This window comes from Paenibacillus faecis (assembly GCF_008084145.1).
GTDB lineage: Bacteria > Bacillota > Bacilli > Paenibacillales > Paenibacillaceae > Fontibacillus > Fontibacillus faecis.
In genome coordinates this window covers 799197-856867 of record NZ_VSDO01000001.1, presented here as the reverse complement: position 1 = coordinate 856867, position 57671 = coordinate 799197, and the positions used below count along the sequence as shown (strand labels likewise).

52 protein-coding genes, 1 tRNA gene and 4 pseudogenes (1 of these 57 only partly in view) are annotated in these 57671 nt (G+C 50.4%); 40 read left to right on the top strand and 17 right to left on the bottom strand.

The features are described from left to right. Positions 1-512 precede the first annotated feature (512 nt). Positions 513-650 (bottom strand): hypothetical protein, encoded by a 138-nt coding sequence (locus tag FRY98_RS28375; protein ID WP_170287020.1) that lies wholly within the window; start codon positions 648-650, stop codon positions 513-515. 184 nt (positions 651-834) lie between these two features. Between FRY98_RS28375 and FRY98_RS03895 the strand changes: the two genes are divergently transcribed. The 6 genes from FRY98_RS03895 (at position 835) to FRY98_RS03870 (ending at position 6525) form a co-directional block, all read left to right on the top strand. Beyond that, a complete protein-coding gene (locus FRY98_RS03895; RefSeq protein ID WP_148450415.1) occupies positions 835-1929 on the top strand; it encodes a quinone-dependent dihydroorotate dehydrogenase in 1095 nt (364 codons plus the stop codon). 28 nt (positions 1930-1957) lie between these two features. Further along, positions 1958-2773 (top strand): GTP diphosphokinase, encoded by an 816-nt coding sequence (gene yjbM / locus FRY98_RS03890; RefSeq protein WP_148450414.1) that lies wholly within the window; start codon positions 1958-1960, stop codon positions 2771-2773. Beyond that, on the top strand, positions 2763-3257 hold the full coding sequence (locus tag FRY98_RS03885; RefSeq protein ID WP_148450413.1) for a DUF309 domain-containing protein: 495 nt from the start codon (positions 2763-2765) through the stop codon (positions 3255-3257). The genes yjbM and FRY98_RS03885 overlap by 11 nt, the downstream gene beginning before the upstream one ends. Positions 3258-3350: 93 nt before the next feature. After that, positions 3351-4907, top strand: coding sequence for an RsmF rRNA methyltransferase first C-terminal domain-containing protein (locus FRY98_RS03880; RefSeq protein WP_148450412.1), 1557 nt, complete (start codon positions 3351-3353; stop codon positions 4905-4907). Positions 4908-4910: 3 nt separating this feature from the next. Then, positions 4911-5678 carry a pseudouridine synthase gene (locus tag FRY98_RS03875; RefSeq protein ID WP_148450411.1) on the top strand — a complete coding sequence of 256 codons (768 nt, stop codon included), beginning with the start codon at positions 4911-4913 and terminating at the stop codon, positions 5676-5678. Positions 5679-5700: 22 nt separating this feature from the next. Then, positions 5701-6525 carry a Cof-type HAD-IIB family hydrolase gene (locus FRY98_RS03870; protein ID WP_148450410.1) on the top strand — a complete coding sequence of 275 codons (825 nt, stop codon included), beginning with the start codon at positions 5701-5703 and terminating at the stop codon, positions 6523-6525. Between the two features lie 139 nt (positions 6526-6664). On the opposite strand, the gene FRY98_RS28635 is transcribed toward FRY98_RS03870, so the two are convergent. Beyond that, a complete protein-coding gene (locus FRY98_RS28635; protein ID WP_211373254.1) occupies positions 6665-6760 on the bottom strand; it encodes a YjcZ family sporulation protein in 96 nt (31 codons plus the stop codon). Between the two features lie 198 nt (positions 6761-6958). Here FRY98_RS28635 and FRY98_RS03865 point away from each other — a divergent pair, with 198 nt between their 5' ends. Further along, positions 6959-8179 (top strand): copper amine oxidase N-terminal domain-containing protein, encoded by a 1221-nt coding sequence (locus tag FRY98_RS03865; protein ID WP_148450409.1) that lies wholly within the window; start codon positions 6959-6961, stop codon positions 8177-8179. A gap of 83 nt (positions 8180-8262) precedes the next feature. On the opposite strand, the gene FRY98_RS03860 is transcribed toward FRY98_RS03865, so the two are convergent. Then, positions 8263-9678, bottom strand: coding sequence for an RsmB/NOP family class I SAM-dependent RNA methyltransferase (locus tag FRY98_RS03860; protein WP_148450408.1), 1416 nt, complete (start codon positions 9676-9678; stop codon positions 8263-8265). A gap of 505 nt (positions 9679-10183) precedes the next feature. Here FRY98_RS03860 and FRY98_RS03855 point away from each other — a divergent pair. The 3 genes from FRY98_RS03855 to FRY98_RS03845 are packed head-to-tail and all read left to right on the top strand — an operon-like array spanning position 10184 to position 15845. Next, positions 10184-11317 (top strand): glycosyltransferase family 4 protein, encoded by a 1134-nt coding sequence (locus FRY98_RS03855; protein WP_148450407.1) that lies wholly within the window; start codon positions 10184-10186, stop codon positions 11315-11317. Between the two features lie 5 nt (positions 11318-11322). After that, positions 11323-12639 (top strand): metallophosphoesterase family protein, encoded by a 1317-nt coding sequence (locus FRY98_RS03850; RefSeq protein WP_148450406.1) that lies wholly within the window; start codon positions 11323-11325, stop codon positions 12637-12639. Further along, positions 12639-15845: an AAA family ATPase gene (locus tag FRY98_RS03845; protein ID WP_148450405.1), complete on the top strand. Its 3207-nt coding sequence runs from the start codon at positions 12639-12641 to the stop codon at positions 15843-15845. Before FRY98_RS03850 ends, FRY98_RS03845 begins: the two co-directional genes overlap by 1 nt. A gap of 1 nt (position 15846) precedes the next feature. Here FRY98_RS03845 and FRY98_RS03840 read toward each other — a convergent pair whose 3' ends face one another. Further along, positions 15847-16878: a YkvI family membrane protein gene (locus FRY98_RS03840; protein ID WP_148450404.1), complete on the bottom strand. Its 1032-nt coding sequence runs from the start codon at positions 16876-16878 to the stop codon at positions 15847-15849. Between the two features lie 102 nt (positions 16879-16980). On the opposite strand from FRY98_RS03840, the gene FRY98_RS03835 reads away from it, so the two are divergent. The 5 genes from FRY98_RS03835 to FRY98_RS03815 all read left to right on the top strand — a co-directional run bounded on the left by FRY98_RS03835 (position 16981) and on the right by FRY98_RS03815 (position 19571). Then, positions 16981-17556, top strand: coding sequence for a xanthine phosphoribosyltransferase (locus FRY98_RS03835; RefSeq protein ID WP_148450403.1), 576 nt, complete (start codon positions 16981-16983; stop codon positions 17554-17556). A 101-nt stretch (positions 17557-17657) separates the two neighbouring features. Further along, positions 17658-17990, top strand: a complete 333-nt coding sequence (locus FRY98_RS03830) for a hypothetical protein (RefSeq protein ID WP_148450402.1) — start codon at positions 17658-17660, stop codon at positions 17988-17990. A gap of 274 nt (positions 17991-18264) precedes the next feature. Beyond that, positions 18265-18738, top strand: a complete 474-nt coding sequence (gene tnpA, locus FRY98_RS03825) for an IS200/IS605 family transposase (protein WP_148450401.1) — start codon at positions 18265-18267, stop codon at positions 18736-18738. Between the two features lie 185 nt (positions 18739-18923). Then, a complete protein-coding gene (locus tag FRY98_RS03820; protein WP_148450400.1) occupies positions 18924-19139 on the top strand; it encodes a hypothetical protein in 216 nt (71 codons plus the stop codon). 87 nt (positions 19140-19226) lie between these two features. After that, positions 19227-19571: a carboxymuconolactone decarboxylase family protein gene (locus FRY98_RS03815; protein WP_148450399.1), complete on the top strand. Its 345-nt coding sequence runs from the start codon at positions 19227-19229 to the stop codon at positions 19569-19571. 59 nt (positions 19572-19630) lie between these two features. Here FRY98_RS03815 and FRY98_RS03810 read toward each other — a convergent pair whose 3' ends face one another. Next, the gene (locus FRY98_RS03810) at positions 19631-20053 is read right to left on the bottom strand and encodes a YhjD family protein (protein WP_148450398.1); all 423 of its coding nucleotides are present in this window, start codon (positions 20051-20053) and stop codon (positions 19631-19633) included. Between the two features lie 325 nt (positions 20054-20378). Between FRY98_RS03810 and FRY98_RS03805 the strand changes: the two genes are divergently transcribed. Beyond that, positions 20379-20462: transfer RNA gene (locus tag FRY98_RS03805), tRNA-Leu, on the top strand. 4 nt (positions 20463-20466) lie between these two features. Here FRY98_RS03805 and FRY98_RS03800 read toward each other — a convergent pair. Together FRY98_RS03800 and FRY98_RS03795 are read right to left on the bottom strand one after the other, a co-directional pair. After that, the gene (locus FRY98_RS03800) at positions 20467-21735 is read right to left on the bottom strand and encodes a tyrosine-type recombinase/integrase (RefSeq protein WP_148450397.1); all 1269 of its coding nucleotides are present in this window, start codon (positions 21733-21735) and stop codon (positions 20467-20469) included. Between the two features lie 78 nt (positions 21736-21813). Then, positions 21814-22083: a helix-turn-helix domain-containing protein gene (locus tag FRY98_RS03795; protein WP_148450396.1), complete on the bottom strand. Its 270-nt coding sequence runs from the start codon at positions 22081-22083 to the stop codon at positions 21814-21816. 556 nt (positions 22084-22639) lie between these two features. Between FRY98_RS03795 and FRY98_RS03790 the strand changes: the two are divergent. Beyond that, a pseudogene (locus tag FRY98_RS03790) lies at positions 22640-22957 on the top strand (transposase); the annotation flags it as partial. A gap of 888 nt (positions 22958-23845) precedes the next feature. Here the strand turns inward: FRY98_RS03790 and FRY98_RS03785 are convergent. Together FRY98_RS03785 and FRY98_RS03780 are read right to left on the bottom strand one after the other, a co-directional pair. After that, positions 23846-25177: a sensor histidine kinase gene (locus FRY98_RS03785; protein WP_148450395.1), complete on the bottom strand. Its 1332-nt coding sequence runs from the start codon at positions 25175-25177 to the stop codon at positions 23846-23848. Between the two features lies 1 nt (position 25178). Next, positions 25179-25865: a response regulator transcription factor gene (locus tag FRY98_RS03780; protein WP_148450394.1), complete on the bottom strand. Its 687-nt coding sequence runs from the start codon at positions 25863-25865 to the stop codon at positions 25179-25181. Between the two features lie 213 nt (positions 25866-26078). On the opposite strand from FRY98_RS03780, the gene FRY98_RS03775 reads away from it, so the two are divergent. The 8 genes from FRY98_RS03775 to cydC all read left to right on the top strand — a co-directional run bounded on the left by FRY98_RS03775 (position 26079) and on the right by cydC (position 35371). After that, positions 26079-26294 (top strand): SHOCT domain-containing protein, encoded by a 216-nt coding sequence (locus FRY98_RS03775; RefSeq protein ID WP_338114589.1) that lies wholly within the window; start codon positions 26079-26081, stop codon positions 26292-26294. Positions 26295-26361: 67 nt separating this feature from the next. Beyond that, complete coding sequence (locus tag FRY98_RS03770) at positions 26362-27396, top strand: DJ-1/PfpI family protein (RefSeq protein ID WP_148450393.1); 1035 nt, start codon at positions 26362-26364, stop codon at positions 27394-27396. Between the two features lie 52 nt (positions 27397-27448). Further along, positions 27449-28096: a DUF2306 domain-containing protein gene (locus FRY98_RS03765; protein ID WP_148450392.1), complete on the top strand. Its 648-nt coding sequence runs from the start codon at positions 27449-27451 to the stop codon at positions 28094-28096. Positions 28097-28230: 134 nt separating this feature from the next. After that, complete coding sequence (locus FRY98_RS03760) at positions 28231-29040, top strand: DJ-1/PfpI family protein (protein ID WP_148450391.1); 810 nt, start codon at positions 28231-28233, stop codon at positions 29038-29040. A gap of 345 nt (positions 29041-29385) precedes the next feature. Further along, positions 29386-30750, top strand: coding sequence for a cytochrome ubiquinol oxidase subunit I (locus tag FRY98_RS03755; protein ID WP_148450390.1), 1365 nt, complete (start codon positions 29386-29388; stop codon positions 30748-30750). Continuing rightward, a complete protein-coding gene (locus tag FRY98_RS03750) occupies positions 30747-31763 on the top strand; it encodes a cytochrome d ubiquinol oxidase subunit II (protein WP_148450389.1) in 1017 nt (338 codons plus the stop codon). Before FRY98_RS03755 ends, FRY98_RS03750 begins: the two co-directional genes overlap by 4 nt. Before the next feature lie 99 nt (positions 31764-31862). Further along, positions 31863-33632: a thiol reductant ABC exporter subunit CydD gene (gene cydD, locus FRY98_RS03745; protein ID WP_148451173.1), complete on the top strand. Its 1770-nt coding sequence runs from the start codon at positions 31863-31865 to the stop codon at positions 33630-33632. Further along, a complete protein-coding gene (gene cydC, locus FRY98_RS03740; protein WP_148450388.1) occupies positions 33629-35371 on the top strand; it encodes a thiol reductant ABC exporter subunit CydC in 1743 nt (580 codons plus the stop codon). Before cydD ends, cydC begins: the two co-directional genes overlap by 4 nt. Positions 35372-35853: 482 nt before the next feature. On the opposite strand, the pseudogene FRY98_RS03730 reads toward cydC, so the two are convergent. Next, a pseudogene (locus FRY98_RS03730) lies at positions 35854-36601 on the bottom strand (transposase); the annotation flags it as partial. 276 nt (positions 36602-36877) lie between these two features. Between FRY98_RS03730 and FRY98_RS03725 the strand changes: the two are divergent. Then, a complete protein-coding gene (locus FRY98_RS03725; RefSeq protein ID WP_148450387.1) occupies positions 36878-38302 on the top strand; it encodes a hypothetical protein in 1425 nt (474 codons plus the stop codon). Positions 38303-38358: 56 nt separating this feature from the next. Then, positions 38359-39579, top strand: a complete 1221-nt coding sequence (locus FRY98_RS03720; RefSeq protein WP_148450386.1) for an MFS transporter — start codon at positions 38359-38361, stop codon at positions 39577-39579. A 70-nt stretch (positions 39580-39649) separates the two neighbouring features. Here the strand turns inward: FRY98_RS03720 and FRY98_RS03715 are convergent, their stop codons facing one another. Beyond that, positions 39650-40012 (bottom strand): winged helix-turn-helix transcriptional regulator, encoded by a 363-nt coding sequence (locus tag FRY98_RS03715; protein ID WP_148450385.1) that lies wholly within the window; start codon positions 40010-40012, stop codon positions 39650-39652. Between the two features lie 164 nt (positions 40013-40176). On the opposite strand from FRY98_RS03715, the gene FRY98_RS03710 reads away from it, so the two are divergent. The 13 genes and pseudogenes from FRY98_RS03710 (at position 40177) to FRY98_RS03645 (ending at position 51816) form a co-directional block, all read left to right on the top strand. Then, the gene (locus tag FRY98_RS03710) at positions 40177-40806 is read left to right on the top strand and encodes a TetR/AcrR family transcriptional regulator (RefSeq protein ID WP_148450384.1); all 630 of its coding nucleotides are present in this window, start codon (positions 40177-40179) and stop codon (positions 40804-40806) included. Between the two features lie 159 nt (positions 40807-40965). After that, positions 40966-41214 (top strand): annotated as a pseudogene (locus FRY98_RS29415) (transposase family protein); the annotation flags it as partial. Between the two features lie 529 nt (positions 41215-41743). Beyond that, entirely contained in the window at positions 41744-42145 is a 402-nt protein-coding gene (locus tag FRY98_RS03700; protein WP_148450383.1) for an RrF2 family transcriptional regulator, read from the top strand. 339 nt (positions 42146-42484) lie between these two features. Further along, on the top strand, positions 42485-42799 hold the full coding sequence (gene trxA / locus FRY98_RS03695; RefSeq protein ID WP_148450382.1) for a thioredoxin: 315 nt from the start codon (positions 42485-42487) through the stop codon (positions 42797-42799). Positions 42800-42907: 108 nt separating this feature from the next. After that, a pseudogene (gene trxB, locus FRY98_RS03690) lies at positions 42908-43844 on the top strand (thioredoxin-disulfide reductase). A 21-nt stretch (positions 43845-43865) separates the two neighbouring features. Next, complete coding sequence (locus FRY98_RS03685; RefSeq protein WP_148450381.1) at positions 43866-44768, top strand: NAD(P)/FAD-dependent oxidoreductase; 903 nt, start codon at positions 43866-43868, stop codon at positions 44766-44768. A gap of 109 nt (positions 44769-44877) precedes the next feature. Then, positions 44878-45810 (top strand): class I SAM-dependent methyltransferase, encoded by a 933-nt coding sequence (locus FRY98_RS03680; RefSeq protein WP_148450380.1) that lies wholly within the window; start codon positions 44878-44880, stop codon positions 45808-45810. A 1373-nt stretch (positions 45811-47183) separates the two neighbouring features. Further along, a complete protein-coding gene (locus tag FRY98_RS03670) occupies positions 47184-47591 on the top strand; it encodes an Rrf2 family transcriptional regulator (protein ID WP_148450379.1) in 408 nt (135 codons plus the stop codon). 400 nt (positions 47592-47991) lie between these two features. Beyond that, positions 47992-48333, top strand: coding sequence for a thioredoxin (gene trxA, locus FRY98_RS03665; protein ID WP_148450378.1), 342 nt, complete (start codon positions 47992-47994; stop codon positions 48331-48333). Beyond that, entirely contained in the window at positions 48330-49742 is a 1413-nt protein-coding gene (locus FRY98_RS03660) for a DHA2 family efflux MFS transporter permease subunit (RefSeq protein ID WP_148450377.1), read from the top strand. The genes trxA (FRY98_RS03665) and FRY98_RS03660 overlap by 4 nt, the downstream gene beginning before the upstream one ends. Before the next feature lie 95 nt (positions 49743-49837). Continuing rightward, a complete protein-coding gene (locus tag FRY98_RS03655; RefSeq protein WP_148450376.1) occupies positions 49838-50239 on the top strand; it encodes an Rrf2 family transcriptional regulator in 402 nt (133 codons plus the stop codon). Positions 50240-51156: 917 nt separating this feature from the next. Further along, the gene (locus FRY98_RS03650) at positions 51157-51549 is read left to right on the top strand and encodes a sigma-70 family RNA polymerase sigma factor (RefSeq protein WP_148450375.1); all 393 of its coding nucleotides are present in this window, start codon (positions 51157-51159) and stop codon (positions 51547-51549) included. 72 nt (positions 51550-51621) lie between these two features. Continuing rightward, complete coding sequence (locus FRY98_RS03645) at positions 51622-51816, top strand: helix-turn-helix domain-containing protein (RefSeq protein ID WP_148450374.1); 195 nt, start codon at positions 51622-51624, stop codon at positions 51814-51816. Between the two features lie 114 nt (positions 51817-51930). Here FRY98_RS03645 and FRY98_RS28845 read toward each other — a convergent pair whose 3' ends face one another. The 6 genes from FRY98_RS28845 to FRY98_RS03615 form a co-directional block, all read right to left on the bottom strand. Next, positions 51931-52956, bottom strand: a complete 1026-nt coding sequence (locus FRY98_RS28845; protein ID WP_249043324.1) for a hypothetical protein — start codon at positions 52954-52956, stop codon at positions 51931-51933. Between the two features lie 105 nt (positions 52957-53061). Next, positions 53062-53472 carry a hypothetical protein gene (locus FRY98_RS03635; RefSeq protein WP_148450373.1) on the bottom strand — a complete coding sequence of 137 codons (411 nt, stop codon included), beginning with the start codon at positions 53470-53472 and terminating at the stop codon, positions 53062-53064. Between the two features lie 161 nt (positions 53473-53633). Beyond that, complete coding sequence (locus FRY98_RS03630; protein WP_249043323.1) at positions 53634-55505, bottom strand: VirB4 family type IV secretion system protein; 1872 nt, start codon at positions 55503-55505, stop codon at positions 53634-53636. Continuing rightward, positions 55465-56289 carry a C39 family peptidase gene (locus tag FRY98_RS03625; protein WP_148450372.1) on the bottom strand — a complete coding sequence of 275 codons (825 nt, stop codon included), beginning with the start codon at positions 56287-56289 and terminating at the stop codon, positions 55465-55467. Before FRY98_RS03625 ends, FRY98_RS03630 begins: the two co-directional genes overlap by 41 nt. 3 nt (positions 56290-56292) lie before the next feature. Further along, positions 56293-56976 carry a hypothetical protein gene (locus tag FRY98_RS03620; RefSeq protein ID WP_148450371.1) on the bottom strand — a complete coding sequence of 228 codons (684 nt, stop codon included), beginning with the start codon at positions 56974-56976 and terminating at the stop codon, positions 56293-56295. A 21-nt stretch (positions 56977-56997) separates the two neighbouring features. Further along, positions 56998-57671, bottom strand: partial view of a DUF8193 domain-containing protein gene (locus FRY98_RS03615; protein WP_148450370.1) — the 3' end only. It continues 1057 nt past the right edge of the window; only the last 674 of its 1731 coding nucleotides appear in the window; its start codon lies beyond the right edge, outside the window; the stop codon is at positions 56998-57000.

The following is a 57671-nucleotide window of genomic DNA, read 5'->3' as shown; positions in this document are numbered from 1 at the left end:
AGCATGCCCCCGCCGCAAATTCCCTAGGCCCCCGCTGTCGCTGCCATAGCGGCGTCCGGGCCGTTATTCGGCCCGATTCGCTTTCGCGGGGAAAATAGCGGCCTAAAAGGCACTAGCGTTGCCATAAACTCGAGCAAATTTGTCAACGCCAACTCCGTTTTGAGGTAGGGCAGCACTAGCGTTGCATTAACCCGAAGGGTCTAATGGCCGTAACCGCCTCCCTTTGAAGCCGGGCGAGAGGATAACGGTCATTTGCGGCGTTATTTTGTCGAATTTGTCCCTTCGGTGAGAAATAGCGGTCATTTGGGGCCTTATTTTAAGGAAAAGCGGGCCGAAAACCGATTTTTGGACTCGCTCCAGAGAAATAAGGCCTTTTTTAGCCGCTATTCTTCCCGAAAAAGCGAATCTGGGCGAAATAGCGGCCCAAAAGGCCGTTATTCGGCGGTCGGCAAGAGAACCTGCGGGTACCTAACTCGGTTGCCTTAATGGACACTAGCCGGGGGAACTAGGGACTAAATTTGGGTCAGAATGATCACGGCCGTGACGACGATAATCAGAGCGGCGATCACCGAGCTGGCCCAGATCAGCGCTTTTTTATTGACCTCGTCCTTCTTTTGCTGGAGAGTCGGCGGTCTGCGTTTGGTCGACATCGTTATGATTCTCCTTCCGTGGTATGGATTTATTTATTTATATTGTAAGTGTTTTCACAAGAAATTTCCATATTCCGCTCAGCGATTTCCGCGGCCGATAAACTTTCCTTTTGCGCCGGAAACCGCTAAACTGGATATGGAGTTTTTTCTTTGTCAGCCTAAGTGATCGGAGTGAGGATTACCTGTGTTATATCGGCGTTTGGGGAAACCCGTATTTTTTAAATTGGATCCGGAAAGAGCCCATCATCTGGTGATAGACGGTTTACATACAGCGGCAAAAATTCCGGGAATGATTCCGGCGATGCGGGGATTGTACGGGATTTCCGAGGCGCGCGAGTTGTCCTCGAATTTGTTCGGCGTTCATTTTCCTTCGCCCGTCGGGCTTGCCGCCGGGTTGGACAAAAATGCCGACGCGGTGGACGGTTTCTCCGCGATCGGCTTCGGTTTTATGGAAGTGGGCACGGTGACGCCGAAACCTCAACCGGGGAACGAGCAGCCCCGATTGTTCCGGCTGCCTCCGGAGGAAGCGCTGATCAACCGGATGGGCTTCAATAACCGGGGAGCGGAACAGATGGCCGAGCGGCTGGCGGCGCTGAAGCGAAGGCCGATTCCGATCGCGGTCAACATCGGGAAGAACAAGGCGACCCCGAATGAAGAGGCGCATCTCGATTACAAGAAATGCATTTCGGTGTTATACCGGTATGCCGACTTTTTCGTGGTGAATATCAGTTCGCCGAACACGCCGGACCTGCGCAACCTGCAGCATGGGAACGAGCTGGCGCAGCTGCTCGGGGCCGTCCGGGAAGAGATGGCCGCCCAAGCGAACATTCATGGGACCGAAAAAGCGGTGCTGGTTAAGATCGCTCCGGATGTCAGTTCCGACGAATTGGATTATATGATTGAAACGATTCTAAAAAGCGGGGTATCCGGCGTGATCGCCACGAATACCACGGTGTCCCGGGAAGGCCTGACCCATACTCACGCCAAGGAAACCGGTGGCCTAAGCGGCAAACCGCTGCGTCAACGTTCGACCGAAATCGTTTCGCACATTTATCGTCAAACCGGAGGACGCCTGCCGATTATCGGATCCGGCGGCATATTCAGCGCGGCCGACGCTTACGAGAAAATCAGGGCCGGCGCGAGTCTGGTTGAAATATATACCGCGTTAATTTACGAAGGGCCCGAAATTAACCGCAAGCTGCACCGCGGTTTGAGGGAACTGCTGAAACGGGACGGATTTGCCCATATTACCGAAGCGATCGGGGCGGATCACCGGTAAAAGCGGTAAGAAGACAGGAGGCACACGCATGGACAGTAGGGATTGGGGAACTTTTTTGCTTCCTTACGAACAAACGGTTGAGGAATTAAAGGTCAAATTCAAGACGATGCGGTCCGAGCTGAAGAAACGTGAAGAATACGCCCCGATTGAATTCGTGACCGGACGGGTGAAGAAAATTTCCAGCATCCTCGACAAAGCCAAGAGGCTGAACGTTTCGATGGATGATCTGGAGACCGGCATCGAGGACATCGCGGGCATCCGCATCATGTGCCAATTCGTCGAGGATATCCGCCGGGTGGCGGAATATATCCGGATGCGTAAAGATCTTAAAGTGCTGTACGAAAAGGATTATATTACGAATTACAAGGAGAGCGGGTACCGTAGCTTCCATATGATCGTCGAATACCCGGTTCAAACGGCGCTCGGCCAAAAAATCGTGCTCGCCGAGATTCAGATTCGCACGCTGGCCATGAATTTCTGGGCTACGATCGAGCACTCCCTGAACTATAAATACAAAGAGAGCCTGCCCGATGAAATGAGAAAACGATTGAAGAAGGCAGCCGAGGCCGCGAATGTGCTGGATAACGAGATGTCCAGCATCCGTCAGGAAATTCTGATCGCGCAGAAGAGCTTTGAAGACGAATCGAACATCGTCTCTCTCCTGCTATCGGCGATCCATCAACTGTATTTTTACCACCTGGTGTCCGAAGCGATCGAAGCCCAGGAACGGTTTAACCGGCTGTGGGAAGCGCGGGATATGGAAGGGATTAAAGATTTGCTGGCCGAGGTCAAAGCGCTGATCAAAGCCTCCAAGAAGGTGGAGGAGCCCGGAGATGAGTTATGATCCGCTCTACCTCGCGTATCTGGTGTACTTCAACCGGGATCGCGATTACTTCGAATGCCATGAAGTATTGGAGGAGCTATGGCTGAAGATGGACCGGGAGCCGTTATACAAGGGCTTGCTCCAGGTGGCGGTCGGCCTGTACCATTTTCGCAACGGCAACGTGACGGGCGGACGGAAAATGCTCCGCTCCGCCGCGGAACGGCTGAAGGATTACCCCGAGAACAGCCTCGGCATCGACTTGGGGCGACTGCGCAGCGAAGCGGCCGAGTACGCGAAACGTTTGGAGGCGTACGAGACGGAGCCTTTCTCATACTACGACCTTGATATCGACATTCAAGATCCGCATCTCTCTATGGAAGTGAACCGGACGGCTTCCGAGCTTCGGCCCAATGTGCCTCAACGCCGCGGACCCCAGAGAGGAGCCAAACACGAGGCAAGGGAGCATAACAAGAATCGGGATTCCCGTCACGGTTCGGACAGTTAAAGCGAAATGCAGCCTTTCAGGCTGCATTTTGTCTATGTTGTGTTACAATAAGCTTGCCGAAACGGACACAGCTAAAGAAACGGAAGGTAAAATATGGCGGTACAGTTACCCGTTGCTTTTTTACAACGAATGGAAGCCTTTTTGGGCGATCAATACGATGATTTCCTCGTATCTTACGATAACCCGCGCTACGCGGGGATACGGGTCAATACCTTGAAGATCGGCGTTCGGGAGTTCCGCGAGATTTCTCCCTTCGAGCTTCGCCCGATCCCCTGGTGCGACAGCGGCTTTTATGTGGACGAGAGTCTGCGGCCCGGCAAACACCCGTATTATCATGCGGGTCTTTATTACATCCAGGAGCCGAGCGCGATGGCGCCGGCGGAAGTGTTGGACATCCGGCCGGGAGACCGGGTCCTCGATCTGTGCGCCGCACCGGGCGGGAAATCGACGCAAATCGCGGCCAAGCTGAACGGGCAGGGGATCTTGGTGACGAATGATATCAGTGCGGAACGGACGAAGGCGCTGGCCAAAAATATGGAGCTCTACGGCGTCCGGAACGCCATTGTGCTGAACGAGACGCCGGAGCGGATCGCCCGGGCGTTTCCCGGCTATTTCAATAAAATTCTGATCGATGCTCCATGCTCGGGAGAAGGCATGTTCCGCAAGGACGAGGATATGGCCAGGCAGTGGGAACGGCATTCCATCGCCAAGTGCACGGTCATGCAGCGGGATATTTTGCGCACGGCCGCCTCGCTGCTGGCTCCCGGAGGCAGGATCGTCTATTCGACCTGCACGTTTGCGCCCGAAGAGAACGAAGCGCAGATCGCCGCGTTTTTGGAACAAAACCCGGCGTTCGAACTGATTTCCCTTCCCGAGGGCAGGGGGTTCTCACCGGGGCGCCCCGACTGGCTGGCCATGCTGGCGGAGAAAGCACAGGCTTTGCCGGAGGAGGCCTCCGTATCCCCATCGGCCCTGGAGGGGCCTGAGGCGGACGCTACCTCCCGCTGCGGAAGACTGTGGCCTCACCTCATCGAAGGCGAGGGGCATTTTCTCGCCGTCTTGCAGCACAAAGGCGAAACGAGGCCGGTGAGTGAGGAGCCGGCGGGCTTGTCCGCGGAAGGGCGGAGCTTAGGGAATAGCCCCGTGTCCCGACAGCGGCGGGGACGGAACGAGCCGGTGCGGCATCCGGGTAAAAAGGCCCCGAACGAGCGGGAACTGGCGGATAGCTGGCGCGCCTTTGCGTCGGAACATCTGGCCGCAATTCCGGATGGTGAGGCGCTGTGGTTCGGAGGCCATGTGTATATTTCCCCGGTAGCGAAGGAGCGGTTGGACGGGTTGAAAACCGTGCGTCCGGGCTGGTATGTCGGTACGGTGAAGAACGGCAGATTTCAACCGGGCCATCCGCTGGCCGCCGCGCTGAAAGCCGACGAAGCCCTGCGGGTCCTGGATTTATCGCTTGCGGATGGGGAAGCGATCCGTTATTTGAAGGGGGAAACCCTGGAAATCGCGGAATCACGGATACGCCGGCCCGCGAAGATCGGCGCGAAAGGCTTCGTGCTGGTAACGGTAGACGGGTTTTCCCTAGGCTTTGGAAAGTGGCTGGACGGCCTGTTGAAAAACGAATACCCTGCAGGCTGGAGGTGGACTTAAACGGTGGGCGAAGGAAAAAAAACGCAGCGAATCGATAGAATATTGGGCAATCTGGGCTACGGGTCCCGTTCGGACCTGAAAAAAATGGCGAAGCAGGGCCGCATTACTTTAAACGGCTCGGTGGTCAAGGATAGCGGGACGCAGTGCCATCCCGACCTCGACGTCCTGGAAGTGGACGGAGAACGCGTCGTTTATCGGGAGTTTGTGTATATCATGCTTCATAAACCGCCCGGGGTTATTTCGGCGACGGAAGACGTTCGGGAAAAAACGGTGCTGGATCTCCTGCCGGGGGAATTCCGCGTCTTCTCGCCGTTTCCGGTAGGCAGGCTCGACAAGGACACGGAGGGCCTGCTCCTGTTGACCAACGACGGGCAGTTGGCCCATGATCTGTTATCGCCCCGGAAGCATGTGCCGAAAACTTACCACGCCGATTGCGTTGGTCTGATCGGCGACCGGGAAGCCGCACGCTTTGCCGCGGGCGTGGAGCTGGACGACGGCTATGTAACGCTGCCGGCCCAAATGGAGGTATTGGAGCGGGGCAGCTATGGAGACGGAAGTCCCCGTACAACAATCGCTCTTACGATTTCGGAGGGAAAGTTCCATCAGGTGAAACGAATGCTGGAGGCGGTGGGCTCCAAAGTCACGTATTTAAAAAGGGTCTCCATGGGCCCGCTTGCGCTAGACGAAGCGCTGCCCAAAGGGGCTTTCCGCGAGCTTTCGGCCGAAGAACTGGAAGCGCTGCGGTCCTATAAAAATAAACCGGTGGAGTAACCGCCGTCTGAAAAGGAGAGTCATGGAGATGGAGAAGAAATACAAACTGATCGCTCTGGATGTGGACGGAACGCTGTTGAACGATGATCATGAGCTTACGGCCGGTACGGCGGAAACGATCCGCCGGATTGCCGCGCAGGGAACGGAGTTCGTGCTGTGCACCGGACGCGCGCCGGTCAATTCGATTCCTTTTATGCGGGAAATGGGACTGGGCGGCTATGTAATTACGCATAACGGAGCGGCCACCGTTGATGTGCAGACGGAAGAAATCGTACACGAATTCGCGCTTGATGCGAAGGGGCTGGACAGATACATGGACTACTGCCGGGAGCATAACGTTCATTATGACATCAATACCACCTTCGTCCTGTATGTGCCGGGAGCGTCTCAGCTCAGCAAGGAAGCGCTCGATATGTACCATCTGTTTATGATGGAGCCGCAGGACTTGCCGGATTGGGCGAGTTTCAAGGAACCGATCGTAAAAATGACCGTCACCGCCAAAAAGGATGAACTGGACCGCATTCAATCCGACTGGAACGGTTGGACGCAGGAATTCAATGTTTTGCGGAGCGGCGATTTTTTCATCGACATTATGCACAAGGAAGCCTCCAAGGGGGCCGCATTAAAGAAGCTCGCCGAGAAACGCGGCTTTCAGCCGGAAGAAGTGATGGCGATCGGCAACTATTATAATGATCTGACCATGCTGACCTATGCCGGGCTCGGGATCGCGATGGACAATTCGCCGTTGGAGGTCAAAGCGGCGGCAAACGCGGTGACGGCGTCGAATAATGAAGAGGGCGTGAAGCAGGCTCTGGAAAAATATTGCCTCGGTCAGTCCGTCAGATAAGCGGAGCGTTCGGGTGCTTAAATGTTGCCAGTATGCGAACAACGCAAAGGAAAAGGCGCGGGCAACCAGGGGCATCCCCTGAAGGCCCGCGCTTTTTTAGTTCAAGAGGAAGTATGCGTTTCGCAGCCTCGCGCTCGAGTTACAGGACCCATGCGCGGGATACGATAACGAGCAAGATGAAAAGCACCAGGATAACGCCTGTCGAAGTGAAGCCGCCGCCATAAATTTCACCCATGGTTATTCCTCCCTTATTTACTGATCTCATCCCCCGCGGTTAGCGGGATATCGTATTGTATGCCCGCGGAGGCAAACGGTATGGACCGGGGCCTTTCTTTCGAAGAAATGGGATAGTGCCGTAACATATCGCTGATTCGAAACGTCTTAAAGAAGTGTAAAATTTCATTATGATATGAACTACGGGAGGTTTTAAGGAATGATTCGAAAGTTTAAATTATCTGTTGTCGCCGCCCATGCCGCACTCGCCGCAGTAATGGCCTTGTCGGTACCTGCATCCGGATCGGCGGCCGCGGCCAAATCCAATGCCCAATCCAGCGGGATTCAGATTACGATGAACGGAGCAGAGTTTAAACCGAATGAGGCGCCCTTCGTGAAGAACGGTACCGTCTTCCTGCCTTTGCGGGACATGGGCGAACTGCTCGGCAGCGTCGTCTTCTGGAACGGATCCGCGAAAACCGTGACGATGACCTACCCCGAACTTACGGTACAGCTAAACTACGGGACACAGAAGGCGACGGTTAACGGGAAAACCAAAGCCTTGACGGACTCCCCGAGAATCGTGAAGGGGCGGATTTATGTACCGCTGCGCTTCCTGTCGGAAACGACCGGGGCGGATGTGAAATGGAACGCATCAAAGCGGACGGTGAGCATCAAACACAGCCAGGCTTTTGTAAAAGGGACCGGAGTGGACAGCATGTTTTGGCTAAACCGGAATACCGGCGACCTTTATATCGCCCACCCTTATGAACAAAAACCGGTTCGAGCCGGAAAAGTTGAGGGCAAATTCGAGGAATTTGTGTCCATACACTCGTACATTGCCGGCTCGGGAGACATGGTGGTGACCATTTTGGATAACTATGGCGAACCTCATGTCCATTATGCCGCGTACGGAGTCCTTGTCCACGGCAACAAAATCGTCGCCCAGAAGAAGGCGAAATACTTCCAGCGTTATGAAGAGAACGCGGTGGCTTATATGGTCCGCGATCCGAAAAGCAACAAATCCGAGGAACGCCTCCTGCTGACCGACGGCAAGACGCTGTCCGTATACGACACGCAAGGGAAAGAGATCGAGAAATACGATCTGCCCGCATTGGGAGGCAAGGATGAAACGTATGCCGTGCTGGGAGCGGGCGAGGATTACCTCGTTGTCCGTCCGAACCAGACGGGTCTGCTGACGCTGATCAATTTGGACGATAAGACGACCGTTAATCTGCCGGAGAAACTGCTGAAAGGCGAAGATTTGGAGTACGCGCTGAACAACGATGTCCCTTACCACGGAGATCTGCTGAAGTATCTGGGCGAGGAATCTGCCGGCGGACTTCTGGTCTTCGGCTATGAAAGTCCGTTTGATAATGAAGGAGTCAAGACATACACCTATAACCGGAAAACCGGGGAAGTCGCGCCTGCGGCGAAGTAAGTGATAACCGGGAATCGATGAAAAAGAGGACGCAAGCCCATTTGGAGGGCCTTGCGTCCTCTTCGCTTTATTACGGCTGCGGCTTAGCCGGGTTGGCGCAACCCTTTGGGCAGGTGGTTCTTGAGCTGCCCGCCGCTCGCTTTGCCCCAGCCGAGCGGGAAGCTGTCCCCGCCGCAGGCGACGGTGACGAGGCACCAGCCGCGGAGATGATCCTGCACGGGCAGCGTATCCCCGTGCAGGTATGCCGCCGCCGACGGGGCATCCGCGTCCAGCGTCACGACGCGGGCCGCATCGCCGGCGGCCGCGGCCATGGCCAGCGCATGGGCCGGCTCGAACCGGCCCTTGCGGGCTTCGCCCAGCTGGAGGCCGGCCCGCGGGATTTTCAGCCCGGACAGCATGCCGGGCGTGAGGGCGAGCCCTTCGCTGCGCGGCAGCAAATACAGCGCCTCCCCGAACAGGACCGGCTCGCCGTCCACCCGGAGGCCCGGCAGCGCTTCGGCCGCAAAGTCGCGGAACGCCTGCCAGGCCGCCGCCGTTTCCCGGACGGCCGCGGCGTCTTTACCCGCGCGGCCGCGGTCTTTCCCTTTCCGCTTGCTGCCGGAGACGGCTTGTCCGGGGCCGTCCGAGCCCGCTGCGCCGGAAAGCTCCCGCTCCAGCAAGGCGACGTAGTGGCCTTCTCCCTCCTGAACGTGCGGCCAGATTCGCTTCTCGGCCACAAGTTTAAGGAAGGGGAAGGACTCGAGCAGCCGGGCGATCGTCTCTTCGTTCTCCCGGCGGTTGAACGTGCAGGTGGAATATGCGAGTCGCCCTCCGGGCTTCAGCATGGCGACGGCATCCTGCAGAATGTCCCACTGCCGGGCGGCGCACAGTTCCACCGCTTCCGGCGACCATTCCCGGATCGCGTCGGGATCTTTGCGGAACATGCCTTCTCCGGAGCAGGGGGCGTCCAGCATGATCCGGTCGAACGCCAGCGGAAAGCGCGCGGACAGCTCCGGGGGAGCGGCCTGGGTGACGATGGTGTTGCGGATGCCCATTCTCTCGACGTTCTCGGCCAGAATCCGCGCGCGCTGCGGGTGGATTTCATTGCTGATCAAGAGGCCTTCGCCGCGCATCTTCGCCGCGATCTGCGTCGTTTTGCCGCCGGGGGCGGCGGCCAGATCCAGCACGGTTTCCCCGGGCCGGGGATCCAGCAGTTCCACGGCCGACATGGCCGAGGGTTCCTGAATATAATATAATCCGGCGGCATGATATGCCTGTTTGCCCGGGCGGGTCCGCTCTTCGTAGTAAAAGCCCGTCTCGCACCAGGGAACAGGCCGCAAGGCGAACAGGGCGGCGAGTTTGTCGGCCGCGGCTGTGCTGAGGCCGACCTTCAGCGTATTGAGGCGAAGCCCGTAGCTGCGCGGGGCGGCATAGCTCTGTAAAAAAGCTTCCCCTTCGGCCGGACCGAGCATGGTAAAGACGGCATCCCGAAACTCGCCGGGCAGGGCTGATAATGTCATGTTCTTTTTGTACTCCTTCCAAAATAGGTTTCTCCGCCGGTGTCACCCGTGTCGTCTATGGAGGCATCGCCGGTTCACCCGTTAGCTAATTGTGTTGAGTCGTGCTGCGAGTCGAGCGGGTAGGTTTCAAAAAGATGCAAATCTGCAGCAATTTTTGCCGGCCCAATACGCCCGGGTTTGAAAAGATGCAAAAGTGCAGGAATTTCGAACTTATCCGGGCAATGAGCGCTGTCTTGCTCAAAAAGCTTGCAGATTTGCAGGGCTTTTGATTTTTTGGCTCACTGCAAGATAAAAGCCTGCAGATTTGCAGGAATTTTTACCATATCAATTGGAGGCAGTGCCGCCTAACGGAACTAGCCGCGCCGGGACATATTTTCCTAGAGCAGTTTATCATATTGTTTTTTATTCTCAAAAGGGGAATGGATGTTCCGTCCGGCCTATGGCATAATTGAAGTAGCAAGCGGTTCATCCGCGACTAGAAAGAGAAGAGCAAAGGAGAACCCTTATGAGATTGCTGCAGGCCTTATTCTTTCCTCCGGAACAGCCCGGAGGCGTATCCTCTATGATTCCCTATTTGCAGGACCGGTTTAATCCCCCCCATTGGGAAATGGAGCTGTTTTCCTTACCGAAACGGATCCGCGGCAAGGGCAGCGAACCGGTGAAGTTTCATACCTTTGACTGGCATGAATTCGAGGAAAGCCCGATCGTGCAAAAATATGTGCAGACCTACAGGGACTATCTATGGTGGACGAAACTGCGGTTGCAGCGGCCGTTCGACCTGATCCATGCCCATCATCCGATCGTCGGAATGGCGATGAAAGAGGTTTTTCCGGAAACCCCGGTGATTCAAAGCATTCACTCCAGTTATGAGCGGGAATTGATTCTGAACGGCCGGATTAAGCCGGACGGCTTGGAACACCGCTTTTTGACATCCCTTTATAGGGAACTGGAGCATCGGACCGATCTGATGCTTACCGTATCCCGGTCATTTCGCGACTATTTAAGTCCTTACGTCAATCATCCCGAGAAGATCGGGGTCATACCCAACGGCTTTGACGAGAAAAGGTTCAAGCCGGTCCCGCACGAGAATGAGGTGGCCCAACTGGTCACCGTCTGCCGGCTCGTCCCGGCCAAAGGGCTCGATACGCTGCTTGAGGCGTGCGCCGAGCTGAAGAACCGCGGATTGCCCTACGTCCTTCACATCATCGGCGACGGGCCGATCCGCAAGGAACTGGAGGAATTGGCGCAGCGGCTGGGGATCTATAACGAGACGATTTTTTACGGGTATACCCTGCATCCCGAGGAGTTTATGCCTTTCTTTGATATTTTCGTACTGCCTTCGCGGGCGGAGGCGTTCGGCTCGGTGTTCGCCGAGGCCGCGCTCTGCTCGCTGGCTCTCGTCGGTTCGGACGTCGGGGGGATCGCCGAGCAGATCGAGAACGGCTCGAACGGGCTGCTCGTACCGCCCGAGGAGCCGATTCTGCTGGCGGACGCCCTCGAGAAAGTGATCGGCGATCCGGACTACCGCTACCAATTGGCCCGTTCGGGATCGGAGTATGCGAAGAACCATTATTCCCTCAACCGGGTCGTCCATGAACTGAAAAAAGTGTATCTGCAATTTCAACCGATGAAAGAGTGAGCCTCATGCCTGCGTTTCGATTCATTCACGCCGCCGATCTGCACCTGGACACCCCGTTTGCGGGCATGTCCGGGCTGCCGGACCGGCTCCGGCGCCACCTTCAGGAGTCCACCTTCGCCGCGCTCGGCGATTTGGTGGACCTTGCCATATCAAGCGAAGTCGACTTTGTCGTCGTCAGCGGGGATGTGTACGACGCATCCGAATCTTCGCTCAGAGCCCAGCTAAGGCTTCAGGAAGCCTGGAACAGGCTGGCCTGTGCCAACATTCCGGTTTACGTCATCCACGGAAATCACGATCCCTTAAGCAGCAGCCGGCTGCGCTTATCCTTGCCGCGCAATGTCACGGTCTTCGGTGGAAGCCGGCCGGAATCCGCGACGGCGGTACGCCGCACGGACGGACAGCCCGTTGCGGTCGTCAGCGGCATCTCCTACCCGACGGCGGCGGTTACGGAGAACACCGCCCTGTTGTTCCGGCGCGACCCGGCTTCGCCGCTGTATCACATCGCGCTGCTTCATGCCAATGTGGACGGGCAGGAGGGGCATGACGCCTATTCACCTTGCTCGCTCAAGGACCTGCGCGCGTCGGGTTACGATTACTGGGCGCTCGGGCATATTCATAAACGCCAAATTTTAAGTGAATCGCCTTGGGTCGTTTACCCGGGCAACCTGCAGGGACGCAGCCTGAAAGAGACCGGACCGAAAGGCTGCTACCTTGTCGAAGTGGACGATAACGGAGAGACGAGTCTCCATTTCCGCGAGCTGGATCATGTCCGATGGACCGAGCTATCGATCCCGATCGGGGAGCTGGCCACGGAAGAGGCTTGGAAAGAGCGGGTGGAGGAACGAATGGAGGAAGTCCGGGGAGACTTGTCGGGCAAAACCGGAATCGTCCGTTTCACGTTTACCGGACGGGGCCCGCTGCACGCCTTGCTCCAAAACGGAAGGGGGGGCCACGATCTGCTGGCGGAACTGCAGCGGCGGGAGACGGGGCGTTTGGACGCCGACGCTTCGCTGCCGCTTCATTCCGTGGTTTGGCCGGTCGGCTTCAAAGCCAAAACCGGGCCGGACATCGACCGGGCCCGGCTGGCGGAGGAGGACAGTTTCCTCGGGGAACTGCTCCGGCTGACGGATCGGGCCTTGTCCAGCGGCGATCTCCGGGACGAACTGGTCGACACCGCGCTGACTCCGCTGATGGATAACCGCCATCTCCGCGAACTTTTGAAATCGCTCGGCCCCGGGGAGCGTCGGGAGCTGATCGAACAGGCCGGGGCTCTGGCGGCGTCGTTCCTGCTGGAGGAAGACATGCGGGGAGGGTCTGATTAATGCGGCTGGAGAAACTGCAGATTCAAGGCTTTGGCCGACTGGAGCACAAAGAAATCGAGTTCAAAGGGCCGGTAACGGTACTGTACGGTCCTAATGAGGCGGGCAAAAGCACCCTGCTCGGTTTTGTCCGCGCCATGCTGTTCGGCATTCCGTCGCGGACCTATGGCGCGATGCGCTATGAACCGCTACGCGGCGGAGCGCACGGCGGGATGCTGACCCTCCGGGACAGCGAGGGGAGCTTGTGGACGATCGAGCGCTATGCGCGTTCCCGGGAAGGGGCCTCCCCGGCGGGAGGGCGCGGCGATCGGCTGCGCATCACCCGCACGGGCCCGGGCGGCGAACTCCGCGAGCCGGCGCAGGAAGAGCTGGAGCGGGAGCTGCTTGGCGGCATGTCCAAGGAGATGTTCCGCCAGCTGTTCGCCATCTCGCTGAGCGAACTGCAGGAGGTTTCCGCGCTGCAGTCCGAAGAGATGAGCCGCTTTCTGTTTCATGCGGGCATCGGCGGAGGCGCCGCCGTTTTGCGCGGGGAGAAGAAACTTGCCCAGGAGATGGACAAGCTGTACCGCCCGCGGGGCCGGAATCAGGAGATGGCGGGGATCATCCAGTCCATCGAACAACTGGAGCGGCGAGCCGCCGCGGCAAAAGCGCTGCTTCCCCGGTACCGCGAGGTGTTGAAGGAGCTGGAAGAGGTCGGCGCAGACCTGGATGCGGGGGAAGCGGAACTGGAACGGCGGGCCGCCGAAGCGCTGCGGTTGGAAAAGGCCGCGGCTACCCGCGCCGACTGGCTCCGGCGGGAAGCGCTCCGGGCGGAGCTGGCCGAGCTCCCGGAACGCGCGACCTTCCCGGAGCAAGGGCTATCCCGCTGGGAACGGCTCCAGGAGGAGAAGGCGCGGCTGGAGCTGGAAGCCGCGGAGCTCCTGCGGAAGCGCGCCGTTTTGCAAGGCGAGCTGGAAGCGGTCCAGCCGGATCTCGCGCTGCTGGAACAGGAAGCCGGTATCCGCTCGCTGGCGGGCCGGCTGGAGCGGTATGAGAGCGGCATCCGGGAAGCGGCGGAGCTGCGGTCGGAAGCGGAGCAGCTCCGAAACCGGCTGGAGCATGTTTTGCGCAGCATCCATCCGGATTGGACGGCGGACGATTTGCGCGCCTTCGGGGGGACCGTCGGGGAGAAGGAAGCGGTCCGGCGGTTTACCGCCAGGTTCCAGGAGCACGATAAAACGGTGGATTTGCTGCACCATGAACGAATGAAGCTGGAGCGGGAAGCCTCGTCGCTGGAGGCTGTCCATGCCGGTGCGCTGGATCAGCTTCAGGCCAGTGCCGGTGCGGGGCGGCGGCAGTTTGGCGATGTGGTGCCGGAGGACCGGAATGAAGTTCGCCGGCTTTGGAGCGAAATTCAAGGACTGCTGGACCGTTGGAGAGCGGCGGCCTCGTCCGTTCAGGAGATGCGCCGCTCGGCCGAGGCCGAAGCGGCGGCGAAAGCCCATGTCCGCGGCTTCCAGCAACGGCTGCTTGGCGTATCGGCGGTCTTGACCGTGCTTCTGCCGATCTTGTTGTGGCTGGTGGCGCATTCGGGATGGAGCGCCCTGCTCGGCGGCGCGGTGCTGCTCGTCATCGACGCTTACCTGCTGCTGGCCCTCCGCGAACCCGGCGGCCGGAAACCCCGGCAGCGGCGGCGCGGAGGCCGCATGCTTTCAGAGCCGGTGGCTTCGCCCGAGGAGTTGCGGCTGCGGGAGATCTTGCCGCGGCTGATTGCCTCCCCGCTGACCGCGGCGGGAACCCAGGGCGTGGCGGCCAGTTTGGCCGAACCGGCGCGCTGGGACGAGGAAGAAAGGGCGCTGCGCCGGCTGATGGAGCAGTGGCAGCTGTGGGATCAGCGCCATACGGCACTGGAAGCGGCCGCGGCGGACGCCCGCAGGAAGACGGCCGGGAAGCTGGACGAACTGGCCGGATTACAGCGGGAGCTGGCGCGGAAAGAGACCGAATTCGCCGGCCTGGCCCGCGAATGGGAGGATTGGCTGCGGGAACGCCGGCTGCCCGGCGATTTGTCCCCGGAAGCGGCGATGGATGTGTTCCGGCTGGCCGAGCAAGGCAGGGAGTGGTTATCCCGCCTGGAAGCTTTGTCTGCCAAGCTTGCAGCAAGCAAGCTGGAGGCGGACGCCTTTGAGCGGGAGGGCCGCGCCTTGTTCGGCGAGCTTCCCGAAGCGGAATCCGCCGGGCCGGGGGCCATGGCCGCCTTCGTTCGCCGGGCGATGGCGGAATTGGATATCCAGCTGGAGCTTCAGGCGAAGCAACAGCGCCTGACCGACAGGCTGGCCCCGATCGAGGAGGAGCTGGACAGACGGAAAGACCGGCTGGAAGCGATCGCCGCCGCCGAGCGTCACTTGATTGACGAAAGCGGGGCGGCGAACGGCGAGATGTATTTGCGCTTCGGCGCCGAGGCCGACAAAAGGGAGAAGCTGATGGCGGAACTCAGGCAGGCCGAGCTTGTTTTGTTCGGAACGATGGGTGAAGCGGAGCGCCGGCGGCTTGAAGAACTGCAGCGGGATTATGAAGAGGGAATGCTGCTCAGGATGTCGGAGGAAGCCGGAAAGCGGCTCCATGAAGCGAAACAGCACAGGCAGCTTCTTATAGAACGGCGAGGCCGTCTGCTTCAAGAGAAAGAGACGCTGGAACAGCGGGGGCTGGAAGATGACGTGAATCAGCAGCTGGCGGAGCGGCAAGCCGCATTAGGGGAAGCTTTTGACCGATATGCGGTCTTGGCGGTGTGCCAGGAGCTGATCGCGCGGGTGCGCAACATCTATGAGGAGGAGCGGCAGCCCGTGGTGCTCCGGAAAGCCTCACGTTATTTTGAAAAGATGACGGGGGGCGCGTACAGCCGCATTCTCGTCAAAATGGGCAGCCAGGAATTAATGGCCGAGCATCGGGACGCCGGGCCGGTCTCCAGCTCCTATTTGAGCCGGGGAACGGCGGAACAGCTATTTCTGGCGATGCGGCTTGCGCTGTCGGAGGCCGTTTCGGGCCGGGAAAGCTTGCCGCTGCTTCTCGACGATCTGTTCGTCAACTTCGACGCGGGGCGATTGTCCGGGGTTCTGTCCGTCCTCAAGGAGGTTTCCGCCAGCAGGCAGTTGGTGCTTATGACCTGCCATGCGCATGTGGCGGACGGCGTCCGCAGCCAGCTGGGGGATGTCCAGTTCGTGGAGCTGGTTTAAATCAGCGCTGTCGGTAAAGCGCGAGCATGACGGCCCACAGCAGGCTGAACATCCCGAACGCCGGGTAGAGGATGGACAGCAGGGTGCTGAAGCCGAACTGGCTTGTCAGATAACAGATCAGCAAAATGCAGGCCGAGATCAGCCGGGGCGACAGCTGCAGCCGCTGTTTGAGCTGGAGCGTTACACCGTAGACGTCGGCGACAAAGGTGCTGAAAATTTCCATGAAGATCAGCACAAGATAAATGAGCTGGATGGTGGTCCCCATTTGTTGGGCGATGCTGCCCATGGGGATTTCGAATTGCGAGATCCCCGGCATGTTGGCCGACAGGGCAAAATGTCCGGCCATAAGCATGAAGCCGACGCCTGTCCCGCCGAGCAATCCGCCCCAAATAATGACGCGGCGATTCTCCGTCCGGCTGCCGATCGGGACGAGAACGGCCTGGGCCATGGATAGATTGAAGGCGGTGTACATCAAGGGGGAGGCCCAGGTCGCCAGCAATCCGTGGTCGGTGCCAAGCGTCAGAAACCGGGCGGCTCCCGGCGATCCCGCCGTATTAAAAATGATCGCCAAGGACAGCGTAATCATCATGGGGACGACCAGGGAGTTCAGTTTCATGACCCCGTCGATGCCTTTGCCCAGCAGGATGTACGTAAGGGTGAGGGTGATCCACAACCCGATTTGGTAGTTAATCCCGAAATGCTCCTGGAAGACCGAACCGGCTCCGGCCAGCATCACGCTGTTGACTCCGATCAGAACGATCAAGGTGAACAGGCTCAAGATTTGGCCGATGCGATTTCCGAACAGTTTCCGGTTTAGGTCTTCGTAAGATTCGGCGCGAATGCTGCGGGCCAGCAGCATCATTTTGGTGCCCAACCAAATGAACAGAGCCGAGGCGAGCAGGATCGTCAGCGCGCCCCATTTGCCGTACTGGGTGAAGAACTGCAGAATTTCCCGGCCGGTCGCAAAGCCGGCACCGACGACCGTGCCGATATAGGTGAAAGCGATTTGCAAAACTTTGACGGCATTTTTCATGGTTTTCCCCCCGGCCGATGTGCTATATATAGTACAAGGTATGTTGTCCGAGGACGGGACATGACTCAAACCCTAAATGGATCAAGTTCGGGAGGAATAGGAATGGAGAAATTAAAACAACGAATCGTGGAGCAGGGCGTGGTGGTGTCCGATCAGGTACTGAAGCTGGATGCGCTGCTGAATCATCAGGTCGACCCGCAGTTGACGATGGAGATGGGCCGGGAATTTGCCGCGCGTTTCCGGGACGCGGGCGTTACCCGAGTGGTCACGGTCGAATCCTCGGGCATTGCGATCGCTTTTGCCACGGCGTATGAATTGGGGGTTCCCCTGCTGTTCGCGCGCCGTAAGAAGACGCTGCTCGCCGAGCCCGATATGTTATGCGAACGCGTCCCTTCCTTTACGAAAGGGATCGTGACGGATATTTTGATCTCCCGGGAACTGATTTCGCCGGACGACCGGGTATTGTTTATCGACGATATCATCGCGAACGGGGATGCGGCCAGAGGGCTGGTCAAAATTATCGAGCGGTCGGGCGCGGAGTTGGTCGGCGCCGGGATTGTGGTGGAGAAATGCTTCCAGCCGGGAGCCAAAGCGCTGCGGGAACAAGGCATCCGTCTGGAATCCCTGGTACGAATCGCCTCGCTGGAAGGCGGCCAAGTTATTTTTGCCGACGCCTAAAGATTCCTTAGAAATTAATTCGTTCCAATTTTGCAACAGTTCTTTGCAGGCCTCTTTTTTTTCGTTATAATGGGGATTACTAGGGAGAGGAGGCTTATAAAATGGGGAATGAACCTGTAGTGAACGCGGAATTCTTTATTTCTAAATTGTCCGATGCCAAGGTTACTTTCGAACGTGCCCTGGATTGCAAACATACGGAGTTTGACGACCTTTATCCCTATATGCTTGAGCATCCCCAGTTCTTCTGGTATAAGCGCTATGTCGCTTGGTCACAGTTGCTGACGATCGCTGAGCTATGCGAGGAGCTAGGTATTGACTGGAGGGCGGAATTCAGCCCGCAGCAGGTCGGATATGTGAAGCAGCGTGTCATGTCGGCGAAGGTGCTTGATTTCTGGTTCGAGAAGAACGACAGCAAGGAGCATGCCCAACGCTAAGATGGAAATGGGAGGGTGGCTCGCCCATCCGATGGTTGATCATAGTTTAGTTGTATCATGGGCGTTGGCGTAAAGCTGCGGTCATGGTGTGTTAAGAGGCTCCGTGGATTGCCGCGGAGTCTTTTTTTATTACGGCTTTAGCCAGTTGAGTGCGTGAAACGCGCGAAACAAAAAACCACCCGCTATGCGGGTGGAGGGATCTAGGGTTTGACCAACAAGACCATTCCCATAAAATTGAGATGTTCAGGCTCAATAATGAAAGGAATGGTCTTAGATGGCAAACAAGAGCTATAGTCTAGCCCACACGAAATGGATGTGCAAATACCACATCGTGTTCACCCCGAAGTATAGACGGAAAGAGATCTATAATCAAGTGAGGAAAGACTTAATCGAAATATTCAAGCGGTTATGTAAATACAAGGGAGTGGAGATCATAGAAGGTCACATGATGCCAGATCATGTACACATGTTAGTGGCGATACCTCCAAAAATCTCTGTATCATCGTTTATGGGATATCTAAAGGGAAAGAGTTCGCTAATGATATTTGAGAAGCATGCCAGCTTGAAGTATAAGTATGGAAATCGGAAATTTTGGGCGGAGGGGTACTACGTCAGCACTGTGGGCTTAAATGAGGCCACCGTCGCTAAATATATACGTGAGCAGGAAGCACATGACCAAGCAATTGATAAACTGAGCGTAAAAGAGTATGAAGATCCATTCAGCAGAAACAGTAGCAAAAAGAAGTAAACCAGTTTAACTGGTAAGTGAAAGTGACAAAAACACTGAGCCTGAACAATTTTATTGTCAGGCTAGCGTCTTTAGGCGCAGTTTGGCAACAGGGGGTTATACCCCAAGAGCAAACCACCCGTTGGACGGGTGGTTATGATTTATGATGGATAGTGATATTCTATATCAGAAAGACGGTGATTGCGATGATTTCCGATGAAGAACTGAATGCGTTTCGTTTGTCGGGTGAGAAGGTTCGGGTGGTACGCGACGCGCTCCCCGAGAACGACATCCGGGGGATTGTCGTAGCCTGGGACGATACCCACGTGCTGATCCGCAGGCCCAACCGGAATGTGGTCAAGCTCGACCGGCGCTATAGCATCTCTCCGGCCAAAGAGCCGCGGATTTCCCCGGAGTTCTAAGCATATTTGTCGGCGGGGCGGGACATGGTAGTAAGGTAGTCAGGATAACGACAAGTCAAATCCCTGAGAAAGGATGCCTGAATAGCCATGTCACTCGTCAGTGAGAAAATAAGAGCATATAAAGATCAGATCCACACCTACGGAGCCGCCGTTCCCGGGGCGACCGAGGCATATCATGCGTTTACGGGGGAGTGCTTCGAGGACGGCAAGCTGGACGCCAAAACCAAGCAGCTGATCGCGTTGGGGATCGCCTTGTCCACGAATAATGAAATTTGCACGTTCTATCATACCGAGGAAGCCAGATCCAAGGGAGCGACGGAGGAAGAACTCTTGGAAACGGTGGCGGTCGCTTCCGCCGCATTGGCGGGGAATGCCTTGTCCCAAGGCGTGATTCGCGTACAAGAGGCTCTCGGTCAAACGCCTATGCACTAAGGATCGTATTTATTAAAAACTGACCCCGATGTTTCCTCAGGAAACACAGGGGTCTTCATTTATTCGGGAGCAGCTAGATTCATGGTTGGCTCGGACAGCGGCGTCTCGGGGAAACTTGTGCTGCCGGACCCCAAATAGGCGCGGATGCGGGAGGATATTTCGCTGCGGAGGACGGGCCAGAGCATCTTTATCGCTCCCCGGTAACCTCGGCAGAGATATTCGGCTTCGATCCCATGCTCATCCTGGGTCAGGCGCAGGAACTTGATCCGGCGTTTCTGAAATTCCGCCATAATCTCGTGCTGTACCAAAGAAGCGCGCCGTTCGGCGCCGCGAATAATCCCCGTATAGAGCTCCGGGCTCTTCAAAACGCCGCTTTCCTCCAAAATTCGGGCATCCCGATCCAGAATCCGGCGGATAAAACGCAGCAGAACTACGCTTCGAATCAATGCCAATTCATCTTCCGTAATGCCGGGTACAGCCATTTTGAGCAACCCCCTTATCCAAGATGGGAACTTACGTTCTTATTTTAGCCAAAATACCGTCGAATTAAAAGAGGAAATAAAAGTGTTGACTATGTCTATAGTTTTATGCTATTATAAATCTTGTCGCTGCGGAAATTGATTTTCTGTAAGTCAGACACTAAGCGGTCGTGGCGGAATTGGCAGACGCGCACGGTTCAGGTACTTGCGCGGAAGTCAGGGATGTGAGCCCGAAAGCCTTGTGGTTATGCGGTTTTATCGAAGTATTAGTTCCAAGTTCTCTCTTGTAGTTCTCTCCTTTTTCTGAGGCACAGGATGAGCAAAATTTGCGGTCGTGGCGGAATTGGCAGACGCGCTGGCTTCAGGTGCCAGTGGTAGCAATACCGTGGAGGTTCGAGTCCTCTCGACCGCATCACTTAACAAAGAACAGGCTCTTGAATTTGTCCTTGTGACGCTTCAGGAGCTTTTTGCATGGTTGGGATTTGCAAGGTATTGTTCATGACCTGGGCCGACGAAATCTTTGAACTGTAATCTAAGTGTGCATAGATGTTTGCCGTCGTGGAATAATGGCTATGCCCTAGCCATTCTTGAATATCTTTCAGGTTCACACCATTGGCAAGTAACAAGCTCGCACAACTATGACGAAGATCATGGAAGCGAATACGCCTCAGCCCATGCTTCTTCAGAACAAGTGGAAAATGTTGAGTGATATATCCCGGTTTGATTCGATCGCCCAGCTTGTTTACGTAGATGTAATCCTCATATTTGTATTGATACGAGTCCTTGAATAAGGCACGATTTTTTTGCTGCTCCTCCCAAAGTCGAAGCAACAGTTCAAAGAAAGCAGGTACGAGCGGCAAAGTACGATAGCTTGCTTTGTTTTTTGCACGGTCTTTCTCTACAATGATCTGTTTCCCTTCATAAGATACAGGGATAACAGTATGACGAATGGAAATGGTTTGAAGCTGAAAGTTAATGGCACTCCATTTCAATCCAACAATCTCGCTGCGCCGAAGTCCGTAGAACGCAGCCAAATAAACCGCCAATTCTACAGGATCGCCTTTTACAACCTCAAATAATTGGTTAAGCTCTTCATTGGTGTAGAAGCTCCCAACAAACCTATTTTTCTTTGGGCGATCTACCTTATCTGCCGGGTTGGACCGAATCATATCCATTTTAAAAGCATGTTGAAGTGCTTGACGAATATTCGCATGATAGTGCTGTACTGTATTCGTCGTGATTTTGTATTCCTTCAAACAATACTGGTAGAAGTCATGTAGATGCTTTGGTGTTAAGTCGGCAAGCAAGATTTTCTTTTCTTGAAAGTAAGGAGCAACCCTTGTTTTAACAGCAAACGAATATGCTGCATGAGTGGTTATTTCCACTTGGTACTTAATCATTTCAAGCCATTCCAACATAAAATCGGCGAAAAGAATACCGGTCGGACTGTCCTCATCTTGTGTAGGTTCATTCTCAACCGGTTGTGTTGCTTGCTCTACAATGGATTCTGAAGGAATTTCAAAATTCTTTCGTGCATCTTGCAGCATACTTTCAGCTTTCTTTTTGTTGCCTTTTGTCGGCAATCCCGTTGCAATCCATGTGCTTTTTCGTTTCCCGTTTTCATCTTTGTAGCTCAAGACGATGTAAAAATTGCCTTTCTTTTCTTGTAGGTGGCCTGCTACCAAAACCTTTCCCTCCTTGGTTTAGCAGTCCCAAACTTCCTACCATTGACACTTTTATTATAACAGGATAAAATAGATAATTCAATGCGTTAAAGCGTCATTGTTTGAAAGTGGGCATGTATTCATAATTTCACGGAGATAGTGAATGACACTCTGTTTCGGAATTTTGTATGTTCTTCCAATACGAAAATGATCGATACGTCCAGCTTGCAGTAATTTGTAAGCTGTTTTGGAACTGATGTCGCCAAGCATTTCACACACTTGTTCAACAGAGACCACGTCGGGATAATTCAAATATAGAAGGGAATAAAGATCGGGAATAGTAACGGGTTCTGAGTTTATGTCTGCCATGGCTAATCTCCTTTCCGTTAATATGGAGGTATGTAAAGGTTTACAGCAAGGCAAAGGGGATCGAGAGCGGTAGAAAACTGGAGAACTGTTCTCAAAGGAATACAACTTTCTTTTTCTAATAGATCTGCTTCAAGCTGCCGCTGGCAAACGGCATCATAACCTCGATGATATCGAAGTTCCCCCTCGACTGAGCGGGCTGCCCCCAATGCAGTGACGCTGGCCGGGCAGAAGTATCATAATCTCTCTAACTGGTCATGGCGATTCAACCCGCCACAGGTTGATTACAGCCAGAAGTAAATCGCTCGGGTCCCAAATGTGTCAGACCGTCATGGCGCTTCCGCTTCGTCGCTTCAGTTACTCACAGGGCTAGAGGAATGTACTTGAAACAAAATATATGAAGTTATCAAAGGACATCTTCGACACCAAACTCATTTGCTTGTGCCGTCATATACTAAATGGTGACAGGTTTAAGAAAAAGCAACCAAATACGGAGAAAAAACGCTTCAAACCGAGCCCCGCCTTGTACGTATTGTTCAATTGAAAAGGATCAAAGGATCACCTCCATCTGCTCGTATCATGTCTGCTGACGATGGCTCTCGAAAGTGTTCAATACCCCAAAGGGAGATCATCCCGACTGCTACAGGACGAGTTTTCACATTTGAAGAAGCGGTATTGGGGCCAGCACTTACGGTCAAGAGGGTACTTCTGTGCAACCGTAGGTGCTGTCAATGAAGATACGATTAGTCGGTACATAAAAGGTCAACAAGTTGAAGGCGACGATGTGTTGAGATTGAAGAGTAGCCCCCAAGAAGGCCGAGTTTCAATCGGAACATTCAGGTGGCTTCAGCCACAGGTAGCTTTTAGCAGGCCTTAGCCTGAACTGCGACTTTCAGTCGCTCAAAGAAAACCTACCGGCTTTAGCCGGTAGGTTTTCTTTGAGCATTAACAGTATGTGATCCTGCTGCGTCTGCCGCTGAACATCGTGAATTTGGGCAACCGGGCGATTTCCAGTCCCGTTTGGTAACTTCCGTCAAACTGTTCATCGGATTCAGCCGCTTGCGGAATTCCGTGAACAAGTATGAACTGACTTATAGCTATGATTCGAAAGGCTATTATCAGACGGTTTATCGATTTGAAGGAGAAGTTAACGGAACGACCTGGGACACTCTTATCCCGGTAATGATAAATTAATTTGTCGCGAGGCGAGGTCAAGTGAGACTGGCTGAGCTGTTTGAGGAACGTTACGGCACTTCCCAACTGCCTCAGGAATAAAAACCCAGCTCCCGCGCCTTCGCTTGGGCTACGCGCGCCTCCTCGAAATAAGTCAGAACATTAACATCTTGATATTCAGTGTCCCACTGAATAACCCTACTTCTTCCATACACAAACTTCTTGACGCTGCCGACAAACCAACCCAAGATCAAAAATGACGATATAAATTGCCTCGTGGTTATGTTCCTTTTACCGCCTCTTTTTCAGTATGCAGTATATACTGATCTGTGACTGTATCGAACCGGCCCTTGGAGCCCGTCGATCGTCCTGTACGAGTACCAGCCGACGAGGGCGGGCGGACATCCGAAACGCTTTCCAAGTATTTAACGCCGAATCGAGCGTAAATTTTACCAGCTACCAGTGAAACAATACCGTTTGCAATAGCATCGGGTAAAATAATTAGTCTAGAATCAAGATCCGTCATCCCCTTAATGTTTTGATTATAAATAGGGCTTGCTGAACAAGAACGGATGACGCAAAAGGTCAATTTTTAATCTGGCGCAGCTACAGGTATCCAACCTGTTAGCAGCGCTCCACCTTCCAAATGGTTACCTGCGGAAAGTTCACCTCCGTGTCGCCTTACAATTCTTTGTGAAATGGTCAACCCTAATCCGCTACCCCCAGTTGAACGATTTCTAGATACTTCACCACGATATAGAGGTTCAAAAACTTGATGTAGTTCTTCCGAGGAGAAGCCCGGGCCTGTATCACGTATCATAAACTTTATTATGTTACCTTCTTTATAACATTGAACAACAATTTCACCATAGGAGGGTGTGTGTCTGACGGCATTATCCAACAAATTGTTCATCGCTCGTTCCAATAAATGCATATCACCGTTAATGAAGCAGTCGTCTGCAGTATGGCTCGAGATCGAGATGTTCTTTTGGCGAGCTAGCGGACTTAAACTGTCAACCGATTTCAGGATGATGTGTTTAAAATCAATCGTCTGATTGTGAAGATTCATCTCCACATGCTCCATCTTTGTAAATGTGAAAAGGTCCTCTACCAACCGGTCCAATTGCGCCGATTTTTCCTTACAAACCGCCAAATATTTGGTTATTTTATCCGGAGATTGGGCAATGCCTTGCTCCAGACCATCCAAGTAACCTCGTAAGGCGAACAATGGGGTCCGTAAATCATGCGCGACAGCTGCGATCACGAATCGACGTTCTTCTTCCAATTCCGCTTGTTTTTGAAAAGCTTTTTGAATCCCCTTCACCATCACTTCGAATCCATCGCGTACTTCGGAGATTTCGGTGATCCTAGATCTAGGCAACTCCACCTCCCAATCTCCTGCGGCGATTTTTCTGGCTGCAAAGCTCATCCTTTCGAGAGGCTTAAGAAGAAACCTTCGCATTTCAACACCGATAATAAAGAAAGCTAACAATAGTCCGACCACCATCGAAATCATCTGAACCGCATTTGACTTCGGCAAAAAAATAACGACCTTTCCAAGTAAATGACCGTCCTCTATGATGGAGAACCGTTCGGTAGAAGACAATGCGCCATGGCTCTGCGGATTAGACCGATAAATTTCCTGATCTGACGCAGATAGAATAGCCGCTTCCATCTTCGCTTGGCGCAACTCATTATCCAATTGGTTTTGCCAATTCGGATCCCTCCATTTGTCCGAATTGGTTTCGATCAGGTGTACAGTCTCGATCAATTGTCTTTGCAGAATCTCGTCTTGCGACCCGTCTTTTGCGAAGCTGAGCGTTTTTGTCTCCATGAAATGTGCTGTCACATAGAAGATCCACGGCACTAGCAGTATGAAGAAGAAAAGCAGTATAGTAAACGAACGAATGCGAAGTGTTCTCATTTTATCCTCCCTCGAAGCGATACCCTATTCCCCATACGTTGACCAGGTATTGAGGATGGTTCGGATCGGATTCGATTTTTTCGCGAAGTCGACCGAGGTGCACCCGAATTGTATGCCTGTCGCCCACCCCATCCCAAAATTTTGAAAGTATCTGTTCATATGAAAAAACATGCCTGGGGTGTTCGACAAATAATCGCAACAACTCATATTCCCTCGGCGTGAGCACTACATTCTTCCCATCCACGATCACTTCTCTTGTGGATAGATTTAGCTTGATGCGGCCAAAATCCAAGATCCTTTCATCCATTTGCAGCTGGGAAATGGAACGCCGCAATACTGCTTTTATCCTGGCTACGATCTCGCCGGGTGAAGCGGTTTTGACGATATAATCATCGCCGCCGAGCGTCAGCCCTCGAATCTTGTCCACATCATCGCTGCGTGCGCTCAAGAAAAGGATCGGAACGTTACTCTCCGCCCGAATCCGGCGACATAACTCAAACCCGTTTTGTCCCGGCATCATGATGTCAAGAACAATACAATGAATGGAACTCTGCTCAAACAAGGCCCACGCTTGAACGGTATCGCAAGCAGTTATAACGCGAAAATTTTCGTACTCTAAAAAGTCCCTCAATAATTCGACGATGCTTTGGTCATCGTCTACAACCAGTATCGTACTTACTTCGCTCATGAATATCCCACCTTTGAATACTAGTTTATCATTTTTCCCCGAGAAACTAACGGAACCACCTGATTTGTGATGAATTGTTTATTGTTTTGTGACCTTTATACAACTTCGTTTGAGATACTCGTTTGTTATGATTCTTCTTGCGGACCCGGATGGCAAATATCGCGAGTAAGGGCTCGTTCTACGCAAAAACGGATGAAGGAGGATGACATAGGCTTGGAACACGGTAGTTTCTCGTTTTTTCCATTCGGTGCTCTATTTTGTCTCACGCTTTTTTCTTTTGTGGCAGTTCGAATTTATGCGATTCGTCACCGCTACAGAGATTCCAATCAAAATGACCGTGACATCGCATTGATTCTAAAAGGCCGGATGGCTAGGGGGGGGATCGACGAGAAGGAATATCACAGGCTGAAGGAGCTTCTGACAAAATAACTTTTCCCTGATCGACCCGCAGGTTCGAGGATCGACCTACTGACTTTGAATACGAGGAGGTTTATGGATGTTTACAGTTCAAATCGTGCTTTTTGATGGCTTCGACCTTCTGGATGCCATTGCGCCTTACGAGGTTTTTTGCGCCGCTGCCATGTATGCTGAAAACGCGTTAAGCGTAGAACTCGTTACCGCTGAAGGGCCGAGATCCGTCACTAGCGGCATCAACGGGTTAAAAATTGAAGCGAGCTGCAGACTGAACCCGGAACGTGCGGGCATTATTCTCGTCCCTGGCGCGTCGGGCGACGCCGAAGGTGATGGCCCCGATTCGCCCCCGGTTATTCTGTCGCGGGCAATGAATACAGGATTGACCGGAATGATTGGGCAGGCGCTCGGGCAAAAAGACATCGTCGTCGCCACGGTTTGCGGCGGTTCCCTGTTGCTGGCTATGGGAGGGCTCTTAGAGGGCAGACCGGCGGTAACGCATCATCTGGGCATGGATGTACTTGGAGCAACCGGCGCCATTCCCGTCCCGGCACGCGTAGTGGACAACGGCAACCTGGTTACTGGCGGCGGCGTTACTTCGGGACTCGATGTAGCGCTGTATCTGGTGGAACGCGAGCTTGGACCACGCATCGCGCACGCGGTAGAGCAGCTGTTCGAATATGAACGGAGAGGAACGGTCTGGCGGGAAGAAGGAATGGCGCCTAGCTCTCACAAGGCAGAGGCCGACGAAGAAACGAACATTGCAATGAACAAAGCGGGGATGACCTCCGACACCCTGGATATAAAATCGTCCAGGGAATCTGACTTCGACGGAGATTGGGATACGACAATCGCTACGCCTGTTGGGAAACTGGAGGTCAAGCTCTCCATCTCCATAAGGAATGGGATGATCCAAGGCAAGGCAACACAAGGAGATGAGACGGTCGAGTTTATAAACCCCTTACTTCAGGACAATAAGCTTACTTGGTCGCTGCGCATCACGAAACCCATGCGCTTAAATCTGAAATTCGAAGTTGCCGCCGAAGGAGATCACATGATCGGATTCGCCAGGGCCGGCATTCTGCCTGCATCCAAATTAACAGGCAAGCGTGTTTCCTAACAAGGAAATGCGATTTGGCAATAAAAGTGAAGCCGCGGGGGTTTTGGATCGCATGAAGAAGCGGAGAACATTATACGGACTTTTAGCCTGCATCAGTATTCTATTTATCCTTTACGCCTTGGTGGCCAATTTTATTATCGATCCCGGTGCCAAGGCATTTTTAAGCCATAAAATCAGCTTGAAGCGTGAGCTTAATCTTCCGGTTTGGATAAACGTTATGCACATTCATGTTGCGTTTGCCTGCATCGCCATGGCGGCGGGTTTGCTAAATTTTTCCATTCGGATCTTTGAAAAGAACCGCAAGTTCCACCGTATAAACGGCTACGTTTATTTAGTGTCCGTCCTTCTTGTCGTCATTACTTCCGGATACATGGCGCCTTACGCTACTGGAGGAAAAATAAGCAGTATGGGGTTCAACGTTCTTAATATTATATGGCTGCTTATCACCATTATGGCACTCGCACAAATCAAAAAGAAACGCATCATCCGGCACCGGAACTGGATGATCCGAAGCTACGCCTTTTGTTTTACGAACATGTCAATTCATCTCATCACCTCCCTTTTTTATCAGGGATTTGGTCTCACTTACGCTACCAGCTATACAATTGGCGTTTACTGCTCTATTGTGCTGCTGCTGGTCATCCCTAACATCATAATCAGAAATATCGATCGATCCAGAGAGGCAGTGGTTACCCCTTAAATGAGGTGGCCTCACTCACCTCCGCAAGATTTGAGTAGTGTACTGATTTTATTAAGAACTCCAAAAAATCGCTAAGACGAACGGATTTCATTCCGTTTTATACCTTGAGCTAAACGAAAGGAATAGGTATAAGGATGAAAAAAATACTGGGATTGCTCATGTCTTTTGCACTGGTTCTAAGTCTAGTTACTTCTGCAGCAAGTGCGAAAACAAAAGAGAATAATGATACATTCAAAGACAAAAGTACGCATGTTCAAATCGTATTATTCGATGGTTTCGATCTGCTGGACGCATTAGCACCATACGAAGTATTCGCTGCTGCGGGAATGTACTCAAAAGGAGCAGTTACTGTAGAATTGGTTTCCGCAGAAGGCAAGCGTTCTGTCCCAAGCGGTCTGAATGGGCCCGCTCTCGAAGCGCAAGCTGCATTAGATCCAAAGCGTCCGGGAATTATTTTGGTGCCTGGAGCTTCGGGCAAGCCAGCGGGAAATTCGGAAGATGCCATTCCGAATATTTTAAAGCAGGCCATGAAGACAGGCTTGCCGGAGATGTTGAAACAAGCTTTTAACAATAAGGAAGTCACTGTGGCTACAGTATGCGGAGGTACATTGCTGCCTGCTATGGAAGGTTTGTTGAAAGATAGACATGCGGTTACCAATGATATTGGCATGGCTGCGTTAGGAGCTCTCGGTGCAATTCCGATTGAAGCAAGAGTCGTTGAAGATGGTCCTCGTTTCGTAAGCGGGGGAGGCGTGACTTCGGGTCTTGATGTAGCCTTGTATTTGGTCGATCGTGAGTTAGGGCCCCAAATCGCGAATGCTGTAGAAAAGTTATTCGAGTACGAGAAAAGAGGCACGGTGTGGCGAGCGGAAGGCATCGCGCCGAACGACTTTAATACGAATCCAAAAGTTTCTGAAGAAAAGCAACCATCTGCTAATCAATGAGCACTGCCGAAAAGTAAAATGCCGATCCGATAAAAGCAACAGCGGCGGACTAGGATGCAAAAGGCCTAGCCTGGCCGCTGTTGCTGGCACGATCACCGGCAAAAAGTATGCAGCTGGCAGGTAAAACGCTGCAGGAGCTCAGTGCAAACATTGTTGGCAGCCTGATTTGTGGAAAAAACTCTCTTTCTGCATGCCAAGTCATCCGAATGTTTAATAAACAGCCAGGAACGGTATTGTTGAATATGGCCCAAACCTGATATTGAACCCGTCTGGGAAGAGTTCGCATTGACAGGGAGTTCATCTTATTCCGATCACCGAACGGCTTTTGAAGGGAGGCATTCGAGTATGAGTATCGATACGGTACTGTGGAGCAAGTTGGTAACAGGGATGACTCTGGGGTTCCACGCTATTTTTGCAACGCTTGGCGTTGGAGTACCGCTTATGATTGCGATTGCAGAGTTTATCGGCATCCGCAAGAAAAATCCCCATTACATACTGATGGCGAAGAGGTGGTCGCGAGGGTTCGTCATTTCGGTTGCGGTAGGAGTCGTGACCGGCACGGCAATTTCGTTGCAACTGGCCTTGGTTTGGCCCCATTTCATGAAGCTGGCCGGGAATGTCATCGCGCTTCCGTTATTTATGGAGGTGTTCGCGTTCTTTTTTGAAGCCATCTTCCTGGGCATATATCTGTATACATGGGAACGGTTCAAGAACCCGTACATTCATTGGCTGTTGACGATTCCGGTTGTGACCGGGGCGGGGATGTCCGCGGTTTTCATTACGACGGTGAATGGATTCATGAATCAGCCCGCGGGTTTTGCGATGGAAGCAGGACAATTCACCGCGGTCGACCCCGTGCAAGCGATGCTGAATACGGCGACGTTCTCCAAGGTGTTTCATGTATTAAGCTCGGCCTATATGACGGGGGCTGCCCTGCTCTCTGGAATTGCAGCCTTTACGATGCTTAAAAAGGGTGTGTCCGCATACCACAAAAAAGCCTTAAAGCTGATGATGGCCGTCGTTCTGCTGTTCGGATTGCTCAACACGTTAGCCGGGGATGTATCCGCCAAGTTTCTTGCCGAGCATCAGCCGGAGAAGCTGGCCGCCGCGGAATGGCATTTCGAGACTGAAAGCGGTGCGGATTTGGTTCTGTTAGGATGGCTCAATGCTGAGCATGAAATCATAGGGGCGCTTCATCTGCCGAAATTTCTCAGCTTCCTGGCTTTTGGAGACTTTAATGCGAAAGTGACGGGCCTGGAAGAATTCCCGACGGATGAACGTCCGCCGCTTCTTGTCCATTATTTGTTTGACTTGATGGCAGGAATCGGATTCATGTTATTGGCAATTTCGCTGCTCTATTTTTTATTTGTATTCTGGAAAAAGCGCAACGAGCTCAACAAGTGGATGCTTCGTGTGATTGCGCTTGGCGCGCCGCTCGCTTTTCTGGGGGTTGAGCTGGGCTGGTTCTATGCTGAGATAGGACGGCAGCCGTGGATCATCCGAGGTTATATGCGCGTAGAAGAAGCAGCTACGACATCGCCAAGCGTGAAAATTCTTTTTTTCCTCTTCCTGCTTCTGTACATCGTACTCGGAATCGTGTGTGTTCTGGTGCTGAGGCGACTGTTCAACAATAATCCGGCCGAAGCCGAGATGGAGAAATGGGTGAAGCCGGCCCGCAACGAGACAGCGGAAAAAGGGGGGCATGCATGATGAGTTACGAGTTAATCGGGATCTCGGTGCTCTGGCTGTTTTTGTACGGTTATTTAATCGTCGCCTCCATTGATTTCGGAGCGGGCTTTTTTGCCTTTTACGCACGCCTGACGAAGCAGGATCGCTTGATTAATCGCCTGATATCGCGTTATTTATCGCCTGTCTGGGAGATCACGAACGTTTTTTTCGTCTTTTTCTACATTGGCATCATCGGCTTTTTTCCTGATTCCGCCTATTATTATGGTTCCGCGCTGCTTGTTCCCGGAAGCATTGCCGTCATACTGATTGCCATTCGCGGGTCCTTTTATGCTTTTGAAAACTACGGTTCCAAAAATAACATCGTGTATCTGTTTTTATACGGGGCTACCGGCTTACTCATTCCGGCTTCCTTGTCGGTCGCGCTCACGCTCTCCGAGGGCGGATTTATAACAAAACAGGGAGGGACGGTTGCACTCGATTACTGGGCCTTGTTTACAAGCCCGTTATCATGGTGCATCGTGGGACTGGCCATCGTGTCGGTCCTGTTCATCAGCGGATCGTTTTTGACATTCTACGCTTCCCGTGCAGAAGACCATGCTGCCTTGAAACTGATGCGAAGCTATGCCCTGTTCTGGAGCACGCCAACGATTATTGCTGCATTGACTGCGTTTATTTACCTCAGCCAGCACAATGAGCGGCATTTTCAAAACATGATGGATTTAGGGTGGCTTCTGGCGATGTCGGTCGGGTTCTTCATGATCGCCATCTGGCTGTTGTACAGCGGCCGCCGTTACGGATTAGCTTTCATATGCGTCATGCTTCAATTTTTCTGTGCCTTTTTTGCGTACGGGATCGGGCAATATCCTTATATTCTGGATCCTTACATCACGATTCAGAGCAGCGCCACATCGCCGTCGATGGGCATCGCACTCGTTGTTGCGTTTATCGGCGGTCTGTGTCTGCTGATCCCATCCCTTATTCTGGTCTTCCGACTGTTCCTATTTGATGCTGATTACGTGAAGGGGAAAAAATAGCCTGATCCGCTATTGCGGAGGAAGCAGGTTCCCTGCGGCCATTGATATTAAAGGAGGTGAGTTTGCTTGAAAGGGAACAAGAGCCTGATTTCTCAAGAAATGACCGCGCAAAGAAAACATCTCGTTCTCTTTGCGGTCATCTCGCTTGCCCTAGGTGCAGCCATGGTGAGTCAAGCCGCACTGCTTGCCAAAGCGGTCCAACGGGTTTTTGTGCAAGGCGACTCCTTGTCGTCGGTTGTTGGCCTACTGTGCTTGTTGCTGGCTCTGATGGCTATTCGAACGCTGCTGGCGTACAGAAACGGAAAAGTCGGCTTGCGGATGGCTGCAACCGCCAAGACGAATATGCGGGCAGCCTTACTTCATAATTTAATCCATGCCTCCATACCTTCAACGATACGCGGCCAAACGGGAGAAAAGGTGAGCATTGCACTGGATGCCGTGGATGAGGCTGACAGTTATTTCAGCCAATATATGCCTCGCATGATGGAGGCCGCCGTCATTACGGTTCTGATTTTGATTGTGACGTTTACCCAGCATGCGAATTCCGGCTTCATTATGCTGTTTACAGCTCCGTTTATCCCCTTATTCATGGTCCTGGTGGGAATGAAAACGAAAAACAAAGCGGAGGAGAAATATGCTCAGCTGGCACAATTTTCCGGTACGTTCCTGGATTCTCTTCAAGGGATGGTTACGCTGAAAATCTTTGGGCAGGCTCGTCGCCAGCAAGCGGAAATTGAAAGGAGCAGCCTGGGCTACCGGGATGCAACGATGGGCATTTTGCGGATTGCATTTACGAATACATTCATGCTGGAAACCATCGTGATGCTGAGCATCGGTATTGTCGCTCTGGAGCTTGCCATTCAGCTGCTCGTTTTCAAATCCCTTGCTTTTCACACCGCGTTTTTCATCCTGCTGCTGGTTCCCGAATTTTTCAGCGTGTTGAAAAATACAGGAACCGCGTTTCACAGCGGTCGCACAAGCATGGGGGCAATCAAGAAGGTTGAACAGTTGCTTGCGGATACGGAAGGAGAATATATGTCTCCGAAGGACCAGAAAGGAGCAGGGACATCTGACGGTACCGTTGAGACCAGCAAGACGGGACCGGCCCATGCCGCCGTCATTTCGATGCCGCCATCCATCCGGCTGGACCATGTCCGGTTTCAGTATGCACCGGATTCATTCGGGCTTGAAACGCCGTCCATATCGCTAGGGCAAGGAGAGAATATCGCTATTGTCGGCAAAAGCGGTTCAGGTAAAACAACGCTGCTTCATCTGCTTGCCGGACTGCTAAAACCGTCTTCAGGCGAAGTGCTGGTGAACGAAATCCCGCTTTCGCAATACGATGAGGCTGCATGGTTTGCACGCGTAAGCTATATTACGCAGCACCCGTATATTTTTGCAGGCACTCTTTCCGAAAATATAGCCATCGGTGCTGGTCGGCGCGTCACCAGGGCTGAGGTGGAGAAGGCCACGGAGGAAGCCGGTCTTGCCGGGGTTGCCCCCCAATTGGAGCAAGGTTATGATACTTTGGTCGGCGAAGGGGGAAGGGGATTGTCCGGAGGCGAGCGGCAAAGGCTTGCCTTGGCACGCGCTTTTTTGAAGCAACCCGATCTCATTTTGTTTGACGAACCAACCGTTGGGTTGGATTTGCATACGGAACGCATTTTGCAGCGATCCATCGCAACACTGGCAAAATCGGCGACGATGATTACCGTGGCACACCGGTTGTATACGATACAACATGCCGACAATATTCTGTTTATGGACCATGGAAGGTTAGTGGATTCAGGACGGCATGACGAGCTTTTGGAGCGTCAGCCCCAGTACGCCCAGATGGTCGATGTGCAACGGAAAGGGGGATTGGCATGAATGAGCTGACACTTCTGACCAAAGCGATGATTCAGGAGCGAAAGGATATTATCCTTTCGATTTTAGGCGGATTTATCGCCGGCATCGCCGGCGTATTCCTTTTTTCCGCAAGCGGTTACCTGATCTCCCAGACCGTATTTGCGCCGCCGCTTTATACGTTGATTGTGCTGACGTCGCTGGTCAAAATGCTCGGTCTGGTCCGCGCGGCAAGCCGCTACGGAGAACGCTTGTATTCCCACCGCGCTACGTTTTCCGTGCTCAGCCGTTTGCGCACATCCTTTTTTGGCCGGTTAATTCCTTTAGCGCCTGGTATATTGAACAAAAAACGGAGCGGGGACCTGCTTGCGCGGATCGTAGGGGACGTGGAGAGCCTGCAGCATTATTTCCTGCGCGTCGTTTACCCTCCGATTGTGGTGGTTATCGTCTTTTTGGCTACTGTATTGTTTACATCCTCATTTTCGTTCTGGATTGCCGGCCTGTTTGTACTGGGGATGCTTGTTGCGGCTTTGATAGTCCCTGGCATTGTTTTGATTGGCCAGCGGAAGATACAAGGTCTTGTTCGCCAGGAAAGAGCTGCGCTTTCCACGGAAGTGGCGGAAGTACTGTATGGGTTCCGCGATCTTAAAGTGTACGGGCAATTAAAAAAACGAGAAAAGCAACTTGAACATGCTTCGGCAGCTTTGGCAGCCAGGCAGCAACGGGCGGCTGGTCATTTGCTGCTTGGGCAAACGATGCACGCTTTCGTTACATTTTTCATTTCCTGGGGCGTGCTGGCGAGTGGCGCCTATCTCATCAGGGACGGGCAGCTTGCCGGGGTGTTTCTTGCCATGTTGGTGATGACTTCGCTAACGGTGTTTGAAGAAGCTGCGGCCATGGCCACGTTGCCCGCTTATAAACAGGATAGCGAATATGCTGCCAAGCGGCTCGCGGAAACGGTGCCGACCTCCGATGTGCAGCCTTCGCATCCAAGCGGTGTACTGTCAGCGGAGCATGGCGTTTCCATTGAACTATCCGGCGTTTCGTTCCAATACGAAGATGAGTGGCGGCCAGCGCTTAAAGATGTTTCACTTCGGATCTCGCCAGGTTCCAAAACGGCGATCGTCGGGCCGAGCGGATCGGGAAAATCAACCATGATTGAACTGTTGCTAAAGCTGCGCGCACCATCGGAGGGCGACATTCGTTTGAACGGAAGATCGGCGAAGGAAGTGGATGAGACGAGCATTTGGCAAACGGCTAACGTCGTTTTGCAGCAAAACCATTTCTTCCGGGGAACGATCCGGGAGAACCTGCTGTTGGATGGAGGTGAGTACACCGACGCTGAATTATACGCCATGCTGGCAAAAGTGCAGTTAACGAATATGTCGTTGGACGATGCGGTGTACGAGAAAGGAGAAAATTTGTCGGACGGCGAGAAACAGAGACTAGCCCTAGCACGGGCGATGTTGCACAAAGGACGGCTCTGGCTGTTGGACGAACCAACTTCTTCACTGGATTACGTGACGGAGCAACGCGTTATGAAACATCTCTACGAACAGGCGACCGGAGATACGCTTCTCCTGATTTGCCATCGGCTGATCGGATTGGAAGGGATGGACCAGATCGTGGTCATGGACGATGGAATGGTGATTGAAAAGGGTTCCTATGCGGATCTGATGGAGCAAAAAGGCTATTTTTTCAAGATGAAACAGATCGAGCGGCAAATGGTTGGAGAAGCTGGGGAACAAAAAAGGATGCCCTAATTATCTTAGGAGCATGTATTATCAGGCCAAAGATCTCTCTGTTCGAGCTGAATGAAATGGTCTGTGGTATTTGTACTTTTCTAAGCTGAACACGTGTTGGATATCCAATGCCTCTCCGCAGCGGGAATCGTTTTGTCGCGCTTGATGGCTTCCAAAATGTTGCACATGCTGACGGACGGTTGTCCGTTGTTTGATACCGAAGAATAGGATTTTTTGCATCCAAATTGAACATGGGAAAGCAGAAGTAAGAAATACCTTTGCCTTCCCATATAAGAGTAATTTTTCTCATAAAGCCTAAATCAAATAGACGTTTTAAAATAACGGTCAAGGTCGAATCGACGAATTGCAAGAAGAAACTCTATGGTTAAGTGTTGTTTACAGTCCTCATCAATTAATCCATGCTGTTTAAGTCAATTTCATAATTCATTTTTGTCCAAATGCAGCGACTGACCCAATTTTTTCATAACACTTTTTTTGAAAAGTTACGCAGCGTCCTTTGCTTCAATAATGCTTTTGTTCAGGCGGTCTAAAGCGAGTTTGAATAAAGTGTACGTTAAACAACTCAAATCCAGATCGACAAAAGCCTGTTTTTTTAACTTCCGGCTGGAACCCTACTCCATGTATAGCTTCAAATAGGCAAAAACCCGTTCAATCGCTGTCCGCTTCTTGAACAGTTGCGCAAACTTTTCACTCCCACGTCCGGGTGCAGTGTACTTGCGTCACATCTTCTTCGATGCGAAATTTATAAACCTTTTGACAGCCGTCCGCTTGAAACGGACAGGATGTGCATTCCTTCGGCATTGTTAACTTAATCGTGTCCCGCTTGGCGTCGTGACTATCGTAGACGTACGCATGACCTAGCTTGCAAGTCGGACGAAAGTGCTTATCCACACCTTTGGGTAGCTCGTAGCGATGGATAAGCGGGATGATCGGAAACGTACCGACATTCCGGATTTGGCGGTAAACCGGCTCGCTGTCATACCCCTTGTCGGCAAGCGCGTAGTTCGGTTCGAGGTGCGGAAACCGTTCTTTCATGTATTTCAGAAGAACAATTGCTGGACGCTGGTCGCTAACATGGGCGGAGCAGGCCACTCCGGCTGGGATGTATTGGCTTTGGCTATCGACCAAGAGCTTCACTTTGTAGCCATACCAAAATTTAGCTCGCCTTACTCCGCGCGGGTCTCCCTTTGCACCTGTACTTGCATGCTGCGGCATGTCGGCGACGAGTTCCAGGGGTGAGTGAGCAGAATAAGTAATAATTGGTCTGACAAAGGTTCATGGCGTTAAACGTCACGGGCCTTTTTCTTTTTTCGCCGATGATCCTTAATGACTCCTCATAATCCCAGTATCAAAAAGTATCCTACCTTACAAAAATGATCGGATCATACAAAAAAGTGCGTACTATTCAAGCGTAGAGGAACTTGATAACCTAACATACAGAACGATCGATCCAGATTTCGTTGAGCGGTACGGTCGTTAAAAAAATCATAGGTGAGGTGCGAAGGTATGCAGGAATATCAACTTACTTTGAAAGATAAGCGAATCGTATGGGGGAAGGCTATCAATATTGAACCTCTCATTGGCAAGTATCCTAACGACTCCATCAGGCTGGGTACGAACGGGGCCTTGGATTGGAATTTGCCTGCCGGTGTATATCGGGCAAAAGAGGTCGTTATGGAGCTCGATAAGCTGCTTGAGGCGATTCTGGTTAAGCTAGGCGAACCGGTAAACGGCGATCCGACGGTGTTGTTGGACAGTCTTCAGGCCAATTTGGCGATTTCTGGACACCAGTCATCACTTCCACTTGGTTCATTGGCTTTAGAAGATAAGGCTGGCGCCGAGCTTACGGCTCAGGCGGTGCGCATTGGCGAACAATTGGTAAGCTGGGCACGGGAGATTAATTCCGAGAAGAGGGCGCTCGCACGATATGGCTCGAAAGCGCTTGGTAAGCTGGATTTTAGAAGCCACTGTTATGGTCATTCATTGATCCCGGAAGCTATTGCAATGGTTTGGGGACCATTGGGCGGCCCAAGGATCATGCAGCCTTATAATGAATACCTGCACCAATTTGTTTTGCTGCGGGATGCTTTGCTTCCGTTCTCTAATTGGGAGGAAGTTCCGATTGAAGTCAAGGAATATACGGAGTTTAAAGGACTGCGTTTTCTGGAGCCGGCCCGGGAAATCTTTTTAACGCAATTGCTCGGGAAGAAGTTGACTCACAGATCGATTGTCCAATATGCGCAAAGTGTCGTCAGCTCCGGTCTGACTGCCGCCGGTTACGGTTTCCAATATCGTCTGGGAACTGTCTTGCCGGCGGGTTTGGGAGAGTCGGCCCGGACGGCGGCGCCTTATCTGTTGAAGTGGCATCCAGTACAAACGATAGCTACAGATGAAACGCAAGATTTGATCGAGGTCTCCTTCGATTATGAATATGAAGATTATTATGCAGCGCCGCGTAACGAGGCGGGAGTAGGTAAACCAGGGAACAAAGAAACGCTTCCTGTTTCGGGAGAGCATTACGATGAACCATCCATCGCCCGGTTGCTGCCAAATGCCGGTACCGACCGATCGATCCTGCGGTTCAGCCTGGAAATGGAAGGCCGCGAGTTTACGGTAGATCTCGGTCAGCTTTTTAGGGGACATCGGTTTTTATATCGTCCATATGGAAACGACAATGCCGATGCCGCAGTTGCGAAGCGAGACTCCCTCAGCTGGCACCTTGCGGCAGACATTCTCTCGCATTCCGGATTGGTGACGAATACAGATGGTATTCATTTCATTCCAACCGGCGGAAATGAACTTGTGTTATGGGCGTTGCTAGGCAAACTGTATCCTGAAAATGTGGTTTTATTGGACAAAGGGGATAAGGAGGAACTGGAGGCGGCTTATGTTTCCGGCAAGGGGTTCGGAACGCAATTTTTAGTGCTGTAAGTCTTTAAACCAAACGAGATTCACAGTCCATCTGGATAGGAGAGGAAGGATATATATTGACTAGACAACACAAGCTTCTGACTTTGAATTTATTTTTATTGACTTTTGTCCTGGGAACCAGTGAATTTGTGATGGTCGGATTATTATCCGAAGTGGCCGCGGATATGAAGATCGCCATATCGGCCGCAGGCTCCCTTGTGACGGCTTTTGCTCTGTCTTTTGCCATAGGTACTCCGGTTTTCACGGCGTTATTCAGTCGATTTTCTAAGTACCCGCTCATCCTTGCTTTGATCGGCGTATTTATTGTTGGGAATATGGTCACGGCTATATCTGGATCGTATAGTTTGCTTTTGGTGTCCAGAGTGATCACGGCTGTGGTTACCGGCGTTTTGATTGCACTCGCAATGGCGGTGGCCAGTGAAACGATGCCTATCGATAAAAGAGGGCCGGTCATCTCCATCATCTTTACGGGTTTCACCGTGGCCAGCGTCCTTGGCGTCCCCCTTGGCACTTTCATCGGGCAATGGGGCGGGTGGCATATGTCTTATTGGTTTACCACGCTATTGGGGATCGTTTCACTAATAGCAAGCTTTGCAACCATTCCCAGGGGACTGAAGGGGGCGCGGAGTTCACTCAAAAAACAACTCAGATTATTCGCCTATCCCAGAATTGTGCTTGCTTTTTTTATTCCTGCGTTAAGCATTGCAGCAACTTATAGCGTCTATACTTATTTAGCCCCTTTGCTCCAGGACGTGCTTTTTGTGCCGGCGCGGTATATTAGCCTCATCTTTTTACTTTATGGTATCGTGTCCATCTTTAGCACGTTAATCGGGGGGAAGCTGGCTGCCGGTGGCGGGATGAGAAAAATTCGCTATGTATTCCTGGCTCAGGCCGTCATTCTCGCCTCACTTTATGTATCTTCCGGCTCGCTTGCCGGGGGACTCGTCAGCATCTCATTTATGGCTCTCGTTGTTTACCTTATGAACTCGACGATGCAATTGTACTTCATGGATTGGGCCGATCGGCATGTTCCCGAGGCCAGAGACTTGGCGTCGTCCTTAACCTCCGTATCCGTCAATGTCGGGATTGCGATGGGATCCGCTTTGGGAGGGTTTGTCACGACGAACATGGAGCTCATTGATCTTTCATGGTCCGGGGGAATTGTGGCTGTTTTGGCAGCCGTGCTGGCTTTGATCAACTATCGTTTTGATCGGGTAGCTCGCCGCGCATCTAAAGAGGAGAATGGGCTGCGTGGCCAATACAAAGGAAGCTTGTGATCACGGAATATAAGGTTAAGAGGTACCCCCCTTGGGTACCTCTTAAAGTTTCAATGTTTGAAGCGACTCCTTAGGCATGCTTTTGGTTGGTGTACGATACTTCATCGGGATAACTCTCGATATAGGTGGTGCCAAAATCGCATAACATCGTAAGCATGGGAGCCAATTTTTCGCCCAGCTCGGATAAGCCATATTCCACTTTTGGGGGCGAAACCGGATAAACCTTGCGAATAATGAGTCCGTCGCTTTCCAGCATTCTTAGCTGCATCGTAAGCATGCGTTGGGTCGCGTTGGGAAGCAGTCGCTGCAGCTGATTAAATCGTACCGGGCCTTTGGTCAATTGGTTTAATATCGATATTTTCCATTTGCCGCTGACTAAGCCTAGTACAATTTCCGAGGTACAGCGATATGTTTTGTCTCTAAAGGTTATCATCTGTCGACACATCCCTTACAGAAGGATTGAGCAAAAACCATGAGTTTTCCAGTTAAGCCGAATTGAATTGAAGACCAATCATTCCATATATTAAGTTTAACCCAGCTACCTTGTCAAGTACTTCCGGATCGATTAGTATAGAATTAATAAAGGGAGGTCATCTTATGCCACGAACGGGACGTCCACGCTCATTTAATCGTGACGAGGCGGTGGCTGCCGCCATGCTGTTGTTCTGGGAATACGGCTTTGAATCCACTTCACTGGCCCAGCTGCGGGCGGCGATGGGGGATATTTCGGCGGCGAGTTTTTACGCGGCGTTTGAATCCAAGGAAGCGCTGTTCCGCGAAGCGGTGGATCGATATATATCTACTTATGGACATATTTCGGAATCTTTTAGGGATACAAGCTTGACATCGAAAGCAGCAATGGAACTGGGATTGCGGCAATCGGCGCGGATGCAGACGGAGAACTCCCATCCTTTAGGTTGTCTGTTGGTTTTGTCCGCCGTAAACTGTTCGCCCGAGCAACAACATATCCAAGACCTGCTGTTCAAGGAACGAGAGAGGGTCCGGAATTGGATAAAAGAATGCATAGAACGAGCCGTAGCTAACGGTGAGTTCCCCGAATCCACGGATATCTCCATGATGGTTATGTTATTTGAAACATTTCTACGAGGAATTTCCATGCAAGCCCGGGACGGTGTTCCATACGAGGCCATTGATGCTGCCATAACTCAACTGATGAGCGTTTGGGATGCATTATCTGTTGAGTCGGGCATTCGGGGGATCGATTGAGCAAAAAGGTTATACTTAATGGCGCGGTAACGTGGTCAAGATTTGTTGTCGTTATTCATGGCACAAAGCAGGTTGCCAAAAAGATAATGAAAGTGGATATCGGTGAATGCTAAGATACCATCGATTACAATACTGCTTTTGAAATGGTGGCAAAACGTTATGCAAGTAGACATTCTCAATCTCCTGAACTTCAAAGTCGGTCATATTGCTGAAAACGAACATGACTTTCAAATCAAGGTGGAGACGAACTCTCCACCTTCTCACTGTCTTCATTGTGGGTGTGTAGCGAATTTCTGCAAACACGATAATCGAGAGTAGTTATGTACGGACTTGCCCATTCACGGAAAGCGTGTAGGGCTTATCGTAAAGCGTCAGAGGTATCGATGCAGAGACTGCAAACATACCTTTTGAAGAAACGATACGGTTTAAAACATTCAGGATTCTTTTGATCCTAATATGCCCATTATATATATTGGAGGAAGAACCCTTGGTGCTTGCAATTCAGAGCAGACAAAATCCGGCTGACGGATGTGTTTGCACAGCTTGTAATCAGCTTCTTGGAAGGCAGCGTGTAAGAATTTAGCAGTACAAAATTCGCTCATATATTCTTTAGATAAGTGCCGATAGACTTTTATAAAGGAATGTATCCATGGGGTAATTGGTATGCCAATCGTCAAGAGAACCTCCGTAAGCAGGAAACGACTTAAATGGAGAGTATTACTTTAATCTCGACGAAGTAAGAGTTCAAGTTACGGTTTGATTTACGAGGCAAATCCGTTAGTTTTGTATTTCAAAGAGGGAAATGTCATGAATTTAAAGCTCCGTTAAATCGATGCAAAACATTGCCCTTACACAATTGATTGCGGACACTTGCATCTTATACAAAATAAAGTTATCATGGATTCATGAAGTCTTTTATTTTCGATGGAGGAGTACTATGAAATATTCGCAAGCAACCGATTATGCGCTTCACGTGATGTTCTATTTGGTGGCAACAGCGCCGGACAATCCGGTAAGCGTGCAACAGCTGGCCGAGAAACTAGGCGTTTCCCAAACATATCTGTCTAAAATGCTGACCAAGCTAGTTAAGGCTGGACTCATCCAGTCTATGTCCGGCGCGAACGGAGGATACCGGCTTCGACGCAATTGGGAAGACATCTCGTTCCTGGACGTTATTCACGCAATAGAAGGAACCGCTTCGCTGTTTGAGTGCGGCCTTGATCACGGCAGCGAATGTTTGATTCAACAAGTCGTCACCGAAGCAGAACACCAAATGGAGCAGTATCTGAAAAACAAAAAAATTCATGAACTGGCCGGGCAATTCAAGGGAATGGATTAATCGACCGGTTTTTTCGACTATTTATAGATATTATATAACTATAATATCGGTTAAACATGCCATAATCGGTGGAGGCCAGCGGAACTCAATGCTGTCCCGAGCAATTCCTTATAGCTTCCCCGTCGCGCATAGACAAAATTCCCCACGGAAATCGAAAGTGGCCTGTGAAGGAGGTGAGTAGGATGGGAGGGCAACAATATAGCACTGCCACGGATAGTTCCAGACGTTGGAATAAGTGAAAACTGAGCCTTAAACTTCAACAGATGAACAGTTGAAATATTGTGTGCAATTAAAGATATTGTAAACCCTTAATATTTTTAAAATGAAAGGATGAGCAAGATGGCGATTCAACACGCAAAAGATTCTACTTTTAAAGAGATGGTGCAAACCGAAGGTATAACAGTAGTGAATTTTTGGGCTTCTTGGTGTGGTCCGTGCAAAATGTTTGCACCTATTTTAGAGGAGTTTGAAAGGGAAGCAAATGGTTCCATTAAAGTGGTTAAAGTTAATGTAGACGAAAATCCGGTAACCTCTTCACAATTTCAGATAATGAGCATACCGACAACCATTATATTCAAAGATGGAAAGCCCCTATATAAAGAAATGGGCATATTGCCGAAAGGTGCTCTGCAGCAGCTTGTTGCCTCCCAATAAATCAACACACAAAAACCGACAGGTATTGCTGTAGCAAGTATAGCATCTGCTTTCTCCAAAAAAAAAGTGCGGCAAGTGAATGGTCTTGAAAAACGCTAGGAGGCTCATATGTATAAAACAATCGTCATTGGAACAGGTCCTGCGGGACTGACCGCTGCCATTTATTTGGCACGGGCTAACTTAAATCCTTTGGTGATCGAAGGTCCCGAACCGGGTGGCCAATTGACCACTACAACGGAAATCGAAAATTTTCCGGGCTTTCCAGAGGGAATAATGGGGCCTGAACTGATGGACAATATGCGCATGCAGGCGAAACGCTTTGGCGCTGAATTTCGTACAGGACGAGTCGACAGTATAGACCTGAGGAAACGACCTTTCACGCTGTCAGTCGAAGGTACAGGTAATTTAGAAACGGAAACAGTGATCATTTCTACTGGTGCTTCCGCAAGGCTGCTTGGCATTACGAACGAGAAGGAAAACATCGGACGGGGCGTAAGTACATGCGCGACCTGTGATGGCTTTTTTTTCCGCGGCAAGAAGATTATCGTTGTGGGCGGCGGGGATTCAGCTATGGAGGAAGCGCATTTCTTAACTAAATTTGCAACAGAAGTTCGCCTAGTGCATCGTCGGGACAAGCTACGCGCTTCGAAAATTATGCAAGAACGCGTACGCGGCAATGAAAAGATACTATGGAGCCTTAATCGCACTCCATTAGAGGTTATTGCAGGTGAAAGAGGCGTTACGGGCTTAAAGGTGAAAAATAATGAGAGCGGTCAGGAAGAGATTTTCGAAACTGACGCTATTTTTGAAGCGATTGGCCATACGCCGAATACAGGTTTAACTTAAGGGTCAAATTGATACCGATGAGTATGGCTACATTATTGTGAAGCCGGGATCTTCTGGGACGAATATTCCGGGTGTCTTTGCTTGCGGCGATGTTCAGGATCACAAATATCGTCAAGCGATTACAGCGGCGGGTAGTGGATGTATGGCTGCGTTAGATTGTGAGAAATTCCTCAATGAACATATCACTTTTACTAGGTAACATATTAAGGGGGAGATCCTTTTGAGTTATGATTGTGCCATTATCGGCGGAGGCCCGGCAGGACTAAATGCGGCACTGGTACTTGGACGGGCCAGGCGCAGTGTTGCGTTATTCGATAACAGCCAGCCCCGAAATGCGGTTACACATGCCTCGCATGGATTTATTACAAGAGACGGTGTGACACCAGCCGAATTCAGGCGTATTGCATATGAGGAGGTTCTAGGGTATCCCTCCGTAGAACTTTTACCTTGGGAAGTAACCGAGATTCACCGAACCGACAACAGGTTCGTCGTCGTTACGTCAACCGGAAGACAGATTGAAGCACGCAAATTGCTGATCACCACGGGACTTCGGGAGGTCTTTCCGGATATTCCCGGTTTGCGTGAATGTTATGGAACAAGTTTGTTCAATTGTCCCTACTGCGATGGTTGGGAGCTTCGAGATCAGCCGCTAATTGTTGTTTCCGAGAACTCTGGAGTGTTTCATATGGCCAAGTTGCTTTATACCTGGAGTAAAGATCTTGTGATTTGCACGAATGGGCATGCTGTTCTGGACGCCGATCAAAAACATCTGTTGAGATCCAGAAACATCGAAGTGGTTGAACAAGCAATAGCGATGTTTATCGGCGATGAGGGAAAATTGCGTCAGGTGGAATTTGCGGATGGCACGCGGATCGAGAGAACAGGAGGATTCGTTACACCGGAATGGAAACCGAAGGCGTCTTTTCAGGGATCACTCGGTTATGAGGTGAATGAGTTTGGCGGTATCGCCACGAATGAGTGGGGCAAAAGCACGGTTCCAGGAGTATATGCTGCCGGGGATGCTGCTTACGTAATGCCCTCTCAGTTGATTTATGCTGCAGCAGACGGAAGCAAAGCGGCAATTGGCATCAACATGGAACTGACAGAAGAAGATTTCGTTTAACGCTAAGTGGACATGTCCTTCTCTTTGGGAAAAAGTTTCTTAGAGAGAAGGGCATTTTTTCAAAAGTGACAATTGTAATGATTACATATTACAAAAAGGGATGAGGATTTTGACGAACGTTTTTTTTAATGATGCCGTTTGGGAAAAGGCTTGGAAGAATGATCCAGATACAGCAGTTAGCAAAATGATAAAAAACGGAATTGATCCAGCACACACTTTTGACCATAGGGCAAAGTCATTTAACGAGCAGGCGTTTAACGAAGAAGGCAGGCGAAGAACAAAACGGATAATGAATTGGCTGGAAGGACAGGGTGTGACATTTAAAGATACCTCCATCTTAGACATTGGAGCAGCCTCGGGCGGATTTACAGTGCCGTTTGCGGAGAGAGGGGCCAGTGTTACTTCTGTGGAGCCTAGCCTTCCATTAGTTGAGCTACTGAAAGAAAATATAACGGGATTAAAGAACGGGAATGTAGAGATTGTGGCTGAGCCTTTCGAAGGCATTGATATTCAAGCAAAGGGGTGGGAGAAAGCCTTTGATTTTGTATTTGTCTCCATGTGCCCGGTAATTGTCGATTGGGAGAGTGTGGAGAAGGTACTGAGCTGCGCACGACAGTTTTGCTATATCAGCTTGTCTGTCGGCTCCAGGGAGCACAGTCTTGTAAAAGAGATTTGGCCTCTGGTCACTGATCAGCCCATGAAAACGGAACATTTGGAGATGGCTTATTTGCTCCATTTGCTGTATCTCAAAGGGTATTCCTATGAGTCGCTCGTAACCCGGGAAATGAAAACCACGGAGGTATCTAGAGAAACGGCGCTCCAGGAGGTTATGGAATGGCTGAGAATTTTCGGTTTGCCTGCGGATGACCAGAACAGGAAAACCGTAGCCGATTATTTGGAGCGGACTTATCCGACCGACAAGGTGGTCATCCGGCAGGGTGGGCGTTTTGGCAAGGTGCTTATTCGATTGAAGGAAGAGAACATGTACACCAGACAAAGTCTGTTGAATGGCGAGGCCATCTCGACGGGAAACGATAGTTGAAAATTGTAAATGGTAGAGCCCTCTTTCTCTACGAGTTCCCTTATTAACGCTAGTTCTATTTCGATAGCAACATGGCTCACATTAATCGACCGAGTGGCTCTACCACACCGAAATATTAAAAATGTACTCTAGGCGGCTCACAAATCGACTTATTGGTATTCGCGGTTTCGGTTTTGGGGTTTGATCGCTCTTGAGCCGTTACAAGGCTAAATTGCGACACAAATCTGAAGTCACTGTCACATAGCGTATTCGCCCAAAGGGGCAATATAATTACAAGGGTTTCACGCTTTTTCCAGCATGAAGAACCTCAAAACAATCCGAATCACTCCATGCAAAAACTTGACTAACTTAATTTCGGGAGTTGTCGTAGATATCATATATCTCTAATGGTCTTTAATATTTTTTATCAATTACGGATATAAAGTAACCATAAACACTTCGTTAAAGGGGTGAATACGTTGATGTATGATTGTGCGATTTTCGGCGTCGGCTAGGCAGGACTCAATGCGGCATTGGTACCGTTGCGCTGTTTGACAATAAACACCCCAGGAATGAGTTTAGGTATGCTTCCCACGGATACCTCATCAGAGATGGGATAGAACCGGCTGAGTTTAGGCGTATTGCCTAAAAGGCACTGAAATACTCGTCGGTCCAGCACTGGCAGGCTACGGATATTCGCAAAAGAGAAACCGGATTTGAATATACGACGAAGGCCTCCGAGCTTATGCAAGCTCGGAAATTGATTCTGGCTCCGGATTGGAGGAGATTATCCCGGACATAGAGGGACTACACAACTTTTATGAAAAAGTCTGTTAAATTGTCCTTTTTACGACGGATGGGAATTGAGGGATCAGCCTCTTATCGTTGTTTCGGAGGGCCCGAAGGTTTTTCATAAGTTAAGACTTCTCTACAACTGGAACAAGGATTTGGTTGTAAGCAGAACGGTCATGTCCCATTGACCCTTGAACAAAAAAGATCGGCTGGCGTCAAAAGAAATTCGAGTGATTGACCCCCCCCGTTGCAGCATTCTATGGCCGGGACGGCTTGTTGGAACGGGTACAATTTAAGGATAGTACCCATGTGGACCGAAGCGGAGGACTCATTACGCCTAAATTGGTGTCCAAAGCCGTGTTTGTCAAGGAGTTGGGATGTAACACCACGGAACACGGGGGAGGGGGGATAACTGCGGACGCATTGGGTAGAAGTACCGTTTCGGGACTGTATGTGGCAGGAGATGCAGCATATTTGGGTCCTTCCCAATTGTTTTATGCCGCAGCCTCTGGCAGTAAAGTGGCGGTGGCTGTCCTTATGGATCTGACGGAAGAGGATTTTTCCTGGGTAGGAATCCTTTTGGTGAGAGGAGGTAAGCAGAATTGTGTGCCCAATTAGGAACGCATAGGTTTCATGTAACACTTGGCGTTCTGCTGCTGTTGGCCAAGCATGTAGGAACGTTGAGTAGCTCGGAAACGGCCAAAAATCTACATGTACATGCCGCTTATTTGAGAAAAATCATTTCCGGGTTGCTGAAGCTTGGGCTCGTTGAAGCTAAGGAGGGCCGCGACGGGGTCTATAAACTTAAACTTCCGGCATCACATATCTCACTGGCAGATGTCTATGAAGCAGTGAGAAACGAGAAGAAAAGTAAGAAGAAAAGTAAAAACGAGATGGATAACGGATGGTTTAGTCTTGAACAAGTTAAAACAGAGATCGATAGGTGTACAATCACATGCCTAAAGAAATACAGGATCTCCGATGTCATGATCGGTTGTTGCACAAAATGAGTATCAATTGATGAATTGAAGGATGAATACGAATGACGATATACCATGCGAAGGATTCCTCATTTACACCAGAGGTACGGAGATTGCAGTGCGGTGCGGAATTGCTCCAGACTGCAATCCGGTATGCAAAGCGGTATTATAGGGCTTGTTATCCGGAAACCGATTTTATTCAAAAGTCAGAAGACTAAATCAAAAATTAGTATGTTGACAAGTGATTGTATAAAATATATCATAGATCTATGAAGTCTATTATTGTTTTTTAAAACTTTTTTCTGTAATTTATCTAGGGGGAGGATCGAAAAAAGCATTTGACATCAGCTTGTCAGCATAAATTTTTTAGCTATATAATAGATATAAAATATCTGTAATATCTATAAAATATGAAAGGATGATCATAATCTTGGCAATTCAACACGCAACAGATTCTACATTTCAGGGGCTGCTTCAGATAGAAGGAGTGGCCGTAGTAAATTTTTGGGCAGCTTGGTGCGGGCCATGCAAAATGTTTGCTCCCGTCTTGGAGGAATTTGAAAGGGAAGCCAATGACTCGATTCGAGTGATTAAAGTGAATGTAGACGAGAATCCGATTACGTCTGACAAATTTCAGATCATGAGCATACCGACGACCATTATATTCAAAGACGGCAAGCTAATTTATAAAGAACCGGGTATTTTGCCGAAAAGTGTTCTAGCTCAGCTAACGGCCTCCGAATGGAACGGAAAGTGGTGGGTCTCGCTATGAAAAGAAAACCCGTAATCATTGTAGCCTCACTTGTCGTCGCGAATTTTTTGGCGCAATTCATGCAAACCATGCTGAACACGGCTTTGCCGCAAATAATGTTGGACCTTGGAATCCCGGTCAATCGGGCACAATGGCTGATCACCGTCTATCTTCTGGTCTCTGGAATTGTTATCCCAGTGACGGGGTTCCTGATCGGAAAATACTCGACGAGAACCCTGTTTTTCGCTTCCGCTGGGGCGTTTACGACAGGGACGCTGATTGCAGGCTTCTCTGCCGACTTTGCATTAATCCTGAGCGGACGAATTATTCAGGGTATTGGCGCCGGATTGCTGGTACCGGTGTTCCTGAATACGATTATCCTGGTGTTCCCAAAGGAAAAACTCGGGGCAGCGATGGGGCTGGCCAGTCTCATTGTGGGACTCGCCCCTGCACTGGGTCCGACGATTTCCGGCTTCGTGATTCAAAATCATTCCTGGAGAAACTTATTCTACGGGGTTGCGCCCATTGCGATCGTGAACCTGTTTGTTGCTTATTATTGTTTGGAAAACGTTGGGGATACGCACAAAGCGAAATTGGACTGGAGATCTATTCTCTATTCGAGTTTAGGCTTCGGCAGCCTGTTGTATGGATTTAGCATCCTTGGCGATCAGGGAAGGGGTATTTTGCTTGTCGTGACCATCCTTATCGTCGGATTCGTCATGTCATTTCTGTTTGTGAAGCGCCAATTCAAACTGGCTGTCCCTTTGCTTGATTTCAAAGTATTTCGTTACCCGAGATTTACTTATGCATCGATTATAGGCGTAGTCCTATTCATTGTAATGGCCGGGGTAGAACTGCTACTCCCCATATATGTGCAAAATGTCAGAGGGCTAATGCCTAGAGAATCGGGGCTAATGCTACTTCCAGGTGCATTGCTTATGGGGGTGTCTGGAGTGGTTTCGGGTAAAATCTACGACCGCTTCGGCGGTCGCTATTTGATTCGGATCGGCTTCTTCGGGATTGCCGCCGTAACGGCCCTATTAACGATGGCGCTATCGATTCATGCTTCCTATGGTCTGTTGATAGGATTATATGCGTTGCTTATGACCGGGGTCGGTTTTATGATGACCCCAATTACTGCTTTTGCCATGGCGAGCTTGCCGAGTTCGATGATGAAATACGCTTCGCCGATGACGACGGCCATACGCACATTGGGCATGTCGATGGGCGGGGCTCTGCTCATCACCATAGTGACAATTACCGCAGATTATAGCTCAGTATCTTTTCCGTTCAATATGCATGGAGGAATTCAAGCCGCGTTTTGGTCATTAGCCTTCGTTGCTACGAGTGGTTTTTTTCTTACTTTCTTTGTTCCGTATGGCAAAGGTTCAGCGGAAGCGCAAGTCATGGAGAGCCGCCAGATGTCATAAATAAAGGAAGAATCCGGCAGAGGAAATTTGACATAACCCAATGCAAAAAGTTATTATGGGCACATAAAGTCCATGATTGAGGTGAACATCACGCTATGAAATTTTCAAAAGCGACAAACTATGCTCTTCACACCATGCTCTTTCTTGCCGCATTCCCGCCGAACAAACTTATCGGCGTACAGCAATTGGCGGAGAGGCAAGAGGTTTCTCCAACGTATTTATCCAAAATCCTTACCAAGCTGGTCAAGGCGGGAATGATTGAATCCACTTCAGGGGCCAATGGCGGATATCGTCTAAAACGGAATTGGGAAGAAATCTCGTTTCTTGACGTTATTCATGCCATTGAAGGATCCGCCTCCTTATTCGAATGCGAAATGAAACATGGATCAGAGTGTTTAATTCAGAAGGTGATGGTATCGGGGGAAGAGAAAATGGAGGACTTTTTAAAAAACCAAAAATTGTCGGAGCTTGCTAAGAAAATGACGGTTGTTCTGTGAAGAACAACTGTTTTTTCAGAGTTGTTATGGATATAAAAAGTCTTTAAAATCCTGAAATGGAGACTGATCATGAAGAACGATATATTTATTGAAGCCGTTTGGAAAAAAGCATGGAAAGAAGAAATGTAAATGGCAGGTGAACAAGATAGCTCTGCATCAGATTGATGCCATTTTCAAGGTTGTAAAACAACTCGGCTGACAATGTACTGGGCCACATCCCATTAACTTCAGAACCATCCGCTAAAGTCGTTTCATGAAATATAAAATCGTGGTTTCGCTAGGCATTCTCTTTGTAGGTCTCAGCCTTTCGGTAACATCGTTAATCCAGTTCTTTTACACTTTGTCGTTTGCTTTCAAGTCCTATGATCCCCATCCTAAACGAAGCAAAACGATCTGAGCTTGAGATAAAGTATAGTACATTCCAAGCTGAGGAATGATACGTTCAAATGCCGTTATCGTTTTGGCAATGGCTATAACCGTCTCGGAAGCACCTACCGCTGAAATTCCGTGTGTAGGAACGCTTTAAAATGAGAATCAAGGAACATAAGTGTAAGTTTAGAGAGAAAAATATGCCCGTTATTCAACAGGTGGATCAGGTAAGGGCTACTCTGAATTGCCTGCTACGTACATGACTCTATAGCAGATCAAGCTCGCCATAGTTCGTTCTATTTGCTTAGGTTGGCGATCCTTTGGAGAAACGTTGCTCCTTCGAAGAGGGGGATGGATTCAGTACCTCATGATTTTAAGTTTCTCGGAAGAGACTTCATAAAAATATCCCTCCGATTTTTAGAGACCCGAAGTTATCGGATCTTTAGAACTAGAGGGATATTTTTTTTGCGAAGTCTGCTTATTGCAGTTGCCTTTTTACCGCTAGTTTCCCATTTACCTAGTGAGAGGCAGAGAAAGGAGATGTTATAATGGGCTCAGAACTTAGGACTTGCGAAGCGGTTGAAAAAGGATTCAGCATTTATGTTAAGCATTGTTTACGACATGCCAGCAGGGACTATTTCAAGAAGCTTTATCGGGATTCCTTTCATGCAATACCGTTTGATGCAGTTGCTTTTGAGACAAACAACAACGCCCTTGACATCTGGACAAGCACGACAGTGACGATAGAGGATCTCACAGTGCTCTCACAAGCCATCAAGACACTGAGTTCTTCGGAAAAAAAGGTGCTATACCTCAAATTTTTTCAAGACAAAACAGATAAGGAAATCGCACAATTTATTGGCGTCACGAGACAAGCTATCTCCAAATCTAAAACGAACGTATTAGTGAAGCTTAAAAGTCATCTGGAGATATATTCATAAGTTCGAGATTCGCATTCGCGCCCCTCCTCCTCATTGAATGATAACGAACATTCAAAAAAGGAGGATAAGCCAATGCGCGAAGTATTTTATTTAATTCAACTGGCTCAGAAGGGTGACAGACAAGCTGAGGTTGAGCTGATTCAACGATATGAGCCACTAATCAACAAGTATTCGCGACAAGATGGGAGACTCAACGAAGATTGCAAGCAACAATTGATTCTGGAATTCATTTTAGCTGTTCGTCGTTTCGATCTCAATCGGTATTAACATTAATATAAATCGCCCTTCAATTGGCCTGGTATGCTAAATGAAGGGCGATTTAACTACACTAGGTTGACGAATCGTTTGGGCTTTTTTCAGTTTTCAGCTTTTATGATGTTTTTACCTGAAGGATTTGCTTATATATTCCTTAAGTATTTGTTGATGCACTTGATTGTTCACATTAGAGTCAAAAAGATCATGGGAGCTATCCCCAAAGATAATGTTCTGGTCCGTCATTTTGCGCAAATAAGGTTTTAAATTCTCAGGAACAAACATTCCTACTGCATGGACAGGCAAGTGTTTACAACGCTCCAAAGCCCTATAAAATATAGGCAGTTCATAAGGCATAACCGAGCCGCAGACTAGACGCACATCTGCATGAGAAAATAATTCTTGCAGCTTCGGATCGCCAAGAACACCGCAATCAATCACGATAAAGTTGTAATCCTGATTGAATTCTTGGGTTAAGTAAAAATCTGCATTCCCCATCACATAGGCATTCCCGGATTTTTCCGGGTCAAACAGATGGATAATATGAGCCAAATGCTTGCTAGTGTTGGCTTCTACATAACAAGCGGTCCCACCGTGCTCCTGAATCCAAAAAACCAGGTTCATCGCAGTTGTGGTAACACCTGTTCGACGATCACTTCCTGCAATGGCAATTCGGATGTTCTTACAAGCAAATTGATACTTTTCTTTATTGGCCTGCAGGGAGGGGACAAATTGTTCCATCTCCGGCGAGGGAATGGACGGAATAAACCGCTGCATGCCTTGCTCAGAAAAACATTCCTTGATTTCTTCTAGCATCGATTCAATGCTCGTCGCTGTTACAATGTTCGTGACATCGGCCTGGATTAGTTGATGAAGAAAGGGGCTGCCCTCCGGCAGCCCCTCCGCAATGACAACGATACGGATCTCATACATGGTCTGGAACGATAATAACGCTTGAATCACTTGTTCATCCGATTCCAGCACCGCATTCCGATCAATCACGAAGAATCTAACATGGCTAAAATGCCGCATATCCTTAACCACAAATGGGAGGAGCGAGAACTGGCCGACCAGCTTTTTGATAGGCAGTTCCTTTTCCATTTCAACTTTATCCAATAGATTGACATTTGCATTGCTGGTCAAATACAGAATCATGGGTCATCCTTCTTTCATCAGCAATAGGATCGTGCTGATAATTACAGTGGTGATAGAAAGGAAACGTTCAATGAGCTGCTTCTTTCGACGTAAACTTCTTATGTTTTAAAGCTCATTATCTTCACTTTCATCGATCTGCATATCCATAACGTTGTATTCTTCATCTGTAATACCGTAGTCCATCAAACAATTCCAGTCCGGTTTTGGTGCCTCATACCCCAATAAGTCCGATGGATTTGTTAGGAAAGTAAGCTCAGGGGCTTTAACATCCTCCAACTGCATGGGATTCAAAGCAGGCAGTAAATGATGAATAAGATATTGCTGATCATAACAGGTATCGACAAAGCCATAACGTGCAGTTAAAAAGGGGAAGTCATGTAGCGTGTCGATACTGATAAATGGGGCCTCTCGATACTGTGTCAAAAAAGATGCAATGTTCTGAGCATTAGCTGTTATACAAAGCGCCACGTTTTGTTCTTGTCCTTGAGCTGTGGCGATTAGATACTTTTGGTTCATTGATTTTGTCACCTCCAATCCGCAATAGAAGGCGAATATCGGCCGCGAATTTAGGTCAAACACAAAAACATGTTCATTTCGTCAGCAATAGGATCGTGCCGATTATCACGATAGCGATATAAAGGAAGAGTTCAATGAGCTGCTTCTTTTTGTTCATCCCATTATCGTCCTCCCGCTGTTCCCATGTAGCTGAATTTGTACTCGGGAATTTCAAAGTGAACGTGCATTCGTTTGGAACCGATCATGAGCAAAGCATGCTCGCGCTTTTTCGCGGCTAGCAGTTCTTCCTCTGCTTCTGTCAAGTTATACAGTTCCCGCGTCTCTTGCAGATTTTTTCCGTCGGTTCCCATCAGAATTTTGAGGCAAGGAATATCGAGAAGCGCTTGACCGTACATTTTCACTTCCGGGGCAAGGAAATCCACAACGCTATGGGAAATAATCGCAAGGCTGGCCTCATATTTCCGCGCTCGTTTTTCGACGTTCCGAAGGAATACGAGGCTTTGAGGGACATTCGGGTCGATCATCAAATAAGACTCATCGCAGATCAACAATACCCGTTCATTGCGATCTTGTGACATCTGTTCCCAACACCAGGACAACAGGTTGAAATATTGCGTTCGTTTGATGTTATCGGAGGTATTTTGTAGCGAGTGGGTATCCAGACATATACAACGGCTGCGAGTTTGAATGGTGCTGTGACCGTTCCATAAAAAAGAATCCCCGCCGTGCGCAATATCGTGCAGCAGCAGGGACAACTCTTTATATACGTTATCTTTCGTTTGCTGTTCTTTGGTACAAATAAGCTCGTGAAGATCGGAAAAGGTCGGGAATTCCGTACTTGCTAATTGGGTAATGTCCGTTGTCCATGAAATGTGGAACTGGTGATACAATTCGATTAAACATTGCTTGAGCACGGCTTTTTGCATCATTGTCAGGTCGGGAATATAGAGATTAAAAAATATTTCTAAATTTTTGAGATGCAGCGCCATATCCGACATGCCATTTCCTTCATCCTTGTATAGCGGTTGCTCCTCATCATCCTCATCACGCGGAGCGGGACGGATTTGCAGCGGATTGATCTTGCCACCAGCGCCGCCTCCGGCATTGATCCAATCACCGTTTAATCGATGGCATAGTTCTTTATATTCCGATTCGGGGTCGATGAAGATGATCTTGGTCCCTTTCATATATTCGCCGAGGGCAATGTGCTTTACGGCTGTGGATTTCCCTACGCCAGCTACACCCATGACAACAATATTGGAATTCGTCCGGTCGCCGCCGCGCCGCCATAAATCAACGATAATCAAACCGCCGCTGGCGTCTTTAGCTAAGTAATAGCCAGTACCGTCGTTAAAACCACTACTAGCAAAAGGAAATCCGCCAACAAAGGTACTCATCGGCATAATTTTATTTAAAACGTTCTCGATTTGCTCTTGGGCCGGATAGAGGGGAGATAAATGGCGAAAACTTTCTTTTTGCAAATGGGCCAGATTACGGATTTTGCAGCGCATCATGCTAAATGTATTCTCTACGCGCCTAGAAGCGCGAGTGAATAACCGCTCTTCATGCGCAAAAGGCATGACAACCAGATTCATGAGGCCAACCGTCTCGCCGTTTTGATCGATCTGCATCATAATTTTTTCGCCGTCCGTTGCCGCCTTTTCTGCTCTTTGCCTTGTGAGCGGGTCTTTGGCGCTATCGGCCAAGCTACGGTTTTGGGTAATGGACTTGGAAATGGCGGTAATCAGCGCGCTATTGTCAATCGGCTGGAACCCGATAGCGACCATGGTTGCGGGTATATTGGTTAAGGAAGAAAGCCAGCCGATGTCCACTTTTTGAGGATATTGAATGACGCCATAGATTTTCGCTTCCTCTTCTCCGATGGTTAGGCCGGTGCGTGAGAAACCAAGGCCCATCGGGGTAATGGCGTTTAGCAGAGAGGCATTAGGCGCTGTGTTTGATGGGATTGTCATTTGTGGACTGTCACTCCCTTCACGAATTAATGATCCAAAACGGCCCGCCGGCGGCGGCATTTTTCCGTGCTTCATCTAAAATTATGGAGAAGTCCCAAGCCTGATCGCTTCGTTTTTTACTGGCAGGATCGGCAACCAGAATCTTCCCTTCTTCGGTGACACCGCGCAGCACGATAAAATGGCCCGAAGAAGTAAAATGTCCTTTGCCCATAATGGCGACGATCAGCTTGCCAGAGGCTAGAGCGTCGATCATCTTCTGTTTGTCTTTCGCTATCGCGCCTTGCACCTTTAGACCGAAATGTTTGGCTCCGTCCGGAATCAGACTGTGGTAGCTTCCGGTGCCTGATGCTAAATAGCCGTTGTCATAAGCCCATTTGGACATGGCAACGGGGTCAATCGTTTGATCGGTCAAGGTGGAGACGACCATAGCTAGGGAAGTCGGGCCACAACCAGCAACACCAATGGTATCGTGGGGGCCATAAGGTTTATCAGCCCAACGCTTATCCATTTGGTTATAGTAGAGGACTTCGCGGCTGCCGTCTTTAAACACAATGCCCGCGTATTGCTGCTCGGCGCTTTCCACATAACCGTCCTCGTCTTTATCCAGAAGTTGCGTAAATCCGTAGTCAGTTCGCATGTCCTCTACAACCGGTCTTTCGCTTGGCGACAACCAGATTTTGAGCGTTTCAAACGGAGAAATTAACAATTGCAGCACCATAGCGATTAAAAGGAGCAGCGCAGCGGCAGGCGCTGCGATAAACAGAATCAATCGCTTTCGAGCTTGCTCGTCTGTGGCGGCTTTGATGGCAAGCTGCGCGAGCAGCTTGGCGGTAGCGGGGTCCATATGTTAACCCTCCTCGTAGAACAAAAATGAAACGGCTTCATCCGGTTCGACTTGATCCAGATGGGTATAGGCCGGGTTGTTGACGAGATTGCAAAGCCGAACGATTTCCTGTTGTTTCAATAATTGAGCCTGAATTCCGGCATCTTCAAAATGCTGAACGAGCCGCTTGGACTTGTCCAAGAGGTCCCGTTCACCGCCTTGCTCTTGACGCTGCCAGAGCGCCAAATAAAATTGCCGTTCGACCACTTCACCGGACAAGGCAAGCGTGTTCATTTCCAGTATCTCTTGCCGCAGCAATTCTTTTTGCGTAGCGTCAGCAGAGGGAAGCAGGGAAGATAGATCGGTGATCAATGGGGAAATATCGACCGGACGGCTCACGGCCAGAAATTTAAAGGGGAATCGAATGGAAGAAAGCTCGGCGGTCAATTTGCGGATCAGTAGCCGTTTCTCGGATAAACTCAGTAAGTCAAGACTGATCGGGTACACGCGCAGATAACTGAGAATCCAGCCGTCCAACGTGTATAAAAAGTGTCCTTGAATATCCTTGACGTTGACGAATTGCTGCGCTGTTTGCGCAGTAATGTCTGCCCGAGATTGCGAGCGGCGATTGCCGGAGGACCGTAGGAAAAATAAAACGGCTCCCCCGCCTACAAGACAGAGGAGTAGAATGAGGATGGGTAGCAGCATGGAAATAGCGCCGTCCTTTCTCTATTTTTGCGGTGCAATATGCCAATCGGAAAACAGGTTATCCGAAATGGTGATCGTACTTTGAAGTTGTAGCGTGAGCATGCCGTCTGGGGTCCATGCATCCAAAATGCGAGTGATAGGAGTGTAGGAACCATCGGGAAACCAGATCGGCGTAAAGTGGACCCGACTTTGATATGTGGAGTAATCGTTTGGCTTTAACCAGAAGGTGGCACTAAGACCGCTCGATTTTAGGTGGTGCAGACGCCAGTACGTTTGATAGTTAAATTCGGGATAATAGGAAACGGCGTTTTGAGCACCTGTGATGTGGGTACTGTGGGCATTGGAAGATAAAATCGTGGAAGTATTCATTTCGATGCCATACCCGGACTTCATACGAGTAGCGGTGGGATTTGGCGATTTGGCGTCAGATAAAACGGATTGATTAGCAGAAAGAGAGGCACTGTACCCTGTCCAGGTATAATCCCACCAACCTTGATCTTCCCAGTGGCCGAAGTCGTGCCAGTAGCCAGAATCAGGCCCGGTACTAATCCAGCGCCAATTGGGAATCCATACCCAATACTCATGCCATTTCGCGGACCATATTCCCCAGGAAGCGGAAGTTTTAGCCGCATAACCGGGAACCGTAGGGGGCTTAAAGCTGTCATTGCGATCCGTGGCCTTCGGATCGGGAGGGG

What these genes read in the sequence shown, in the direction of transcription:
- trxA (WP_148450382.1), top strand. Translation starts at nt 42,485, where the DNA reads ATGGCGATTCAACACGCAAAAGATTCTACTTTTAAAGAGATGGTGCAA.
- FRY98_RS03810 (WP_148450398.1), bottom strand. Translation starts at nt 20,053, where the DNA reads ATGGCTGTACCCGGCATTACGGAAGATGAATTGGCATTGATTCGAAGC.
- FRY98_RS03750 (WP_148450389.1), top strand. Translation starts at nt 30,747, where the DNA reads ATGATGAGTTACGAGTTAATCGGGATCTCGGTGCTCTGGCTGTTTTTG.
- cydC (WP_148450388.1), top strand. Translation starts at nt 33,629, where the DNA reads ATGAATGAGCTGACACTTCTGACCAAAGCGATGATTCAGGAGCGAAAG.
- FRY98_RS28635 (WP_211373254.1), bottom strand. Translation starts at nt 6,760, where the DNA reads ATGGGTGAAATTTATGGCGGCGGCTTCACTTCGACAGGCGTTATCCTG.
- FRY98_RS03860 (WP_148450408.1), bottom strand. Translation starts at nt 9,678, where the DNA reads ATGACATTATCAGCCCTGCCCGGCGAGTTTCGGGATGCCGTCTTTACC.
- FRY98_RS03835 (WP_148450403.1), top strand. Translation starts at nt 16,981, where the DNA reads ATGGAGAAATTAAAACAACGAATCGTGGAGCAGGGCGTGGTGGTGTCC.
- FRY98_RS03700 (WP_148450383.1), top strand. Translation starts at nt 41,744, where the DNA reads ATGAAATATTCGCAAGCAACCGATTATGCGCTTCACGTGATGTTCTAT.
- FRY98_RS03780 (WP_148450394.1), bottom strand. Translation starts at nt 25,865, where the DNA reads ATGAGCGAAGTAAGTACGATACTGGTTGTAGACGATGACCAAAGCATC.
- FRY98_RS03830 (WP_148450402.1), top strand. Translation starts at nt 17,658, where the DNA reads ATGGGGAATGAACCTGTAGTGAACGCGGAATTCTTTATTTCTAAATTG.
- FRY98_RS03630 (WP_249043323.1), bottom strand. Translation starts at nt 55,505, where the DNA reads ATGCCGCCGCCGGCGGGCCGTTTTGGATCATTAATTCGTGAAGGGAGT.
- FRY98_RS03845 (WP_148450405.1), top strand. Translation starts at nt 12,639, where the DNA reads ATGCGGCTGGAGAAACTGCAGATTCAAGGCTTTGGCCGACTGGAGCAC.
- FRY98_RS03795 (WP_148450396.1), bottom strand. Translation starts at nt 22,083, where the DNA reads ATGGCAGACATAAACTCAGAACCCGTTACTATTCCCGATCTTTATTCC.
- FRY98_RS03815 (WP_148450399.1), top strand. Translation starts at nt 19,227, where the DNA reads ATGTCACTCGTCAGTGAGAAAATAAGAGCATATAAAGATCAGATCCAC.
- FRY98_RS03765 (WP_148450392.1), top strand. Translation starts at nt 27,449, where the DNA reads ATGAAGAAGCGGAGAACATTATACGGACTTTTAGCCTGCATCAGTATT.
- FRY98_RS03760 (WP_148450391.1), top strand. Translation starts at nt 28,231, where the DNA reads ATGAAAAAAATACTGGGATTGCTCATGTCTTTTGCACTGGTTCTAAGT.
- cydD (WP_148451173.1), top strand. Translation starts at nt 31,863, where the DNA reads ATGACCGCGCAAAGAAAACATCTCGTTCTCTTTGCGGTCATCTCGCTT.
- FRY98_RS03660 (WP_148450377.1), top strand. Translation starts at nt 48,330, where the DNA reads ATGAAAAGAAAACCCGTAATCATTGTAGCCTCACTTGTCGTCGCGAAT.
- yjbM (WP_148450414.1), top strand. Translation starts at nt 1,958, where the DNA reads ATGGACAGTAGGGATTGGGGAACTTTTTTGCTTCCTTACGAACAAACG.
- FRY98_RS03715 (WP_148450385.1), bottom strand. Translation starts at nt 40,012, where the DNA reads ATGATAACCTTTAGAGACAAAACATATCGCTGTACCTCGGAAATTGTA.
- FRY98_RS03885 (WP_148450413.1), top strand. Translation starts at nt 2,763, where the DNA reads ATGAGTTATGATCCGCTCTACCTCGCGTATCTGGTGTACTTCAACCGG.
- FRY98_RS03620 (WP_148450371.1), bottom strand. Translation starts at nt 56,976, where the DNA reads ATGCTGCTACCCATCCTCATTCTACTCCTCTGTCTTGTAGGCGGGGGA.
- FRY98_RS03785 (WP_148450395.1), bottom strand. Translation starts at nt 25,177, where the DNA reads ATGAGAACACTTCGCATTCGTTCGTTTACTATACTGCTTTTCTTCTTC.
- FRY98_RS03855 (WP_148450407.1), top strand. Translation starts at nt 10,184, where the DNA reads ATGAGATTGCTGCAGGCCTTATTCTTTCCTCCGGAACAGCCCGGAGGC.
- FRY98_RS03645 (WP_148450374.1), top strand. Translation starts at nt 51,622, where the DNA reads ATGCGCGAAGTATTTTATTTAATTCAACTGGCTCAGAAGGGTGACAGA.
- FRY98_RS03820 (WP_148450400.1), top strand. Translation starts at nt 18,924, where the DNA reads ATGATTTCCGATGAAGAACTGAATGCGTTTCGTTTGTCGGGTGAGAAG.
- FRY98_RS03710 (WP_148450384.1), top strand. Translation starts at nt 40,177, where the DNA reads ATGCCACGAACGGGACGTCCACGCTCATTTAATCGTGACGAGGCGGTG.
- FRY98_RS03870 (WP_148450410.1), top strand. Translation starts at nt 5,701, where the DNA reads ATGGAGATGGAGAAGAAATACAAACTGATCGCTCTGGATGTGGACGGA.
- FRY98_RS03650 (WP_148450375.1), top strand. Translation starts at nt 51,157, where the DNA reads ATGGGCTCAGAACTTAGGACTTGCGAAGCGGTTGAAAAAGGATTCAGC.
- FRY98_RS03850 (WP_148450406.1), top strand. Translation starts at nt 11,323, where the DNA reads ATGCCTGCGTTTCGATTCATTCACGCCGCCGATCTGCACCTGGACACC.
- tnpA (WP_148450401.1), top strand. Translation starts at nt 18,265, where the DNA reads ATGGCAAACAAGAGCTATAGTCTAGCCCACACGAAATGGATGTGCAAA.
- FRY98_RS03655 (WP_148450376.1), top strand. Translation starts at nt 49,838, where the DNA reads ATGAAATTTTCAAAAGCGACAAACTATGCTCTTCACACCATGCTCTTT.
- FRY98_RS03865 (WP_148450409.1), top strand. Translation starts at nt 6,959, where the DNA reads ATGATTCGAAAGTTTAAATTATCTGTTGTCGCCGCCCATGCCGCACTC.
- FRY98_RS28845 (WP_249043324.1), bottom strand. Translation starts at nt 52,956, where the DNA reads ATGATTCTGTATTTGACCAGCAATGCAAATGTCAATCTATTGGATAAA.
- FRY98_RS28375 (WP_170287020.1), bottom strand. Translation starts at nt 650, where the DNA reads ATGTCGACCAAACGCAGACCGCCGACTCTCCAGCAAAAGAAGGACGAG.
- FRY98_RS03880 (WP_148450412.1), top strand. Translation starts at nt 3,351, where the DNA reads ATGGCGGTACAGTTACCCGTTGCTTTTTTACAACGAATGGAAGCCTTT.
- FRY98_RS03635 (WP_148450373.1), bottom strand. Translation starts at nt 53,472, where the DNA reads ATGAACCAAAAGTATCTAATCGCCACAGCTCAAGGACAAGAACAAAAC.
- FRY98_RS03625 (WP_148450372.1), bottom strand. Translation starts at nt 56,289, where the DNA reads ATGGACCCCGCTACCGCCAAGCTGCTCGCGCAGCTTGCCATCAAAGCC.
- FRY98_RS03840 (WP_148450404.1), bottom strand. Translation starts at nt 16,878, where the DNA reads ATGAAAAATGCCGTCAAAGTTTTGCAAATCGCTTTCACCTATATCGGC.
- FRY98_RS03725 (WP_148450387.1), top strand. Translation starts at nt 36,878, where the DNA reads ATGCAGGAATATCAACTTACTTTGAAAGATAAGCGAATCGTATGGGGG.
- FRY98_RS03770 (WP_148450393.1), top strand. Translation starts at nt 26,362, where the DNA reads ATGTTTACAGTTCAAATCGTGCTTTTTGATGGCTTCGACCTTCTGGAT.
- FRY98_RS03755 (WP_148450390.1), top strand. Translation starts at nt 29,386, where the DNA reads ATGAGTATCGATACGGTACTGTGGAGCAAGTTGGTAACAGGGATGACT.